Raw genomic sequence first — 40,702 nt, 5'->3', positions numbered from 1 at the left:
GAAGCCCAAAAAATACAAAATAAACAAAAATTCAACTTGTATAGCTCAGACAGAAATAACAAATTTGTGTGTATAGTCAATTCAAAATTAAATCAATAACATGTATAGCTATATACGGATAAGACATACAACTACTTTAACACTGGTTTTATACTGCAAAAGCAGTAGCCGACCAGTAACAGACCAGTAGCAGGTATACACTAAACCACATTAACACCTTGCAAACAAAAAACTAATCTACTTTCATAATAGTTAAATATCAATTGATAAAAACTAAGATAAAACACAAGAAACAAATTATTTTAAAAATTCCCTAGCCAATTTGATTTATGTTTCTTACCTTCGTGCTCCCAAAGCAGCTGAAAAGCTTCCTTTAAAGGAACATAAAGCATCGTTTTGGCAACCAGCACTCCTTCTTAGCTCAGCTGGTTAGAGCATCTGACTGTTAATCAGAGGGTCGCTGGTTCGAGCCCAGCAGAGGGAGCCATTTAAAAGCCTTACAGCAATGTAGGGCTTTTCCATTTCTATAGTTTCTTTGTTTTATTAGTAAATTCTTTGTTCTTTTTTTGCAAAAGCATCGGTGATATACCAGTTTTTGGGAGTATTGAGAAAGTTAGTAGGTGAACTTTAATCAACGAAAATTAATGCATTGAATGTTGAAAGGTATTTTAACTTAGCTTTTTTTTCGTTTTCTAGGTATACCCAATATGATTTCCGCTAGGAATTTATTTTTCAAGTTGTCATTTCTTTCTAATTCGTCTTTTGGAAAATGAAGTTTGTGAATTTCGGTTATCAGTCTGGAAATTTCTTTGAAGTGGACAAGCTCTCTGCTCATTGCATTTATCTTTTCAATCAACTCCATATTTGTTTTGAGTAACTGCTGTAAAATTTGGTTATCTGGGACATTCCCTGATTCTTTCATTTTTGTTGCAGATTAGTCTATTAACATTTATGAAGAACGGTTTGGAGAAAAATTTATTTTTTATCTCACCATAGTGGAGAATATTGCATTCTCCTTTATTTTGTCTTTATGACCTATAACAGTGGTTTTTAATTGACTTGCGATGATATGCTCAGCCATATTTCGAACATAAATTTATCGCCAAGAGAGATGATTGATTAAACTTGCAATACTTTTTGAATTTTTTTCTGACTATACTCAAAGACAAAAAATTGTCATTTAACGAAGCAAAAAAAGTGTTTGGAAAACTTCCATTCTGCGATGATTCGATTAAGAACACCAAGTACAGCTTTTTACAGTATTCTTTAGCCGTTGTGAATTATTTTGTCGCCATTTTGTTTAGTTAAAATGTTAGGTTCTCTAATCAATTTCATCAAAAGACTATGGTGATTTGATGCGATCTATATTGCAACGACATCGGAAACTTTATTGAGTTTGTCTACCTGAATTTTTTGACGAAATTTCAATCTTCATGTTACTGTTTCCTATCTAAGAATTTAACATTTGTCGCAGGACCGGATTCCCCAATTTTAATACTTGTATTTTCCGAGAGTAATATTCTTAATCGTGGTTACTTTGATGATATAGTGTTTCGTTAGAGTTGTAAAAATTTATCCACGGGTAATGGGTAAGTTTATCTGACTAAAAAAAATGCGAAAAAGAACCATACTTTGTAGAAGTTAGAGGAGAATTTATTATAAATAGTGACAGTCTATATTTACCCCGCAAAAAATACGTTCAATAAATTATCGAGTTCATTAACTTTATAGCTGATGGCCTCATCCTCATTCAATGTTTTTTGTTGTAGCTTCAAATCCTCAATGGCATAATGCAAGGTAGCCATAGATAGCAAATCCTGTCTGTCCTTCACTTGGTAAAACTCTTGGTATTCCTTAATTTTTTCATTGATCAATTTTGCGGCATGCCTAATTCCTTCCTCTTCTTCAGCTCGTACTTTTAACGGATAAATCCTGTCGGAAATAGATAATTTGATTGAAATTTCTTCCATTTTAAAATTTGATATTAAATCTTTGTTTAGATCTATAACTAGCAAAATTGAGAAAGCCACTGTTGTTTTGAAAGGTTAGGATAGTCCAAAAAGAGGTTCGGTCGGTATCAATATCCAACAGTTACAATGCATTATTCGCGATTATTAGTTGGCAAGGATGTTTTCAGATTGATGCCTCTAATAGCAAACTTCAAACCTTTTTACTTGCACTTGTACATATCAATCTGATATTTTGATAACTTGCGAAAATCTGATAAGTGACGATGGGCTACGAGCTACTATTATCTAGTTAACTGTTATGGGCTTTAAGTTTTAGTTATGATCAAAATTTTAGACGAAAAGATTTTTATTGAAAGTGCCAATATCGGCGATTCATTCAGGCCCAGCAATTTTGCCTTTATATGTGTTTACGGAGGGGAACTGGTGATGAACGTAAATAACGGCTATAGCGAGTGCAAGCCTGGTTCCTTGATTTTTTTATCCCCTCATAATATCTATAAAATTGAAAGTTACAGTGGTGATTTGAATCTATTTATATTGTCTATTGATCGTGAGCGTATTAGAAGCAGAATAAGTTTTAAGTTTAATCGATACGACGTTTATCAGATTGCCCAATTGGAAAACAACCATTTGGTTAAGGTAGATGAGGCGGAGTTTAAGCATCTCTTACAGTTGATGCAGTTGGCTCTTTACTATATTTCTAAGGATGATAAAAGAAGATTTGATGAAGATATTTTAACGGGTATTATTGTATCCATTATATATATCATCACCGATTTTCTACTTACCGGGCAGCAGATACTGAAAAGGAAAAACCTAAGAAAGGAAGAGGTTGCCATGTCGTTCATAGAACTAGTCTCCAAGAATTTCAGGGTGCATAAGGACCTTTCCTTCTATGCTGATAAGCTGTCGATATCCATTAAATACCTGTCCAATTGTGTAAGGGAAATTACAAAGTCTCCACCAACGACGTTTATTACCGATATGCTTATGAATGAAGCCAAAGGATTGCTGTTAGATCCTCAGGCCACTGTGGGGCAGATCTCCGATGTGCTTGGGTTTTCGGACCAATATGCATTTGGCAAGTTTTTCAAAAAGCACACTGGCGCTAGTCCTACCAATTACAGGAGGCAGAACCACCTTGTCGAGACTATTGTATAGGGTCTCTAACTTTGGTTATTTGATACCAATTGAACCTTTTTTCGTGCCTTGTCGACCTTTTATTAAACACTTGCTTAACTGACCTTTGCATTATTACAACAACGCAGAGGATAATGACGAAATTTCTTCCCAAGCTGCTGGTAACCCTCAGCTTAATTTTAACCACAGGGCTTATAAAAGGCCAGTCCATTACCGAAAAAACCTTTTCCGTTGATGAACTTTTTGAAATGGTGCGGTTAAACCATCCTACACTAAAAGTTTATCGCTCAGATCTCGATATTGCTGATCAGCAGATAAAAATTGCGAAAAATCAGCTATTGCCCCAACTAACGGCAGGTGCACAGGCGTTTTACCTGGGCGATATCACACTTATCGATAAGGACTTTTCCAGTACAACTACCGTAAAGATGCCCCATTTTGGCAACACGTTTTCTTTGCAGGCCAGCCAGCTTGTATGGAAGGGCAATTCGGTAAGGAACAGCATCAAGATTAGAACGTTGCAACAAGAGTTGGCAGAATTGGATTATCAGGCCAACGAGCAAAATATTAAATTGCTGGTATTGGGATACTATCTGGATCTTTCCAAATTGTATAATCAGGAAGGTGTTTATCGCAAGAACATCGATTTGGCGGTACAGCGGCTTGCCAACATAAAAAACTATCATAAACAGGGAATGGTTACGCGGAACGATGTTATCCGCGGAGAACTGCAACTGTCCAATCTCAAATTGGCCTTACAAGTGATTGGCAATAATAAGCAGATCATCAACAAACAGCTTACCGTGGCTTTGGGTTTAGATGAAGCTGTTAGGATTGTTCCAAGCAAATCCCTTACAGAGAAAGCCTTGAATGTTGGCCAGTTGCAAACTTATGAAGAAATGGCACAGCAGCACCCAAGCGTAAGACTTACTAGAAGATCCATTGACGTTTATGACGTTTCTGCCAAGATAACAAAGGCCGAAATGGTGCCGTCATTGGGTGCTTTCGCCAGCAACAATCTACAACGTCCGCTTACATCCGCCTCGCCGGCAGTCGACATGTTCAGCAACAGTTACAATGCGGGCGTTTCGATAAGCTTTAATATCGACGCGTTATTCAAATCGCCGAAGAAATTGCAGCTGAACAGGATAGAAAAACAGAAAGCTATAGATCAGGCAAATAATACACTTCAATCGATAGATGTTGCCATTAATGCAGCCTACATTAAATACAACGAAGCTGTAACGCAAAACAAAACACTGGAGGTGAATGCGGATTTGACCAATGAAAACTATAGGATTATGGAAAGCAAGTACAATAACCAATTGGCGATTTTGTTGGATCTGCTCGATGCCAGCAATGCAAAGCTTGATGCCGAGCTGCAACTGACCAATTCGGAGATCAGCATTGTATTCTCCTATTACAAGCTTTTGAAAGAAGCAGGAAATCTATAAATCAATTTAAAATCTAATCTATTATGTCCGAAAATACACAGCAGACTCCGGAGGAGCAAAACAAAGAAGCTGTTCAGCAGAAAAAGAACCTTAAACAACAAAAGAAAAAAAGAAGCGGTAAAATCATCAACCTATTGATATTGGCTGGCGTTATCGTAGGATTGTTTTTTGTAGTTAAATCCTACTACAACATTGGTAACGATCGGTATACGAACGCCTCGCAGGTAGAGAGCTTCATCAATCCGATAAATACCAGGGTTTCGGCCTATATCAAAGAGATAAGGTTTGTGGAACACCAGCACGTAAAAAAGGGAGATACGTTGTTGATACTTGACGATAGGGAAATACAGACCCAGCTGGGCCAGGCAGAAGCTGCCTATCTATCTGCCCTGGCCGCTAAGAACGCAACGGGCAGTGCCATAAGAACAGTTGCCAACAACGTAAATACCGCCAGTGAAAATGTTGCCGTAGCAAGGGCAAATGTAAAGGCCGTTGAGGCACGCCTCTGGAATGCGCAACAGAATTTTAACAGGTATCAGAACTTGTTAAGGGATGAGGCGGTTACAGGTCAGCAATTCGACCAGATCAAAACAGATTTTGAGGCCCAAAAAGCGCAGTTGGAAATGCAGCTTGCACAGTCTCGATCTATCATCAACAGTAAAACCAGCAGTCAGCTAACGGTCAACGAGGCCAAAGCTAGGATAGGACTAAATGATGCGGACATTAAAAGGACAAAAAGCGCATTGGACATGGCAAAACTCAATTTGTCGTATACCGTTGTTACCGCACCGCATGATGGAATTATGGGAAGAAGAACCGTGAATGTTGGTCAACTGCTGAATGCGAGCCAGCAAGTGGCTACCATAGTGGATATCAGTAACGTCTGGATTACCGCCAATTATAGGGAAAACCAGATGGGCAATGTTGTTATAGGGGGCTTGGCCACAATTGCTGTGGATGCGTTGGGAGGAAAGGTTTACGAAGGAAAAATCATGGCTATCTCTGGAGCAACGGGGGCAAGATATGCAGCAGTTCCCGTAGATAATTCGACTGGAAATTTTGTGAAGGTACAACAAAGGATTCCCGTTAGGATCGAATTCACAAGTAATAACAGATCGGAGGATATCAGCTTGTTGCGAGCTGGGATGAATGTAGAGGTAACCATAAACTAGAGCATAATGTACAACAAAGGACCGTTTGCCACCTGGGTTCCAAAGCCTATCATGCTCTTACTGATTATCATCATTTTGTTTCCAATGATGTCAATTTCAGGGGTGTACACCAGTAATAGTTCAGATATGTCAGGAGCTCTGGCAACGTATTCAGAGTACGTATCTTTGGCTAATAATGCGATGACGATAGGAATGGGACTTGCCTTATTGATCATATTCCGTGTCAAAATGAGGTTCCGATCGAAAGAGATCATTACAACATCTGCTATAATCTTGGCCCTTTTATCATATATGAATGGAACGACGGATAATCCCCATCTGCTTGTAACAGGTAGTTTATTGATCGGTTTTTTTAAAATGTTTCCGATGATCGAGATGATACTGCCCGTGATGGGCATGATATCGCCAAATGGTGATAAGGGCAAGTTTTACTCTATCTTTTATCCATTATCAATCGGCTTTGGACAGTTGTCCGCCTATTTTTTTGCCAACCTAATTTTTAACCATAATTACCAAGCGCCTTTCTTTCTGATGGCAATCACCATGTTGATCATTGCCGCCTTGAGTCTGATCTTCCAGCACGATCTGCGTTTTGGTTTTAAAAAGCCATTGTACCAAATAGATTGGCTATCGATGATTCTGCTGTGCAGTTCGGCGATGAGCTTCAATATCGTGTTCACTTTTATGAGGCAACAGGGCTGGTTCATCTCGCCCTATATAGTAGCAGCGTTAGTCGTTGGCTTCCTGTTTCTGGGACTGACCATTTGGAGGCAGCGATTTTTGAATCGGCCATTGATCAGGTTCGATGTTTTTAGGAAGGAAAACGTTGTTCACGGTCTGATACTACTTTTTTTCCTGGGTATCTATCTGGCAAGTTCCAGCATCTACGTACAATACGCTATTGGCGTTTTGGGTTACAACAATCTGATCAATGCGGAAACAAACCTATGGATGATACCAGGAATTATCTTGTCAGGTGTCCTTGCATTCTACTGCTTCAAATATGAATGGAAACTTAAATTCTATGTAGGTGGCGGATTTCTGAGTTTCTTTTTCCATACATTTCTTCTATACCTGCTGATTCAGCCCCAAATGAATATCGAATACCTCCAGTATACCATGATCTTAAAGGGGCTTGGGATGGGAATGCTTTTTATTTCGATTTTCATCTACGCCTCTAAAGATCTTAACATGGACGAAATGTTCGGTACGATGAGCATACTGATAATGATCAGGGGATTTTTGGGGACCTCGTTTGGAGGAGCGATCCTGAATTGGGCGCTCTATCAGGGCCAATGGCAAAGTTTGAGTGATATATCCATGTTCCTGGACGGTGGAAGTTTCGCTAACGGCATGTCCATGTACCAGAATCTGAGTCTGAATGCGCTAATGGCCTCTTCGAAAATAGTATTGGGCTCGTTATGTTGGTTAATCGTTCCCATATTGGTCTTTGTGCTCGCCCATCATTATGGACAGTTTGACTACAGAAGGATAGTATTATTTCGGAAATTGATAAAAGGGAATCCTACCAAAGGATATAGGGTAAGCTGATCAAGTGACGGCGCTGATGAGCGAGATGATGTATACAGGCTAAACTGATGCTTTAGATTGTGTCAATATAAAAATAAAGATATGAAAATCCATCACCGAAGATTGAAGGGCGATAGTAGTAAGACCATAATTTTGGAGGCGGCAAAGCAACTGTTTTTTGAAAAGGGCTACAGTAATACAGGTATTCGCGAAATTGCAGACAGGTGTTCCACCAATTGCGCAATGCTCAATTATTATTTTCAATCTAAAGAGAAGCTGTGCATGGAAATCATCGACAGCCTTTGGATACCTGTAAACCGTTTGATAGCCAATTTAGATTTAGAAATCGATTACAGAAAGCGCTTTAAAAAGTACGTTTACGATTCCATAAGTGAAGCCTTTTCAAACAAAGAATTAGTGTTGATCTGTCTGAACAACAGAATTATCCCTGCTTCAAATGAGATACTGCTGAAAATTGATGCAATCATAGATCATCATTACAGATATTTCAAGTTGTTGGCAGAAAAGGCATTGTGCAATGATATTGAATTGCTGTACAGATCCATATTTGCCTTTATCGGAGACGTGTTATGTCAAAACAAAACTCTCTTAAGTGTTAAAAAAGACAAAGAGATAACGCTAGAGGACGTCATTCTATTTGTCGATAAAATGTTCTTGACTGATATCGCTGTCAAATAATTAGAATAGGATACAATTTTGTCCGACATATTACGGTTATTAAAGGGAGATAATCCCTGTCGTTACTTCGGGTTGGGAAACAGCATTTGTAGCTCGCAATTGGTGATCATACACTTCTGCATACTATGCTGGGTTTTTATAAAATAGATGTTTTAGTAATCAAAATCCTGCCGGTCTGGATAAAGCATGAATTGAGCCAGTTTTGAAATATTGGAATTTATCGCGATGCAAAAGCTAGGGAAGGTCAAACGGAAGAAATTCGTAGAACTGAGGAGGCTGATTTTCGGCTTGCTGGAACACAGCCAGCAGCAGCGATTGATCAAGAGGTGCCGAGTTCGAGAACAGTTCGATAGTTATTTTATCTATGGAAGTTCCCGTATATTGTTTAAAACGGGACCTTATGAAGGTTCGGAGGAAAGACGTAGTACAGCTAACAGGATCTTTAGGTGCTGATTAAAGAAATGCGTGTAAACGCAAAATAGTGGGGTAGCATCGGCACCTATTTGTTTTTTAAAGCAGCGGCCGTAGGCGGATGTCCGTAATGTTTTTTAAACGCGTTGGAGAAGTGGGATAAATTTTCAAAGCCAACTTCGTAGAAAACATCGATAGGCTTCTTGTGCTTTTCGGTCAATTGGTAGTGGGCAAGTTCCAGGCGTTTTGCCGTCAGCCACTTCTGTGGGGTAGTGTTAAATGCCTTTTTGAAATCACGTTTATAGGTGCTCAGGCTGCGTCCGGTTAGATAGGCGAATTTTTCCATGGGCATATTGTACATATAATTCTTTTCCATGAAGGCAGCAATATTGATTTTGTGTGGTTCTGAAAAATCGGATAATATATTATCAATATCCTTGTTTACCGAACGTAACACGGTAATAGCTTCCTGGATTTTTATCTTCGACAGGTCTGCCGGCAGTTTGTAATTTAGATCAAAATAGGGTAGCATCGAAGCGAACAAGCTATCTAGCAGTAAGCTTTTTGGCAACGGTATAATAGTGTAGGTTTTGGAGTTCAGGGAAACTTCCCTGTTTTTGTCTTCATAGAAGGCTCGCAGGACATCATTCGTGAGCTTGATGACAATGGCTTTGTAGGGATTGCCGTCCTTCTCAGATTTGATCAGCCTTGCGGGTCTATTTCTAGGCAATAGATGTGTTTCATCCGCCCCAAAAACATAAATTTGATGGGCTTGGACCACTTTTAGTTCACCCGACAAGACCCTTACAATTGCGTGTTCCTCAGCAATCAATTCTGTACTGTGCTGAACGGCTTCGTTGCAGGTAAAAACAATTTCGGCGTATTTGTTTATTTTTCTTGTTGCCATATGCAAAGATAGAACAAATAAGGCCAGCGATGCGGGCCTTATTTTTGTCGGTGAATTAAATTCCGAATTTTACCCTTGTGAGTTCTTCGCTCATTTTCCAAAGTTCTTGAGCGGCAGCTGCTTGGAGCGCAAAGGATGCAACGCCAGCTTTCCCCGCTGGGTTTTTTTCGAGAACTTCCGAGTTGCCGAGTTCAGGGTCGTATGCTGCAACTTCGACATCCTCCAAGTAAACACCTCCGGATTTTTCTAGCTGTGGACTTGTTGCCGCCCAGACGGTAGTAGCTGCACCCTGTTCCTTGGTTTTTTGTATTTTTTTCAATGCAGCTTCGGCTTCAATATTTGGTGTGCCATCTGCATGCAACATTCCCAAAGCGAGAAAATCCTCTGAAGTCAAATGCCTGCCTAGGTTTGTCGACAAAATTAATCCTGGATGGACCGCATACGCCCGAACGCCAAATGATTGTGCCCTTTTGTCCAGTTCAACCGTAAAAAGCACATTGGCCGTTTTCGCTTGGCCATAAGCTTCGAATTTGTTGTAGTGCCTGAGGTTGTAATTCACATCATCAAAATGAACAGCAGAAAAATGATGTGCTGAAGAGGAAACATTTACCACCCTTGCTCCGTTTGCCTTTTTCAGTGCATTCCAAAGTTTCGTCGTCAGTTGAAAATGACCCAAGTGATTGGTTGAAAATTGCCCTTCGAAGCCGCGTTGATCACGTTGTAGGGGCGTCCACATCACGCCCGCATTGTTGATCAGCATATGCAGCGGTCTTTCCGACGCCAGAAAAATTTCCGAGAAAGAATCGATGGAAACAGGGTCCTTTAAATCCAGTGCTCCGACTTCAACGTTAGGGATGCCTGCTAGGTTTTCCTTTGCCTTTTCCGTGTTTCTCGCGGTAATGATAACCGTTGCGCCTGCCAAAGCCAATGTCCGCGTTATTTCAAGACCAAGCCCTCCATCACCACCTGTGATAATCGCGGTTTTGCCGGTAAGGTCAATTCCTTTGATGACGTCTTGAGTTGTTGAAGATGCGTTGAAGCCTGAACCTACAGGCTTTTGTAATGCTCCGTTGTAATTATGCTGTTCCATTTTTTTAAATTTTGTTGAAACAAAAGTAACAAGCATTTAACGGTTTAACTTTGCTTAAAAGACCTATTTACTTTGCTTATAGGGTCATGGTCAATTCCTCGGCAAAGACCGCATAGGTTGGAGCTTCGGTTGGTTTATATCTAGCTTCGCAACCGTTAGGATAAAGTTACCTGGGCCTGAAATCAATTGTTGCGATTTAACAGCTTTGATTTTGGTTGTTTCATAATTTTTGGATAGTCGGTGAAATCTCTGCTCTTTCGTCCTTTTTGCCAAGATGTTCCGAAAGTTTTGCTTCCTACTTAACGATCTGTTCTTCCGACTGTACCTTGATCGTCCTGAAATCCTGGACTTCTAAATTACCCTCGAGTAGAAGTTCCATTGCTTTGTTAGCTTACGTAATCAATCATCATGCCCTAATCTAGTCGATAGTTCAGGAAATGCCTCGGCATCGGCAATAAGTTGACGGCCCTTTGCGATAATTCCCTCTACTGCATCTTCACCAGCGACCCAGCGCTTTGGCGGTTTTTCACTGTCCACGACAGATAAAAAAGCAGAAGCCAGCTTCTCTCGGTGACCTGGTTCTTTGCCGTTGAAGTCTTTGACGCTCGCTGTATTTTTTTCCGTAGTCTCTGCATAGTCGGCTATATCAATCTCGGGAAAGACAGTTCGCCCACGGTCTTTTACTGGCTTGGTCCGAAATGCTCCTGGTTCGACAAGGGTAGTCGTTATACCGAAAGGTTCAACCTCTGGGGCTAGGGACTCCATCCAGCCCTCCAAAGCGAATTTAGAGGCGGAGAATATAGAAATAAAAGGAGCACCCACAATTCCGACTAAGGCGCTAACAGTCACTATATGTCCCTGACGCTGAGCACGCATAATAGGAAGAACCGCTCGGGTGATATTGAGCGTACCAAAGAAGTTAACTTCCATTTGGGTTCTCACCTGCTTTGGGGACATTGTCTCAAAAAAACCAGTAAAGAACCGGCCGGCGTTGTTTATCAGTATGTCAATACGTCCAAAGCGATGCAATGCAGCGCGAACTGCATCGTCAACCTCCATAGGCTTGGTAACGTCCAAGGCAAGGGGAAGCAACCTCTCATGCTCACCAACCTCATCAGTTATTACAGCGGCGTCTCGAGCTGTTGCAACAACACTGTGCCCTGCTTCCAATGCAGCCCTCACTAGATCGCTCCCAATTCCACGACCAGCACCGGTGATAAACCAAACCTTTGCAACTATTTTCTTTTGTTCCTGTTTATTCATTTTATCTATTTTTTGTATCCGATTGGTATGACTGCGGGAATTGCCTGCCCATTCAAAACATTAATTTTTTTAACAACCTAGTAGACCTAAGCTATCTTAACGGGAGGCCATTGATTGATCTGAACAGGTTAATTACGGGATCCGAGAAATTTCCGGGATAATTGCCGCTGACAATGATGTTCATATATTCTTCTCCAAGTTCTGCCACTTTCTCCGCTTCGAGATCTCTGGTAAGAATGATCGTTTTTTTATCAGCCCTGGCTAAAGCATTTTTCATTTCTTCCGTAGTAAGGTCAGTGCAATATACTGGGCTACCGGGCTGCTGTCTCCATGATTCGGCAATAGAGCCTGTATCGTAACTATCGAAGCCTGTTTCGTCGATCAATTTCTTCGCGATGTTTTTCTGACTTTCATCATCTCCAGCAATAGTAAGCGCAATTCTCCCCGGCGTTCCTGCCAGCTGTCCAAACTTGGCAAAGCTATGGGCAACGATATTATTAAAGGCTTTAATAACGGGTCTACCCAATTGTTCCTGTACCCAAACACTATGTGCTTTTCCATTTTCTATTTTCTCAATGATACCATCACGTGCCGGAAAATAGTTCATCGTTTCAATAACTGGCACATTCCGGTCTAACTCACTGAACAGATCCTGGGGCAGATCGACAACTTTACCAAAAGGGATCGTGACGATAACAGCATCCACATTCTTGGCTGTCTCCACCAATTCTACCGCCTTAATGCCTTTATCATTTTCGAATTCTATCGTATGCGGCCCCCTTGAGTTTGCGATCAAAATTTGATGGCCTTTATCGCTTAGTTTTTGTGCCAGTGTTTTTCCGATCAGCCCGGCACCTATTATTCCTATTTTCATACTTGTTAGATTTTATATTGAACTTGCTTATCCTGAAATTATTGGTGAAAGGTCACATTGTTTGAGATTGGGTCACGGCCCATTTTTATAATATTGCTGACGGCGTTGGGATCCGCGTAACCGAAGGAAATGCCAAACATCATTTTGAACTCACTGGAAATGCCAAGTACTTCCCTGATCGTATTTGCAAACATACCAAGGAAAGTCTGCGGGATGCCAGCCAAGCCATGATCGGTTAGAGACAGCAGAAATGTTTGACCGTACATGCCTATATCCCCACCTATCCGCACATTATCGCCGAAGGATGGCATAAAAAGAAGCGCAACATGCGGGGCGCCAAAAAATATAAGATTTTTTTCTGCTGCTACTTTTCTCCCTTCCGCATCTCCTCTTGCAACACCCAGACTTTCATAATATACTTTTCCCTGAGCCTTTGCACGATCGATATATTCTCCGTAGAAATCCTTTTCGTCAAATGTAAAGTCAGGTGTGAAGCTATTGTCCCTGTGCGCCCGGGTAATTGCATCTGAAAGTTCTTTCAACTTATCACCTGATACAATGTGGGTTAACCAGGGTTGCAGGTTACAGTTGGAGGGTGCGAGCTGCGCATCCTCTAACACTGCATTTATCATATCTTTTGAAATCGGCTCAGGCAAAAAGCCCCTGCACGACTTCCGTAGCCGCACCACTTCGCGAAACGTTAGTCCTTTATTAGTCATTTCTATTTCAATTGTATTAGTTGTCCTCCTTAGCGATCGCCATTCATGGGGTAAACCTATAAATTAATCACTTTCCTACATATAGTACTTTACTTAAGGAAAGTGGATTATGACATTGACCGGACTTTGATCTTGTTTAAAAGAACATCCATTAAGAAAATACTGCTTTACTTTGTATTTAAATCAACATGGGTTATCTCCTAGAATCAAAATGGCAGTTAAGAAAGAACATAGTAAATGCTTGGAAACAGTTAAGCCTGTCCGCGATACCTTAGAAGTGATCAGTGGGAAATGGAAGTTGGCCATTATTATTTCCGTCGGCGTGGGCAATGATCGTTTCACAGATATCCAGGATAGCATTCCTAACATCACGCCGAAAGTCTTGGCAAAGGAATTGAAAGAACTTGAAAAGCATAAATTGATCAGGAGAATAATTATCGACGGTTACCCGGTCAAAATATCTTATAAGAATGAACCTTATGCTGACACTTTAACACCTATCATATTTGCTATGAAAGATTGGGGTTTAAATCACAGGGATAAGATATTTAACGGTGATTAATTGGTTAGGAACATCTACTGTTTACAACTTCTACAAGAATACCTTCGTCTTTCTTATACTGGTTTACAGAAATTGATCCTCAGCCTTTTTCCTCTAAAAGTTCAAGAGAGAGGTTAATAGATTGTTGATTGGCTTTACATTTTTTTGTTTATTTTCTTGCCTTAGATTTAGATAAAATCTATAAATACCGCCTCTATTACTTTTATGGTTCTGTTATAAAATCGCCAATCGATCTGTGTTTTGGTGCTCTTTTTTTGCTTACAAATTATCAAGTTATTGATTTATGTTCCCCAATTTTTTGTAGCATTTCTGTTGGTTTCTGAAAAAAGATTACAAGCATAAACTCTGTGTTGGAAAAAAATTAAATTTGAGTTGATAAAAAAACCGTTACAAATACATTACAGGATTTCTTTGATAGATGGTAATTAATTGATAAACATATTGTTAGAAATGGGTAGCATCTGTCTGTTAATCAGAGGGTCGCTGGTTCGAGCCCAGCAGAGGGAGCTCAATTCGGCAAGTCCGCAGAAGTACAAAAACCCCATTTCTAGCAATAGAATGGGGTTTTTGTTTGCTTGGTGAAACCTTCCAGATTGAACTTAGAGTGAAGATTATCGAATTACTTCAAGTCCGTCTTCCAGTTTCCTACCTTCAGGCAGATATAAATAATAATTTCTAAAGTTGGCAATTCTACTTCCTTTTTCATTTTTATATTTCCCCCATAATGCAGAATTAGATCTTAGTCTTGGGTCTGTACTTTTCTGTTGTAGCGAAATCAATTTTCCGTCGCCAAAAATTTTACAATCATACTCTTGATCGGCTCTAAAGCAAAAGACTGAATCGTAAAAGGTTTCATATAGGCTTCTTTTATTTTAAGCAGTGTTTTTTCATCATCATAAGATGCCTGCGTTGTTTCTTTTTCTTTTTGGAATAAAAATGAAAATACTAAGTCCGCATTTTTTTCTTTGAGTAAGTTCCATTGATTTTGATAAAATTTTAGAGCAGCCTCTTCCAATTTTTTACGATCTAATTTGTTTAAGTCCTGTCCTTTAGTCCAGCCTTCATTTCTATATGGAACTGAAGCTTCAAACTCATAGGTGATCTCATAATATTTCTTGCCTGCTCCCTCAAATTCACAGATCTCTACATCCCTATTCTGTCCTGCCATTCTAATTTTAGTTGAAAGCTTAAATTCTGCTACGGGGGCACTAGGATGATTTGGATTGATATTGTCTACACTCCCTACTTCCAGTCTACATGAAGTATTTGGAGAAAACACCTCCCCTGATCTGTTGTATTCTTCCGGTACGGGATAAATGCGTAACGTTATATTCTGTTTTCCACAGAATTTTTCACATACACCTGATAAACCGGTTCTTTAGGGAAATGCTTTATTTCTTTAAGCATTGTTGGAACATAATTTTCGGCGGTCAATACTAGCTCTTTTATTTCTGTTTTTTAAATTTTCCTATTTTCAACAAAAATACTATATCAAAAGTTTAAGCATCCTCCTTAGTCTTTAATTTTTCCAAAGTTATATGGTTCTACTAACTAGACAGTGCGATCAGTGTTTGATAAGTCGTCCATACACTGTATAACGATGCGAGCAACAGGTAATATAAAAGATCAAGGAAGCAATTCACAATCAAGGATTTGTCCTCTAAACCAGAACTAATATGATGCTTTTATTACCATAGCCTTACTAGGAGGTTACTAGGACCTTTCTAGGGCCATTAACCCTAAAAAAACCCTAGTAATACTTTAGTAAAATAAGATTAATGTTTAAATAAATATTAACTCTAATAATTCCCTTTAAGATTAATATTTGGAAGATTACGCATAAGATTTCAATAATTAACACACACAAACAGCAGCACTAGTTTCTGCCCTTTTTAATGTCTTCAGTTGAAACTGCATCTGCGCCTTCACCAAACTGCTTGCGTACATAAGTAAGTAACTCTGCCAGCTCCTTATCTTCAATAAACGAGAATTTAGGCATAGCATTTCTACCATTCATTACAGTATGAACCAATATTTTTTTATCTCCTGTAACTACTGGCGATTTTAACAAAGCTGGGAACGTTTGATCAATCCCCTTTCCATCCTCTTTATGACAAGACGCACAGTAATTAGTATAAAGCAACGCTCCCTTATTAAGGCCTTCGTTTTTTTCATGGGCTATCACTGCAGATTGAGCTGCAGGATCCGAATCTTTTGCATCTAATCGATAGATTCGGATAATCCGGTCATCATTTTTAGCAGGGGCAGCATTAGGATTCCAATCGCGATTACTCGTAGCTATATACACATCCCCAGAAGGAGAAACACATACTGAACGCACTCTTCCAAACACTTTCTCAAAATAATTCACATCTTCAATGAGCTGTTCTCCATTAGCATCTAACGCTAAGGCGCGTAAACTATTTCCTTTTAAAGTAGTCAGTAACAGATTACCTTTTAGTTCAGGGATTTTATCTGACGAATAATAAGCCATACCTGCAGGGGCAATTGTTGGTGTCCATGCTTTTATTGGTGCAGTCACAATAGAGTCTTTAGCAAAAACTCTTTCTTTATCCGTATCCACAAAACCCTCTACAAATGGCCATCCATAATTCGCTCCCTTATGAATCAAATTCACCTCATCATCAGTTGCATCGCCATGATCTGAACTATACAACTTACCATTCCCATATACCAAACCTTGAGGATTACGTAATCCCCAAGCCCAAACCGGATTACCTTTAAAAGGATTGTCAGCTGGAATACTGCCATCTAAATTATATCTTAACACTTTACCATTCGGCGAATGAACATTCTGTGCATTGTCATGCTGTGCCCCATCTCCAGTAGAAATCATAACTTTCCCATCAGGGGCAATTACAATACGAGCACCAAAATGTGAAGTCCAGGCAGGGTATTCTAAAAAAACTACAGGACTTAACAAAGTATCCTTTTCTACATTGTAAGTATACCGAACAACTTTAGACACCTTACTTTTATCTTTAGAATAGCCAGTGTAATTGATAAAAACATAAGGATGTGCTTTCATATCTGGATGAAGCGTCATTCCTAACAAACCGGAAGTACGATCCCGAAAAGCATCATTAAGCGTCAATAAACGTTTGGTTACACCTGTTTCAGGATTAACTTTACTTACAGTACCAGATTGCTCCGTATACCAAATCTGCTGATCTGCTCCCCAGGCTATTTGCCAGGGCACATTTAAATTTGTAGCTACAGACTGGATTCCAACTGTTGTTGTTCCTATCTTAAATTGCTGTTCAGGCGGACTACTTAATTTGGAAGAATTACAATGAATAAATAATCCCGCCAAAGGCAATAGAGCTAAAATTCTAACCAAACGCATCATGCTTTTTCTATTTACTAAACAATATCAAACTACTTCTTTGAAGCCAGAAACGACTGAACAAAGTTATCATCCGTAAGATAAGGATAAGCTTGGCATACTCTGGTAATTTCTTCTGCTTGTCCTGGCGACAAATCTTCATCCGGATCAAGACACCATATGCCCTGAAGTAGTCCCTGTCTCTTCAGCACTTCATGAATACCAGGGATACAACCATGAAAACCATGTGAAGGATCGAATATTGATGCATTCATATCAGTCACCGCAACTCCTTTAGTTAGTAATTCTGCTGCTCCTATATAACCTGAATCACGGCATTGCTTAATCTCTTCAAAAAGTCTTACAGCAGCCTCAGTCCACACCGCCCAATGACCCAACAAACCACCCTGAAACCTTTTGCTAACCGTCTTCCCTTCAATCTCAAACTGATAGGTAGTTAATAAATCAGCTACAATGTTGTCATCATTCCCGGTATATAATGTGATCTCATTATTTCTTTTAGAATGACACACAGCCCTAACCATGTCTAAAGTCTGATAACGGTTAAATGGAGCAGCTTTAATAGCCAGTACATTTTCAATATTGGCAAACTGCAGCCAGAAATCATAAGAAAAAATGCGACCACCAACGCTAGGCTGAAGATAAAACCCAAATACAGGCATAATTGCAGCAACAGCCCTTGTACGATCCAGAATCTCTTCTTCTGTTTTATCTTGCAAACCACCCATACTCAATAATCCCAAATCATAACCATACCGAACTGCAAGTTCCGCTTCCCGAACAGCCTGGGGTGTATCGCCACAGATCCCAGCTACACTTATAAAGCTATCTTGCTTTCCGGATTTTGCTATTTCTTCAGCAGCCAGAGCAAGCACCTTTTCATATAGATTTACTTGTGGATTACGAATAGCAAACTGTGTGCTGTGAACACCAACAGCTATACCACCTGCGCCTGATGCCAGATAGTATTGCGTAAGCTGTCTTTGATAAGCTTCATCTAGCTCACGATTGGCTGTAAGCGCTAAAGGATGTGCCGGGATTACCGTTCCCTCCTGAAGTATAATTTGTTTTTTTGTTGATAATAACTGAGTTGCCATATCTTAAAATTTACCTGATCTTTCCTGAAAATGTGTTGGTTTATTGAGTGCTTCTCCGCCTTCCTGCATCCAGGTTGCGGTAAGCTCTATAATCTCTCTTACAGTGACCTTCGGATAACCAAATAAGCGATGACAAGTCGATGCATTATTTAACAATGCTGTACCAGCACTCTCATTAATAAAGTTTGGTTCTTTCTTAAAGATTACGCCAAATTGCTCTGCTATCCATCTTGTAGATAATGTTTCCGGGCCAGTTACATTTAACATTTTAGCCGGAGCTTCGCAATGCAATAAGGAACGAATAGCGATTTCATTGGCATCACCTTGCCAGATTACATTTACATTTTCTGTGCGCAGATCTATAGGTTTACCACTAAGAACAGATTTTGCTAGTTCTAGCATTACACCGTAACGAAAATCAACAGCATAATTTAATCTGTAAATCAGCATAGGCGTATTGTTCTTCTGAGAAAAATATTCAAATATTCGTTCTCTTCCAAGGCAAGATTGCGCATACTCACCTATAGGCTCGGGAGCAGTTTCTTCAGATACTCCTCCTGATGTAACAGGTACAAATGGCAAAACATTCCCGGAAGAAAAAGCAACGATATTCGAATTACGGTATTTTTCGGCAACACGCCCCGGCAAATAAGTATTCATTGCCCAGGTAAATGCTTCTTTACCTGTTGTACCAAATTTATGGCCTGCCAGGTAGATCACATTTGCTGCGTCTGGAAGAGCAGACAACTCTGCTTCATTCAATAAATCCGCAGCAATTGTTTCAACGCCTGATGCTTCAAGAGCTGCTCGTGATGCAGGATCTGAAAAGCGGGACACACCGATTATTCGCTGACCAGTACCGGCAAGATCCACAGCCTGACGTGCTAATCGAGCCATTGAAGGTCCCATTTTACCAGCAACGCCCAATAGCATAATATCACCTTTTATTCGACTCATGTCATTAATCAATGCATCGGTTGGCTTTAATATCTCTTGTTCTAACATTGATAAATTCTTCATATCATGTGTTTTTATATTCATTAATTATTTATTTCAAAAACAACTCATTAAAATTATATACTGCAAGCAAGGCAAGAATTAGAAGTCCCGCAACTCCTGCATACCTGACAAATGGAGTATTCACATGTTCACCCATCAGATCACGATTATTCGAAAGCATATACATAGCAGTACCTATAAAGGGAACCAGAAAAATGGTAATACTTTGAGCAAAAATTATCAATTCCAGAGGTGGCTTTTCATAACCGATAGCTATAATACTACCTATTACCATGACCAAGGCAATAAATCCTTTAACTACTTTTGAATCCAATTGACTACCATAACCAAAACCATCAGAAAGTAAAGCACCTCCAATAGTTGCGTTGCCTACCAATGAAGAGAAAGAGGCTCCAAATAAACCAACAAGAAACAAAAGCGACGCATTATGTCCAAAAAGTGGCTCTAAGGCAAGTGCCATATCAGAAGCTTTATTTACCTCGATGCCTTGCTTATTTAATACTGCAGCAGCACAAATCATCACAACAGCACTCATTACGCCAAGAATGATCATACCTATAAAACCATTATTGTTGTCAATCACCGAATCGGGGTTCGCCTTCTTTCGTGCTTGTACAAGATAAGTCTGATAAAAAGCCCCAACAATAGAAAAACATGAGGCTGAAAAAGCAATGATAAGACCCGTTGATCCTTGCGGAAAAGAAGGGACAAAACCTGTAACAATACCTCCAACATCTGGCTTAACAAGGAACATAGTTGTCAGGAATGCAAAAAGCATTAAAGCAACAATAGCAATCATCAAGCGTTCCAGTGTTTTATAAAAATCACGAAAAAACAATAGCCCGACACTGATTACATTGAAAAGAATAATCCATGGAGTAGGCGAAGTCCCTGTTGCTTCAGAAAGCGATATACCTATACCAATAGAATTTCCAGCCTGAAAAGAGGTTGTCACCAGAAATATCCCTATACCCATTAAACCTGATATCCATTTACCATATTGCCTGCGGATCGTTGTTAACACTGAATCATCAGTAGCCATACCAATTCGGGATCCAATGGAGGTAAAAACAATCATAAAGAAAATTGCAATAACAACAACCCATAGCAAACTGTAATTATACATCGCACCCATCTTGGAGGTGATTGTAATTTTACTAGGTCCAAAAACAATTGCCGCAGTAACAATACCGGGGCCAAGAGAAACCAGCCATTTTTTTAAAGAATTCGTCATCTATCTTTATTTGTTAAATATTTAAAACATTTAGTGATACAATCAGCAAAAAGCTAAGCGTATTTAATATAAAAATAAAGCACCATTACTGTAACAATTGCCCACCAGATAAATGGATTACGCCAGCCACGTTGCTGTGCACGTTCGGCTAAAGGCAAAGAAAGGCTATCCTTTGTCCAAATTAAACCAACCAGGTCAGCCGCTGGTTTTGGCTTTGTAACCAGACTAACCAGTACGCAACTTACCATACACGACCAGAAGACAATCCCTGTACGATTAAAGAATGGCATTCCAGGAAAACCGTATTCAATAGCTAATGATAAAGGAATGGTTAATAATCCTGCTACTACAGCCCCAGTATGGGTAGTCCGCTTCCACAAAATCCCAAGCAAAAACATAGTAGCAATACCTGGTGTAAAATAGCCATATGCATTCATCAGGTAGATAAAAATAGGTTTATGTGAGTATTGTGTTAATAAAGCCGTACAAACAATACCTAAAGTAATAATGATTACGCCTGTTATTTTACCAAACCGAACCGACTGCTTTTCTGTTGAGTTTGGTTTAATATAAGGTAAGTACACATCCATGGTTAAAATGGTGGTACATGAATTTATTGCACCAGAAAGGTGCGACATTACTGCAGCAATCAGCCCTGCCATTACTAAACCAACCAGACCTGAGGGTAATAAGTTCTCTACTAATGTTGCAAATAATAAATCTGGCTTATCAAGATCGGGGAACAGCTTAGCCGCAACTAATGCGGGGAATATGATCAATAAGGGAAGTAAAAACTTCAGGTAATCACCAAAAATAATTCCCATACGGGCATGCCATTCATTTTTAGCAGCCAATGTTCGCTGTACAATAAATTGATTGGTTGCATTGTAAAAAATACTAATACATAAAAGGCCTCCCAGGTACATCGTCCATGGGAAATCAGGATCACTTGCGGGCATCATCAGCTTCCAATCTTTAGTCGTCTCCAATACTGCAGAAAACCCTCCGGCCGCATCTATTGTGGTATAGGAAAGCGCAAACATCCCAAGCATCAATACAGCTAACTGAACCATTTCAGTCCAGATTACAGCTCGTAACCCACCTGCAATAGTGTAGACCCCAGTTGTAATAGCCAATATCAATACACTTGCAACCATGGGGATTCCCAGCAAGGCTTGAAGCGATAATGCTCCTAAATAAAGTACGGCACTGATTTCAACAAAAATATAAGTAAGCAATACCAATACAGAATAAATGGTACGCGCGCCTTCACCAAAACGTTTCTGCAAAAACTCGGGCATGGTATAAAAACCATTTCGCAGATAAAAAGGCAGGAATACCCATAACAAAGCATTGAAACCTATTAATATCGCACCCCATTCAGTTACTACAGCTACAAAACCACGGCTATATGCAACTCCCATTACACCAACGAGCTGGTGACTACTGATGTTAGCGGCAATAATACTTCCGCCGACCATCCACCAGGGAAGTTTATCTCCAGCCAGAAAATAATCTCTTTTTGTACTACTACCCTTTCTTGATGCATAAATACCAAGCGCAATAATCCCAATGATATAAATACTGAAAACGGCAGCGTCAAGGGTGGTAAAGTTTGAGTTCATATTCGGTTATTTGGTTCTTTTTGGTTAGGTCATTATCTTGTTTGCTGTCTTAATTGCTATTGCAGTTAACTGCTCAAGCGCCCCGGCAGCAAAAGGTGTTTGCCAAACGGCATACATATTTTTATCGTACAGATCTCGCGGTGGAAGATAGCCAGCATAGCCATTTACAATATTCATCACAACTACGGGAAAGGTTGATAATTGTCGGCGGACTTCTTCCTGAAAAAAAGAATAAGCTTCATTGGGTTGTCCCATGATGCACACATCTCCCAGTCTCCATACCCAAAGTGGCATAATAGAGACGTCGCCCTCACCTACAGTCTTACGTATCCCCCTCATTCGCCATAATCTTTCTTTAAGGACATGATCCTCACATTCTTTCCATTGACGTTCTATTTCTTGTAAGGAAGGAAGCTCCTTTAATTTCATAGAAACATCGACCTGTTCAACTTTCAGTACCTCTGCAGGTTGAATGGTATATTTTTTCCAGACCGCTAAAGGTGCACCTGATTCAACTACCCTGTCCAGTTTAAGGCCGGTATTTGCCGGATACATAGTCTCCAAGATAGATAAAGCCGCATATCCTAACTGTCTTCCATAAATATCAGCCAACCCACAATCACCCGAGTATTGCTCTGCAGGAGCCAATTCACCAGAAGCCCCTTGTAAAAAAAGACAGGGAGCAGCACAGTTCTCTTCCAGCAATTCCCGCATTGCACCAACATAATCAGGTGAAATAAGCTTGTTATCCCATGCTAATGTAGTTGGATGACAAGCATAATTTACAATCGTCCCGGTAACTTTCCCTCCTGCATCAACAATCCTACCTACAAGCAAAGTATCATCTGCTGATTGTTCCGGATTAAAACCAACCAATAACCTATCGCTATTAGGATCAGGCAGATCGCGGTTTGTTGCTAAATCACATTTTCCATATCGCCAGGAAAGTGTTGAAAAGGAAGCCTCACTTAATGCCGTTTGGATTACGGAAATAGCCTTATCCTTAATTGCTTTAAGATAAGGCACAATATATTCACCACCAGGTTTAGTTGAATCCTCTGAAAATAAGCTGGGACCTGCATGTGTATGCGATAAACAAAACATCAAATGTGATGATGGAAGTCCAAAAGCATGAAGTATTGCAGTGCGCAATTCTCTTTCATCAGCAGCACTTTTCCACCAACCCATATCTGCAGAAATTAACACCAATGGTTTATCTTGTTTTGTATTTTGAAAGGTGACACAGCTAAGCTTAAGTGGCCTATGAATACCTTCAGCAACATCATGAACAGCAGCCCCCCAACTTCTCGCATAAATACCTGCAGGAGGCGTAATATCTTCTTGTGCTACACCAATAATTCCGGTATATGATTTGTCGCTAGTCATAAGGCACGCAAAGAAAGTCCACCGTCCATTAATAATGTACTACCTGTAATATGCTCGTTAGTTGGATGACATAAATGAACCACTTGCTGTGCGACAGCCGTAGCACTCATAATCTTCCCAATAGGTACCTTTTTAGCTGCTTCCTGGATAAGTGATGGGTTTTTAGCCCATATTTCTGCACTTAAACCTGCTTCCACATAACCAGGCGCAACCTCATTCACCATAATACCATGAGGCGCCAATTCAAGTGCCATACACTTACAAAGCATTCTTAAGCCTGCTTTTGACACACAATAAGCAGGAAGCCCAGGATGTACCGCTTCAGCAGCCCAGCTGCCAATAAATACAACATGACCTTTCATGTTAGCCTCGACCATTCTTTTTGTTGCTTTTTGTGTAAGGTTAAATGCGCCATCCAGATTGACGCGAAGCTCTCGCGACCATTCTTCAGGCCTCAGCTCATGAATAGACGCCTGAGTAACTGTAGCGGCATTAGAAATAATCAGTCCAGGTGTTCCTAAATACTGTTCCACCTCCTGTAACCATTTATCTACCGCAATAGCATCAGAAATATCAACCTGCGTATAATAAGAAGAAACACTATATTCTTGTTTCAGCTCGTTTAGAAATGCCTGAGCATCCTTTTCGTCCTGCAAATCACCGATAGCAATGGCCGCTCCGTGTTTGGCAAACTCCAAACAAATGGCCTGCCCAATATCTCCAAGACCTCCGCTAATTACAAGGACTTTATGCTGAAACAATTTTTCCATATATATTAATTCTTTGAATTACCAGTCACCAACACTTCCATCTTTATAAAATGTTCTTTGCAATACTTCCTGTTCAAATGGATGCTTCCTAACTTCTTCCTCATTGATTTCTATACCAAGTCCCGGACGCGTATTTGGACGAACAATTCTACCTTTTTTCTCTACCGTAAACCCTTCACTTACCACATCCGCACGCCAAGGAACATCATTATGTACGCTTTCGCAAATGATATATCCAGGTGTTGCGAAGCCAAATTCTATAGAAGCGGCGGTACTTACCGGTCCTTGTGGATTATGAGGCGCAATGGAAATCCGATAAGCCTCTGCCATTGCAGCAATACGTCTAACCTCACTCAATCCACCACAATGCGTAATATCAGGCTGAATCACACTTACAGCTCTTTTTTCAAATAACTCTCTGAATGCATGTATAGTAACCAACCTTTCACCGCTAGCAATTGGAGTAGATACCGCTCTCTGAATTAAAGCAATGTCATCAATACTTTCAGGCCAGCATGGTTCTTCAAAAAAGTACAAGCCATAAGGCTCTAAGGCTTTAGCAAACTGCATTCCCATACGCGGACTAGGACGAGCATGGCAATCAACCATGATATCAATATCATTCCCTACTGCTTCACGCATTGATTTGACACAAGCTTCGGCATAATGTATAGGTTTTAGTCCTTCTAAAGGCATTGTTTCAGGTACAGCCATCGATTTGAAAGCTGTAAATCCATCTTCAACAGCCTGCTTTGCCAATTCACCAAATCGACTGGCATCATCAGGACGCGTTTGATAGAAATCTTCCATTTTCCCACCACCAAGGTGACAATACAACCTGATGTAATCACGCACACGACCTCCCCATAGTTCATGAGTTGGAACTCCATGTATTTTACCTGCGATATCCCAAAGTGCTATATCAATTCCACTTATTGCAGTTCCTCTTACAATCCCGTTACCATGCCAAAAATGCTGTCTGTACATCATTTGCCATAAATGTTCTATCCGGCGAGGATCCTCACCAATAAGCAATTGAGAAAGATCTTCAATAGCCCCTACAACACTACGGGTATGCCATTCCAGCGTTGCCTCTCCCCAACCCCAAAGTCCGGGCTGATCAGTTACAATCTTTACAAAGATCCAGTTCCTCATGCGCGCATGGCACACAAAAGTTTCTATAGCGGTTATTTTCATTGGAATTTATCTATTAAATAATGCAGACAACACTTGTTTATTCTTCTCCAATGTCTCTTCTATATCAGCCACACTATGCGCATAAGAAATGCTCCCCTGTTTAGAAGGCAATGGAAAGTTAAATATCCCATTTTCAATTAGCTTGTGACGATATTCCTTATCAAAAGCAGCATCATTGTTCAGAGCAATATCGTGAAAATCTTTTGGAGCATGATCCATAAAATACACACAAAATGCAGAGCCCTGACGAGCAACATAAAATGGCTTATTATATTTAGATAATATATCATTTAAACCAGTCTCAAGCATAACTCCTAACCTTTCAACATGCTCATAAACAACCCCTGAAGAAAGCTTCTTTAAAGTAGCAATAGCAGCAATAGTAGTTAAAGGATGTGCATTAAATGTACCTGCAATTAATACCCTTTTTTCTTTTTCAGGATGCACAAAGTAATCCATATACTTTGCTTTTCCAGCTATTACACCCATTGGATAGCCATTGGCAATCGCCTTACCGAATGTACTCAAATCAGGGGTCACCCCACAGATCTGCTGAAAACCACCTAAAGCATGACGAAATCCTGTTTTTACCTCATCAAAAATCAATAAAAAGCCTTCTTCATCAGCCATTTTACGTAAACCTTCAAGATATCCTTCCTGAGGCTTTACAATTCCTATGTTTTGAAGAATTGGCTCAAGAATAATACATGCCGTCGGGTAACGCTTTACTATGTATTGAACGGATTCAAGATCATTATAGTTAATAACATGAACCAATGCTTTATGTTGTTCAGGTATTCCTGCAGAAAGAGAATCAAAAGGATACTCCCCCGGACTAACCCGACCACCAATATCCTGCAAATTACTGATCACATTTCCCGCTACATCATTGTGCCAGCCATTGTAGCCGCCTTGCATAATAATTACGTGATCTCTACCAGTCACCGCTCTTGCTATACGCATAGCATGATAAGTCGCTTCAGAACCTGTTGTTGTAATTTGCAGTTTCTCAGCCGTAGGAACACATTTACAAAACAATTCGGCAAATTGTCCTTCTAAATCTGTAGGCCCTGCACCCATCAAAACAGACTGGTCATTTATAGATGCTAAAACAGCAGCATTTACGTCCGGATCATTATGTCCTAGAAATGCAGCAGCAAATCCGGCTTGATAATCGATATATTCATTACCCTCGATATCCCAAACCCTACTTCCAAGTCCTTTTGAAAAACAGATATTCGGTTCTGACTTCCGATTAAGTGAAACAACTCCTCCGGGTATCCATTTTTCATTCTTGGTAATTACTGCCGCCGATTTTAGCCAACTATTCATCATTTCTTTAAATTTTTAAATTTCCAAATACCAATCAATCTGAAATAGCTCCTTTTAGAAAACGAAAAGCACCAACACATTGATTTTGTATACAAATATATTTATTTTTTGTATACAACAAAATGATATAACATATAATATCCTTTTTTTTTCTATTATTTTTTGAGGGCAAAAAAAATGCCGCATCAATTAAGATGCGGCATAAAAAAATATAACAATATGCTACTCCAGCTCAAGAGAAGCCGTTTCACCCCTGGTTAAATGCTTAACCAAAAAATCCTCTGCCTTTTTTAGGCTTTTTGTTTTAAGCGCTTTCAGAATTTCACGATGTTCCTTGTCCGTCAATTCATAATCATCCATATGCGTAAGAGATCTTCCAAGTTTCAAATGGAACAATGGAATGTTACTCAATTCATAAAGCTGCTTCAATTTAGCATTTCGAGATAAATTAATTAATGTTTCATGAAATTTCACGTCAGCTTCACAAGCCCCTGAGAAATATCCATTCTTTACCATAGCCGAAAAATCATCACATATTCGATCCAACTCTGCAATATCACTTTCGGTTACATGATTAAAAGCCAATCTCAAAGCTCCAAGCTCAAGTAATTCCCTAATCTCCCGGATCTCCCGTATATCAGCCGCTGTCATCGACTTCACATAGTAACCTCCTTTTTCACCTACTTCAAGCAAGGCCTCACCCAACAAGCGATTCAGAGCCTCTCTAACAGACACCCTGCTTACTTCGGTCTTTGTTGCCCAGACATCCTCTTTCAACCTGGTTCCAGGAACCAATTGGTTTGACAATATCTTTTTCCGCAGCTCGGAATATACTTTGTTTGATTGCGAATCCTCTTTCATATCAAATTATGTAAACAAATACTTTTATAAAAAGTAAACAATATTAAAAATTACCGCAAGATAGTAAACAATTTATGCATTTAACATAACATTACATCTTACTTTAAATCACCCGCTTCATAAGATCTTCCTGGAGTTACTGAATACTTACCCCCCTCAGCCTTAAAGCATATCGTATTTTTACCAGGGATAACATTATAATTAAAATTAACCTTACCATCGGAACTTTTCACATTCCAAAACCCAGGCTTCATCCCCAATAGCACGAACTCGTAAACGCTTTTATTTGAAACATCAATTGTAAATGGCGACTGAAGCAAAACTGAACCTGAACTCATACTTACCAAACGATCTGCAAGGACAATTTGATAGCGTCCACCGATCTCTTTAAAATCCAAAGGCAAAGGCTTTGCATCTCCTTCTGTCATTTGAAATACGGTAAGAAACTTATCTTGTTTACCAGCATTTTTTGGTGAAACCATTATACGATGAGCCCTGGCTTCTGCTTTTGGGGAAACAATTTTATACTGTTGTCCGAAGGTACTATTCGCATCTGCTCCACTTAAAACTTCAATATTACGTTCCGAGGCAGAAGGGACCAGCATATTCACATGTGTTTTTCCAACCATACCAGCCAATTCACTTTTCAATACCAAATTTCCATTCAATTCTTCTGGCTTATTTAATGTATTGATTTGCCAGAACTTTTTAAATCCAGGCTCTGCCGTTGTCATATCATCGGTTAAAATGATCACCGCAGGTACATCTGCTCTTTCAAGATTTAAGAAACAGAAACCACGTGTATAATTTGTCATTTTTGCGCTATATGCAGCTGTTAGATCAGCCTTAAAATAACTAAAAGACGGCTTTAATTTAGAAGGACCAAAATCAGCAGACAAAACCTTACCATTATCAAACCAGGGGTCAGAAGTAACTTGCTGAGGCGTCAATGGAAAACGCTGATTAAACCTTGTTCCCCCATCACGAACTTTTGTACGAAAAAGTAAAGGTTCCTGAGGATCTACAGCCAACATCATGCTATGGGCAATCGATCTTTTATTAAAATTAAAATCATAAGGAGTCCCGTAAGATAAATACAAACCTATATCTCCAACCTGTATTCCATGATGATAGATCTGCAAACTTCCTGCATCAGCCTGCTGATGGTTTCCAAAAATATAGCCCCCGCCTTTAATTTCAGCAATTACATCTTTGCTGGTTTCTTTATTATCCCAACCAGTTCTGGCAACCATCCCACCCAATACCGTTCCAAAATCTTTAGTTAAAGGAAGCGAACTAAGGTTATGATCAGCTTTTAACAAAGGGTCATTCACCAGCAAATATAAAACAGGATTATCAGGCAATCCACCTTGACGCTCAGACTCCCCCTTAATCAACGGATCATTTGCATATGCAGCACTCAAAAGCATAGTTTGTTGCTGCTTCCAGTAAAGTGGTTTATCACCTCCAAACTTTACGCTAAACATATCTCCATCACGTAGCATATATCCGTCAGGCAGACGCATATATAACCAATAATAAGGTAAGCTTTTGATATTATCATCAAAGACCGATTGTCCAGTCATACGATAGAAAAGCCATACCGCATGCATTTCCCATCCAAAACGGTAAGCACCATAATCTACCCCCTGATTGTGTCGGGGCGACTCATATTCAAATTTCCTCATAGGAACCAAGTCCTCCAAAATTGTATATGAAGTATATTTATAGAGCTCTGGATTTTTATCATACAAAGCAATACTCATAGCAAGTAAATCGCGACTAATTTGAGCCTCATTACCATGCCCGTTAATAATACTATCCATGAATGGTGGCCAACCCACTTCCATTTCTCTGGCCAGGCCCAACATCTTATCATACAGCAACTGTTTATCATTTGCGGTAAGTAAATCAAAACACCAGTCATAAACTAATGAAGCAGTATAAATTGACCTACCCACTTCTCTCGTGATGTCGCCATATTTCACATTTCCAAATTCCAACATGGTCATATAATTGACCATTAGCTTTACTACTTCCTTGCCTACTTTTTTATCCCCAGTCATCAGATAATAAAAAGCCTTTACCTGAGCCACATTTTCTAGCTCTTCCTGATAAAACACTTCCTTTTCTGAATTAAACTCAAACTTATAAGGCACTTTTGCAGCCGCCTCCACTTTAGTCCACACAGGCTGATTTTCACCTTTAGTCAACCTTGACTTAATCAAAGGCAAACTCTCAGCCGTTACCCATAATCTTGGATGCCCGGATGGTGGAACAATTTTAGGAACATAGTTACGTGCAGCCAAAGGTATTTCTGGTTCATTATAATTTTTGATTTCCAGATATTCCAATGCAATATCTTTTGGCAACCAAATCTTAATCTGCTGATCCTTGCCATTCATTTCAAATTTACCGGAAACCTGATTTGCTGCTTGATACAAATCATAAAGAATTCGTTTTGTAGGGCGCTGGTTACCGACTTGTATTTTAACATAAGACGTCACTACATTCCCTTTTGCGTCTTTCTTTGGACCACTTCCTATCGGGAAAGCTCTGGTGGAAATCTCATAAATTCCAGCTTCAGGCACTTTCACTGAAAATACTAAATCAGCTTCAGACATATCACTATCGACTCTGGAAGGAGCATCACTTAATAACGCGACCTTACTTTCAGTATTTGGAATAGAAATCTTTTCAGTTGTTTTACTGTTTAATTGAGCCTGAACGCTATTAAAGCGTTTAACATATTTATCACCCACAACATATGGATGTATTTGCGCAAATGCACTTACATTCAACAATATAAAAAAAAGGAATACTGCTTTAACTTTCATCATCAATTTCAACTCCATACTAAAGGGGACAATTTAGATTAAAACTGGGCAACCGACTTTAAGCCTTCACCCAGTTCATTTTTACTTCATCACTAATCTTTTCATACTAACAGTCATTTCTTTAGCCGCATTATTCACACTATTTACGTAAATATATGCTCTATATTTTCCATCAGCAGTCTCTACCCAAACTCCAGATTCTGCACGTGTATTAATAGCAAAATCAGGCGCATCATTAAAGTTTCGCTGTTGAAGATCAATATCATCAACAAAAATACTTGTAGCTAAATTATTCACAAGAATTAATTGCGCATCCCTGATGTCCCAGGCTTTAATCAATTTGGTTTTATTGGTTAATCCCGCAGGTAAAGTTACTCCTGGCCTATATTCAGCATTTGCAGTTGGCGCAACTAAAGAATGATTAAAAGTTACTGTAGCAAGTGTACGATACAAATAAACAATATCTATTTTTGTTGGATTTGCTGCCGCAAACGTAGCATCATACACCGCCATGTCGGCAATAGACAAGAAGGAAGAAGTTCCGTCTTTTAACACCAAGCCTTTTTTAACATCCATTCTTCTGATTGGATATGGCCCTGATTTATAACTATTCGTTTCTCCATTGGTCGAAGTCACAGAAAAAGTAAAAGTTACTTCCTTACCTCGTGCCTCTTCCGGAACTCTGTAAAAATAACGCAAAGTAGCTGCAGAAATATCAGGATTATAAGTTACAGTTGTAGTATTCCCACTATTAACTGATGGCGATCCAACGACTGTCCCAACCTCCGTTCCGCTAGAATTTGTGCTATAAAACTTATTATCCATATAAGTACCTGCTGCACCTGCGATAGAAGCTGTAACAGTCGCAGTAGCGAGCTTTCCTTTCTCAGGCAACAAAGCCATTGCATAAGCAAATTCGATATCCAGCCCTACTATACTAGGCCCCAAAGACCGTTTGATTAAGTCATTTTGCAGTTCTGATGGTGCTGTAGGAACTTCATATTCCTTTTCTTTGCAACCTGTAAAAACAAGTACAAAAAGACCAAGCACATATAAAATATATTTATTCTTCATGACGCAGTTTTTTAATTTATTTTCTGAACTGTAAGATTAACTGTGTAGGTCTTCCTTACTTTTCGGTTTCCCGAAACCACTGTCCATTGTTTTGGATTAGCCAAATCTGAGAAGTCTACTTTACCAGGAATTTTGGGATCTAATTTAGCATCCGTAACCAAGGTAAACTGAGGATAAAGATTCTTCAAATCCGTTCCAAAGAGCACCTCAACATTTACTGTTTGCGCCACAGTATCTATAACTGCCGCCTTAGTCCGCACAGTCTGATAATCTGCTCCGAGTATCTCAAAACTACTAACATAGCATTCTGATCTTGTCGTAATCAACAACCCATCTTCATCAACAGGGAATCCCTTTTTACATCCTGCAGCCAATAGGCCTAAAAAAAGCAGGCTAAAATATAATGATTTTTTCATTTCTATCAGTTTTAAATTAATAGGTTATCTCCAAGGAGTATTCTGAGTCAGATTCGGGTTACGGGTACGCTCTGACTCTGGAATCTGATAAATATAACAACGTTGATAAATCAATTCAGATGAATTTAGGAAAAACCGCTCCCAGTTGTTGCCATGCGTATCCATAAACCATTTACCATTACCATAAGCCGGACCGAAAACACGCTCTATCGCTCTCCAGCGACGTAAATCAAAAGCACGCTGTCCTTCTCCAACCAACTCCACAATACGCTCCTGCTCTATGGCATCAAAAAATGCAGCAGGACCGGCAGTTTTGGCTCCCGACAAAGGCGGAAGGTTTCCCCTATGACGAATTCTATTCACCAAGGCAATCGCATCAGCCTGAGGACCATCAACAGCATTTGTTGCTTCAGCATACATTAGAAATACATCTGCCAGACGCATTACAGGCCAGTTAAAATCACCATTACTTCTGGCCAAACCTCCATAATTCCGAACAAATTTTCTAAACTGATAGCCAGAGAAATTCGTCCCATTATCAGTAAAATTAGGATATTCTATACCATTGATTGTTGACTTACCTGAAAAGGTCTTGTAAAGAAAATTTATATATGAAGTCTGATCAACTTCCCCTTGCCCCATTAGTTTCTCATAATCCCACAGCATGGTCGCCTTCATCCTATAATCTCTATTTCTGTAACTCTCAGGATTAATTGCAGAATTTAATGCTGTGCGAGCACCTGCAACACCAGGTTGAATCTGCACTAATGGGGGTAAAAAATCTCCAGTAATGGTAGACTGATACCGATCAGCTAATTCGTAACGAGGTATTACCTGATTTTGCCCTAAACCATTCAAAGGGCCAGTAAAAACTCGTTGATATTCATCGCCTTGCACAGGAGTCAACCCCGAACCATGCGGCAACACCATCAACATCTCCCCCCTGTCATTTAAGTTCCCAGGATTAGGAATAAACATGTAATAGTAATTTGGAAGCACATCCGCAGCACCCATTGTACCCCATTGACCAGGATCACCACCCTTATAAAGATCTAAGCCATAATCTTGAATTACACTTTTAAAATCTGCAGCAGCAGCCCTGTAAGCAGCATCCGCCTTTGTCGTACTTGGAGTAAACTTATCCAACTCAGGCCAGCCAAACTTATTCCAGCTTGCCCAAAACAATTGCATTTTTCCTCTAAAAGCTAAAGCAGCAGGCTTTGAAGGCCTACTTACAACTGGATTCTTTACAGGCAACTTTTCAAAAGCATAAGTGAAATCAGCTAAGATTAAATCTTTTACCTTCTCAATCGGCATCCTAGACAATGTATCTACATCAATAGGATCATAAATAATCTTACCAACATAAGGCACATCCCCCCACATAGAAATTAAACGCAAATAAGTAATACCTCGCAACAAACGAGCCTCCCCTGCGATGCTTTCTAAACTCTTTGTAGCCGCTTCTGTTTTAGCAACAGGTAACATCTTAAGGTTTATATTTTCTATAACATAATTTGCATGGGTAATTACACCATATAGATTTTTATAAGTCTCCAATGCCAAACCTCCATAATTACTTGGGTTATTAACACCAAGCGGAGCAGGAGAAACAGCACCAGTATTGTAAACTTTAACAAACTCCCCGTGCCCGTCGAAATGATAATCACGATCGAAACTGGCACGAAAAGCATTGTAAACACCCATTAATGCCGAAGTTGCATCAGCCTCCGTCTGCCAGTAAATCGCAGAAGGCAAACCAACTGTAGATTTTTGATCCAGCAGATCTTTTCTACATGAACTCAGCAAAACCGACCCCAACATGAGAATCACGATAGACAGCCGTATAAAATAATTTTGTTTCATGATGATCTTCTTTTATAATTCAACATTCAAGCCCAGTACAAACATTTTACTTAGCGGATACACATCATTGCTATAACTAACCTTTTCAGGATCTAAACCACGATAATTAGTGATAGTCGCAAGATTATCAGCTGAGCCATATATACGCACACTTCCCAAACCAACTTTTTTCATATAAGGCTTATTAAATGTATAGCCCACCTGCAAGTTTTTCAGCCTCAAATAAGTCACATCATCCAACCAAAACGTACTCTGATTAGGAGTAAATGGAGCCGCAGCAGCACCACTCGTTAAACGAGGCAAAGAAGCCCCCCTGTTGTCCACAGCCCAGGTATTCAAATATTGGTTCCAGTTTATCGCCTGATTGGTAGCTTGCGAAATCTTTGTATTGGTCATATTATTATTGTAATAATCCTTACGTCCTGTAGCCCCCTGCAACATCACTCCTAAATCAAATCCTTTCCAGGACACATTCCCCCTAAAAGCAAAATTTGTTGTTGGTCGCGCTGTTTGAAAATGTGGATAAGCCACTTGATCATTATGATCAATTCTTCCGTCTCCATTCACATCCTTTAATAAAATATCACCAGGAGAAGCACCTTGAATAGGCGCATTATATACATCCTCCCAAGTTTGCGCGATACCGGACGATTGATAAGCATATACAAAAAGATAAGGCATGTCAATAAAAAGCGCACTGCGGTTAAGGAATTCAGGCCATTTCTCTAGCACAGTAGCATTATAACTCGCATTTATATTTAACATATAGCCAAAATCACCTCTATTTTCTTTCCAGGTAAGATTAGCTTCAACTCCTCGATTCCTGAGATCTCCAAGATTTCTTCGTGGCGCTGGACTAAGTGCCGAAGCGAGAAGGATTGATAAATCTCCCTGACGTATCATCCCTGTTGTCAACCTATTGTAATAATCAAATTCAGTAGTTAATCGATTTCCAAAAAATGCCATATCAAGCCCCAGGTTTAGCATGGTGGTTTTTTCCCAGGTCAAATCCTTGTTGATTAATTTTCTATTTTGAAAGCCCGGAACAGGATTCTGAGTCACTGTAGTAACATTTACGGCAGTATTCACATAATTGGTATTCGCCAATATCTCCTGTTGCTCATATAAACCAACACCATTGTTATTACCCAATGATCCATAAGATGCTCTGAATTTACCGTTGGTAAGTCCAATTTTGTCTGTAAATGATTTTATAAACGATTCTTCAGTAAAACGCCAACCTATAGCCGCAGACGGGAAAGTCCCATACTGATACCCTTTAATAAATCGGGACGATCCATCAATCCTGACATTAACTTCCAATAAATACTTATTATATGCAGAATAATTGAAACGTCCAATATAAGAACGCATTCCTTCAGTAGTCGAATTCCCACTATTAGTAATATTCACACTACCCAAGGCTGCATCTAATTCATGCAACAATGGATGAAATCTATTCTCTCTATTTGCCGCTAGAGTCCTGATCTTCCAAAACTCCTCACTATAAGCTCCCATGATATTAAATTCATGATTTTTAGCAATCACCTTATCATAGCTAACCTTTGTAGTCAACTGAGTCTTGAAGTCATTCCTATCTGCATTATAAATCCTTTCATTATCGCCAACATATGCACGATTATTAAACTGATTAAGCTGAAAATTATAGGCTTTAGAAGGAATATCTGCGCGCCAGGAGAACTGACTACCATAGTTTAGATTATAATCAATACGTCCTTTAAGCCCCGGAATCGGATTATACTCGATATAAATATTTCCCATCGCCTCCTGCCGTTCCAGATTATTTTTATTTCTATTAATGTAATCGACATAAGGATTGCTGGCTAATATACTTTCGTTATAAGCCATCGCACCACCGTAATACCCTGTAACCGGATCATAAGGCGTTACACCTGCAGGAGCGGTAAAAATATCCAAACCACTGGTACCATTAGAGGTAAAGCCTTCTTCATAATTAAACCTATAGTTTGACCAGTTACCCGAAAACCGAACTCCAGTGCTGATGTTCTTTTTAATTTTTGCATCGTAACTAAAAAGCGCATTATATCGCTTAAAATCATTCTCAATTTGAATTCCCTTTTCGTCCATCACTCCCACAGAGAGATAAAAATTCGACTTCTCACTACCACCTGTAGCCGAAATATTATAATTTTGAAGCTGCCCGTTTCTTGTAATAAGATCCCACCAATCTGTATTTGGATAACGCAAAGGGTCAATCATACTCTTAGCAAACCACTCATCAATTGTCCCATTTTTAAAATTTATAATAGCTGGAACAGATCCAACAGCCTGAGCACGTTGAGTAACCGTTAGAGCTTTGGCATAATTTGGCATAAACTCAAAGGCATTTGTCGGTTTTGTTATGGTAGAACTAATAGAGGCATTGATTTTAGTTCCCTGCGCCCCTTTTCCTGATTTTGTAGTTATGAGAATTACACCATTAGCACCACGCGAACCATAAACTGCCGCTGAAGCTGCATCTTTTAAAACAGAAACACTCTCCACATCGTTCATATTGATTCGATTGATATTAACATCAGGCATCCCATCAACAACAATAAGCGGATTGGCATTATTCACCGTACCCAAACCACGGATCAACAGTGAAGCACTATTATTTCCCGCCATACCAGAAGTCTGATTTACTGCCAAACCTGGCAACATACCTTGCAGAGCAGAGGAAACATTTGGCAAAGCCCTGCTGGTTAACTGCTCATCCACTTTTACAGCAGCAACAGCTCCAAGTAAATTAACCTTCTTTTGTGTACCATAACCAACCACGACCAATTCATTTAAATCTTGTGCAGAAGTAACCAATGTTATAGTAACGGATTTAAAATCCACTACCCTCTCCACATCAACATACCCAAGCATATGAAATTTAAGCTTATCGCCACGCTTCGCTTTTATAGTAAATTGCCCGCTACTATTGGTAACAGTTACAACACTTGACCCTACAACCCTTACTTCGACTCCCGGTAAAGGCATACCCTCAGAATCAACAACCTTGCCCTCCTGAGAAACAGGGTCTTGCTGGATAAATAAATGATTATGCAATGGTTCGGCCTTAGCCTGCAATACGCTTGCTATTGAAACAACAGCAGCTAACTTCATTATCTTCCAACATTTAATATAGCCGTCTGGCCAAAAATATTTTGATTTCATTACCTATGTGATTTGCATAGTAAACACTTTCTTAATTATAGTTATTAGGATAGATCTGGATTTGAGTAGTTATTTTATTTTCATATTTCACCTCCTTTCCCGTTCTATTTCCGACGAATATTAGCTGATTATATTTCAATTTTCCCAATTTGCAGATTGGATAAATCCTATGAATTGATTTGCACAAAAAAATTGAAAATCTTGTCCCCGTATATTGCGGTATTACAACAGTTTAAATGGTTATGATTGGTTAGTTTTTAATATCTATGTATACAAATATATACTTTTTTTGTAAACAAAATAATTTTATTGATTTTTTATTCTTCATAAAAAACAGAAAAACTCTTTTACACTTCAAATTAGCAAACTTTTGAAAATCAATGATTAAACAAAGCAAACAAACTCCAAATCGCAAAACACCATTCGACAGAACAAGGCTTGACCCACTAAAAAGAAAGAATATGTAAACCAAATTAAAACAAAAAGGTATACATTAGTAGAATACATTTAAAATAAATACAACCATGTCTAATCAGTTATCATCCAACAGTATATTAAAAGCACAGCTGGTACTAGATATTCAATCGACCTTAGGAGAAGGAGCAATATGGAATCACACAGACCAAAGATTATATTGGGTAGATATTGATCAGCATTTACTCCATTGGTTCGACCCTTTGACCAAGCTGCATCAAACCTCATCCTTACCAAAGAAAATAACAACTGTAGTACCCACTTTAAAAGAAGAATTATTAATTGCACTGGAAGATGGGATATACAACTATAATAAATCGACAAACGAATTACAGCTCAGACACGTCAATCCAGAGAATAATATAACTGGAAACAGATTCAATGATGGGAAATGTGACCCTTTAGGACGTTTCTGGGTCGGAACAATGGGCAAAGAGCAATCTGCAGCACTTTATTGTATGAGCAAGGACTATAGCCTGCAAACCATACAAACTGGCATAACCAATTCCAATGGAATACTTTGGTCACCAGATCAAAAAACAATGTATTACATTGACACGCCTACCAGTAAAGTAGCAGCTTATAATTTTAACAATAACACAGGACAGGTTAGCAATCCACAGACTGTAATTACGATCCCTTCACATATCGGCCGTCCTGACGGCGCCACAATCGACTCCGATGGAATGGTCTGGATTGCTATGTGGGGAGGCTATTGTGTAACCAGGTGGAATCCCAAAACAGGTGAACTACTATCAACAATCGAGGTACCCTCAAAAAACATTACCTCATGCGCATTTGGAGGAGAGAAACTTGACACACTTTACATTACCTCTGCTAAAGGACAAATGACAAATAGCGATTTGGCTGACTACCCCAATAGCGGAGGCCTATTTGCAATCAAGCCCGGTATATCTGGCATTAAATCTAATTTCTTTGCAGGGTAATAGCAAAAAAGACACACCAAGGGTGTCTTTTTTGCTAGGGCTATTAAATACTTTTTACATTAAATCTGCACCCAAAATATCTTTTGAATAAGTTTTCAGATATTTCTTAAGAATCTGACGCGCCACATGAATTCTCGTTTTAACTGTTCCAATTGGAATTTCAAGAATTTCAGCAATTTCATGATATTTATATCCCTCGAAATATTTAACAAAAGGAATATAATACTCTGGTTGAAGTGTAGCTAAAGCTTTATTAATATCACCAATAACAAACTTACTCTCGCTGGTGTTTTTTGTTGCGCTGTAGTGCAGATTTGCAGAAGATATATCTTCTGATTTCGTAATCAAAGCATTTGTTTTTACCAAACGCCTATAGTTATTAATGAAAGTGTTTTTCATAATGGTGAATAACCAACCTTTCAAATTTGTACCTTCTTTAAACTTACCGTAATAGGTCACCGCCTTAAGCATTGTGTCCTGAACTAAATCATTCGCATCTTCAATATCCTTTGTAAAATTAAGCGCAAAAGACTGTAAGGAACCCGAATGATCATGCAGCTGTACATTGAACTCATTTTTTGTCATAGTTTTTAATTTAGGGGTTAAAAAAACAAACAAACATTTACTGAGTGAGTGGCGCTCACAATTTGTTTAATAATACACACTAATACCTATACAAGATACGTACCAAAAAATGAGATTGAATGTTAAGAAATTGCTAATAGACGCAAATACAGCAATAACGGACGTACTATAGAATATTTACTTCTCTTTCTAATTTCACACCGAACTTTATATAAACAGATTTTATAATCTCTTCTGAAAAACTATACACTTCCTGTCCTGTAGCAGAACCATGATTAACCAAAACAAGCGCTTGATTCTTCCAGGTTCCAGTCTGCCCAACAACCTTACCTTTATAACCACACTGCTCTATTAACCAACCAGCCGCCAGTTTAATCTTAGCATTTGGTGCCGGGTAATGAACAACATCAGGGAAGTTTGAATAAACCTGATCAAACAAAGCCTGTTCAATGACTGGATTTTTGAAAAAGCTACCTGCATTGCCAATTGTTGATGGGTCCGGCAACTTACTCACCCTAATATCTGCAACAACTTTTGACACATCGGCAATTGTTGGTTTTTCTATACCTCTATTTTGCAACTCAGACTGTATCGCTCCATATTGCGTATTGATTTTCGCCTGTTTATTCAGCTTAAAACTTACTTCAGTAATTATATACTGTCCTTTTAATTCATTTTTAAAAACACTATCACGATAACCAAACTTACAATCTTCAAACTCAAACACACGCTTATTTCCTGTTGCAACTTCATAAGCAGTGCATTCATAAAACACATCCTTAAGTTCTACTCCGTACGCTCCTATATTTTGAATAGGTGATGCCCCAACCGTTCCAGGAATCAGACTTAAATTTTCTACCCCAGCAAAACCATTTGCTACACAATACTTCACAAAATCGTTCCATACAACACCTGCTCCCGCTGTAACAACAACATCATCATCCTTAACAACAGAAGAAATTCCCGGAATACTAACCTTAACCACTAAACCTTCAAAATCTTTAGTAAACAAAAGATTACTACCTCCACCTAAAACCAATAAAGACTGTTGTTTAATAACAGGCAATCCTAAAAGGTCTTTTAAATCAGCTTCACTAAAAACTTCAGAAAAAAAAGCAGACTGAGCCGAAACTCGAAATGTATTGTAAGGTTTTAGAGATATGTTTTGCTGTAAAAGTGACATAAATAAAATTAGCTATATATAGCACAAATGTAATTGTTAGCAGTTGTAATAAACATGTTAAAAGCATTATTTAAAAATTTTGCCTATTTTTCCATCAAATACGCATTTATTAAAACCTATAAAAAAAAAGAGTATCGTTTAGTCTATGGAAAATCAGGATAAGAAAAAAGCTATAATTATTGAAGCTGCATTGAAACGCTTTGCTCATTATGGTTTATCAAAAACCACAATGACGGAAATAGCTAAAGACGTATCTTTCTCTAAAGCATTACTTTACTACTACTTCCCTGATAAGCTAAGCCTTTATGTATCGACAATCGAGCATCTCATGCACGTCATTAGTCGTGACCTGGTAAAGTCCATTGACAAGACCAACACCACTACTGAAGGAATACACAAACTATTGCAAAAGAGGCAATCCTTTGTTCAAAAATATTATACACTACTAGAATCT

Annotated in this window: 34 protein-coding genes and 1 tRNA gene (1 of these 35 cut by a window edge); 9 read left to right on the top strand and 26 right to left on the bottom strand. The window is 39.2% G+C overall.

Features of this window, described 5'->3' with window-relative positions; translation table 11 throughout:
• Positions 1-410 precede the first annotated feature (410 nt).
• A tRNA-Asn gene (locus WC623_RS19765) sits at positions 411-487 on the top strand.
• 186 nt (positions 488-673) lie between these two features.
• Here the strand turns inward: WC623_RS19765 and WC623_RS19760 are convergent.
• Positions 674-922 (bottom strand): hypothetical protein, encoded by a 249-nt coding sequence (locus tag WC623_RS19760; RefSeq protein WP_372854319.1) that lies wholly within the window; start codon positions 920-922, stop codon positions 674-676.
• A gap of 757 nt (positions 923-1,679) precedes the next feature.
• A complete protein-coding gene (locus WC623_RS19755; protein WP_372854317.1) occupies positions 1,680-1,970 on the bottom strand; it encodes a cell division protein ZapA in 291 nt (96 codons plus the stop codon).
• 318 nt (positions 1,971-2,288) lie between these two features.
• On the opposite strand from WC623_RS19755, the gene WC623_RS19750 reads away from it, so the two are divergent.
• The 5 genes from WC623_RS19750 (at position 2,289) to WC623_RS19730 (ending at position 7,965) form a co-directional block, all read left to right on the top strand.
• Positions 2,289-3,131, top strand: a complete 843-nt coding sequence (locus tag WC623_RS19750) for a helix-turn-helix domain-containing protein (protein ID WP_372854315.1) — start codon at positions 2,289-2,291, stop codon at positions 3,129-3,131.
• A 113-nt stretch (positions 3,132-3,244) separates the two neighbouring features.
• Positions 3,245-4,564, top strand: a complete 1,320-nt coding sequence (locus WC623_RS19745; protein WP_372854313.1) for a TolC family protein — start codon at positions 3,245-3,247, stop codon at positions 4,562-4,564.
• Between the two features lie 23 nt (positions 4,565-4,587).
• Entirely contained in the window at positions 4,588-5,736 is a 1,149-nt protein-coding gene (locus WC623_RS19740; RefSeq protein ID WP_372854311.1) for an HlyD family secretion protein, read from the top strand.
• 6 nt (positions 5,737-5,742) lie between these two features.
• A complete protein-coding gene (locus tag WC623_RS19735) occupies positions 5,743-7,287 on the top strand; it encodes a hypothetical protein (RefSeq protein WP_372854309.1) in 1,545 nt (514 codons plus the stop codon).
• A gap of 81 nt (positions 7,288-7,368) precedes the next feature.
• Positions 7,369-7,965 (top strand): TetR/AcrR family transcriptional regulator, encoded by a 597-nt coding sequence (locus WC623_RS19730; protein ID WP_372854307.1) that lies wholly within the window; start codon positions 7,369-7,371, stop codon positions 7,963-7,965.
• A 499-nt stretch (positions 7,966-8,464) separates the two neighbouring features.
• On the opposite strand, the gene WC623_RS19725 is transcribed toward WC623_RS19730, so the two are convergent.
• From WC623_RS19725 to WC623_RS19705, 5 genes are all read right to left on the bottom strand, one after another.
• The gene (locus WC623_RS19725; RefSeq protein ID WP_372854305.1) at positions 8,465-9,283 is read right to left on the bottom strand and encodes a helix-turn-helix domain-containing protein; all 819 of its coding nucleotides are present in this window, start codon (positions 9,281-9,283) and stop codon (positions 8,465-8,467) included.
• Positions 9,284-9,338: 55 nt separating this feature from the next.
• Positions 9,339-10,409 carry an SDR family NAD(P)-dependent oxidoreductase gene (locus WC623_RS19720; RefSeq protein ID WP_372854304.1) on the bottom strand — a complete coding sequence of 357 codons (1,071 nt, stop codon included), beginning with the start codon at positions 10,407-10,409 and terminating at the stop codon, positions 9,339-9,341.
• 363 nt (positions 10,410-10,772) lie between these two features.
• On the bottom strand, positions 10,773-11,636 hold the full coding sequence (locus WC623_RS19715) for an SDR family oxidoreductase (RefSeq protein ID WP_372854302.1): 864 nt from the start codon (positions 11,634-11,636) through the stop codon (positions 10,773-10,775).
• 91 nt (positions 11,637-11,727) lie between these two features.
• On the bottom strand, positions 11,728-12,510 hold the full coding sequence (locus WC623_RS19710) for an NADPH-dependent F420 reductase (protein ID WP_372854300.1): 783 nt from the start codon (positions 12,508-12,510) through the stop codon (positions 11,728-11,730).
• Between the two features lie 38 nt (positions 12,511-12,548).
• Positions 12,549-13,229 (bottom strand): nitroreductase, encoded by a 681-nt coding sequence (locus tag WC623_RS19705; RefSeq protein WP_372854298.1) that lies wholly within the window; start codon positions 13,227-13,229, stop codon positions 12,549-12,551.
• Between the two features lie 211 nt (positions 13,230-13,440).
• Here WC623_RS19705 and WC623_RS19700 point away from each other — a divergent pair, with 211 nt between their 5' ends.
• Complete coding sequence (locus tag WC623_RS19700; RefSeq protein ID WP_372854296.1) at positions 13,441-13,791, top strand: winged helix-turn-helix transcriptional regulator; 351 nt, start codon at positions 13,441-13,443, stop codon at positions 13,789-13,791.
• Between the two features lie 611 nt (positions 13,792-14,402).
• Here WC623_RS19700 and WC623_RS19695 read toward each other — a convergent pair.
• From WC623_RS19695 to WC623_RS19615, 17 genes are all read right to left on the bottom strand, one after another.
• On the bottom strand, positions 14,403-14,570 hold the full coding sequence (locus tag WC623_RS19695) for a hypothetical protein (RefSeq protein WP_372854294.1): 168 nt from the start codon (positions 14,568-14,570) through the stop codon (positions 14,403-14,405).
• Positions 14,567-15,070 carry a hypothetical protein gene (locus tag WC623_RS19690; protein WP_372854292.1) on the bottom strand — a complete coding sequence of 168 codons (504 nt, stop codon included), beginning with the start codon at positions 15,068-15,070 and terminating at the stop codon, positions 14,567-14,569. The genes WC623_RS19695 and WC623_RS19690 overlap by 4 nt, the downstream gene beginning before the upstream one ends.
• A gap of 597 nt (positions 15,071-15,667) precedes the next feature.
• Complete coding sequence (locus WC623_RS19685; protein ID WP_372854290.1) at positions 15,668-17,161, bottom strand: PQQ-dependent sugar dehydrogenase; 1,494 nt, start codon at positions 17,159-17,161, stop codon at positions 15,668-15,670.
• Positions 17,162-17,190: 29 nt separating this feature from the next.
• Entirely contained in the window at positions 17,191-18,255 is a 1,065-nt protein-coding gene (locus WC623_RS19680) for a dihydrodipicolinate synthase family protein (RefSeq protein ID WP_372854288.1), read from the bottom strand.
• A gap of 3 nt (positions 18,256-18,258) precedes the next feature.
• On the bottom strand, positions 18,259-19,275 hold the full coding sequence (locus tag WC623_RS19675) for an NAD-dependent epimerase/dehydratase family protein (RefSeq protein ID WP_372854286.1): 1,017 nt from the start codon (positions 19,273-19,275) through the stop codon (positions 18,259-18,261).
• A 28-nt stretch (positions 19,276-19,303) separates the two neighbouring features.
• Positions 19,304-20,509, bottom strand: a complete 1,206-nt coding sequence (locus tag WC623_RS19670) for an Nramp family divalent metal transporter (RefSeq protein WP_372854284.1) — start codon at positions 20,507-20,509, stop codon at positions 19,304-19,306.
• Positions 20,510-20,562: 53 nt separating this feature from the next.
• Complete coding sequence (locus tag WC623_RS19665) at positions 20,563-22,134, bottom strand: SLC5 family protein (RefSeq protein ID WP_372854282.1); 1,572 nt, start codon at positions 22,132-22,134, stop codon at positions 20,563-20,565.
• Positions 22,135-22,158: 24 nt separating this feature from the next.
• Entirely contained in the window at positions 22,159-23,520 is a 1,362-nt protein-coding gene (locus WC623_RS19660) for a neutral/alkaline non-lysosomal ceramidase N-terminal domain-containing protein (RefSeq protein ID WP_372854280.1), read from the bottom strand.
• Entirely contained in the window at positions 23,517-24,290 is a 774-nt protein-coding gene (locus WC623_RS19655; RefSeq protein ID WP_372854278.1) for an SDR family NAD(P)-dependent oxidoreductase, read from the bottom strand. The genes WC623_RS19660 and WC623_RS19655 overlap by 4 nt, the downstream gene beginning before the upstream one ends.
• 18 nt (positions 24,291-24,308) lie before the next feature.
• Positions 24,309-25,487, bottom strand: a complete 1,179-nt coding sequence (dgoD, locus tag WC623_RS19650; RefSeq protein ID WP_372854276.1) for a galactonate dehydratase — start codon at positions 25,485-25,487, stop codon at positions 24,309-24,311.
• A gap of 6 nt (positions 25,488-25,493) precedes the next feature.
• Positions 25,494-26,822, bottom strand: a complete 1,329-nt coding sequence (locus WC623_RS19645; protein ID WP_372854274.1) for an aspartate aminotransferase family protein — start codon at positions 26,820-26,822, stop codon at positions 25,494-25,496.
• A gap of 219 nt (positions 26,823-27,041) precedes the next feature.
• On the bottom strand, positions 27,042-27,680 hold the full coding sequence (locus WC623_RS19640) for a GntR family transcriptional regulator (protein ID WP_372854272.1): 639 nt from the start codon (positions 27,678-27,680) through the stop codon (positions 27,042-27,044).
• A gap of 98 nt (positions 27,681-27,778) precedes the next feature.
• Positions 27,779-30,535, bottom strand: coding sequence for a hypothetical protein (locus WC623_RS19635; protein WP_372854271.1), 2,757 nt, complete (start codon positions 30,533-30,535; stop codon positions 27,779-27,781).
• Positions 30,536-30,598: 63 nt separating this feature from the next.
• Positions 30,599-31,591: a DUF4466 family protein gene (locus WC623_RS19630; RefSeq protein WP_372854269.1), complete on the bottom strand. Its 993-nt coding sequence runs from the start codon at positions 31,589-31,591 to the stop codon at positions 30,599-30,601.
• Between the two features lie 11 nt (positions 31,592-31,602).
• On the bottom strand, positions 31,603-32,007 hold the full coding sequence (locus WC623_RS19625; RefSeq protein WP_372854267.1) for a hypothetical protein: 405 nt from the start codon (positions 32,005-32,007) through the stop codon (positions 31,603-31,605).
• A gap of 24 nt (positions 32,008-32,031) precedes the next feature.
• On the bottom strand, positions 32,032-33,873 hold the full coding sequence (locus WC623_RS19620) for a RagB/SusD family nutrient uptake outer membrane protein (protein WP_372854265.1): 1,842 nt from the start codon (positions 33,871-33,873) through the stop codon (positions 32,032-32,034).
• Between the two features lie 12 nt (positions 33,874-33,885).
• Positions 33,886-37,008 (bottom strand): SusC/RagA family TonB-linked outer membrane protein, encoded by a 3,123-nt coding sequence (locus WC623_RS19615; RefSeq protein WP_372854263.1) that lies wholly within the window; start codon positions 37,006-37,008, stop codon positions 33,886-33,888.
• Between the two features lie 575 nt (positions 37,009-37,583).
• On the opposite strand from WC623_RS19615, the gene WC623_RS19610 reads away from it, so the two are divergent.
• Positions 37,584-38,480, top strand: a complete 897-nt coding sequence (locus WC623_RS19610; protein WP_372854261.1) for an SMP-30/gluconolactonase/LRE family protein — start codon at positions 37,584-37,586, stop codon at positions 38,478-38,480.
• Positions 38,481-38,534: 54 nt separating this feature from the next.
• Here the strand turns inward: WC623_RS19610 and WC623_RS19605 are convergent, their stop codons facing one another.
• Both WC623_RS19605 and murB read right to left on the bottom strand, forming a co-directional pair.
• Positions 38,535-39,065, bottom strand: a complete 531-nt coding sequence (locus WC623_RS19605) for a sigma-70 family RNA polymerase sigma factor (protein ID WP_349786526.1) — start codon at positions 39,063-39,065, stop codon at positions 38,535-38,537.
• Between the two features lie 166 nt (positions 39,066-39,231).
• A complete protein-coding gene (murB, locus tag WC623_RS19600) occupies positions 39,232-40,248 on the bottom strand; it encodes a UDP-N-acetylmuramate dehydrogenase (protein ID WP_372854259.1) in 1,017 nt (338 codons plus the stop codon).
• Positions 40,249-40,393: 145 nt separating this feature from the next.
• Here murB and WC623_RS19595 point away from each other — a divergent pair, with 145 nt between their 5' ends.
• Positions 40,394-40,702, top strand: the 5' portion of a protein-coding gene (locus tag WC623_RS19595; protein ID WP_372854257.1) for a TetR/AcrR family transcriptional regulator. It continues 300 nt past the right edge of the window; 309 of the gene's 609 nt are visible here — the first part of the coding sequence; it begins with the start codon at positions 40,394-40,396; its stop codon lies off the right edge, out of view.

It is taken from the genome of Pedobacter sp. (assembly GCF_041645105.1).
Taxonomy (GTDB): Bacteria; Bacteroidota; Bacteroidia; order Sphingobacteriales; family Sphingobacteriaceae; genus Pedobacter.
The sequence above is the reverse complement of the archived record's forward strand: the minus strand, read 5'-3'. Positions and strand labels throughout refer to the sequence as shown.

Excerpts from the sequence above, each read along its gene's own strand:
- WC623_RS19760 (WP_372854319.1), bottom strand. The coding sequence starts at position 922 with ATGAAAGAATCAGGGAATGTCCCAGATAACCAAATTTTACAGCAGTTA.
- WC623_RS19755 (WP_372854317.1), bottom strand. The coding sequence starts at position 1,970 with ATGGAAGAAATTTCAATCAAATTATCTATTTCCGACAGGATTTATCCG.
- WC623_RS19750 (WP_372854315.1), top strand. The coding sequence starts at position 2,289 with ATGATCAAAATTTTAGACGAAAAGATTTTTATTGAAAGTGCCAATATC.
- WC623_RS19745 (WP_372854313.1), top strand. The coding sequence starts at position 3,245 with ATGACGAAATTTCTTCCCAAGCTGCTGGTAACCCTCAGCTTAATTTTA.
- WC623_RS19740 (WP_372854311.1), top strand. The coding sequence starts at position 4,588 with ATGTCCGAAAATACACAGCAGACTCCGGAGGAGCAAAACAAAGAAGCT.
- WC623_RS19735 (WP_372854309.1), top strand. The coding sequence starts at position 5,743 with ATGTACAACAAAGGACCGTTTGCCACCTGGGTTCCAAAGCCTATCATG.
- WC623_RS19730 (WP_372854307.1), top strand. The coding sequence starts at position 7,369 with ATGAAAATCCATCACCGAAGATTGAAGGGCGATAGTAGTAAGACCATA.
- WC623_RS19725 (WP_372854305.1), bottom strand. The coding sequence starts at position 9,283 with ATGGCAACAAGAAAAATAAACAAATACGCCGAAATTGTTTTTACCTGC.
- WC623_RS19720 (WP_372854304.1), bottom strand. The coding sequence starts at position 10,409 with ATGCTTGTTACTTTTGTTTCAACAAAATTTAAAAAAATGGAACAGCAT.
- WC623_RS19715 (WP_372854302.1), bottom strand. The coding sequence starts at position 11,636 with ATGAATAAACAGGAACAAAAGAAAATAGTTGCAAAGGTTTGGTTTATC.
- WC623_RS19710 (WP_372854300.1), bottom strand. The coding sequence starts at position 12,510 with ATGAAAATAGGAATAATAGGTGCCGGGCTGATCGGAAAAACACTGGCA.
- WC623_RS19705 (WP_372854298.1), bottom strand. The coding sequence starts at position 13,229 with ATGACTAATAAAGGACTAACGTTTCGCGAAGTGGTGCGGCTACGGAAG.
- WC623_RS19700 (WP_372854296.1), top strand. The coding sequence starts at position 13,441 with ATGGCAGTTAAGAAAGAACATAGTAAATGCTTGGAAACAGTTAAGCCT.
- WC623_RS19685 (WP_372854290.1), bottom strand. The coding sequence starts at position 17,161 with ATGATGCGTTTGGTTAGAATTTTAGCTCTATTGCCTTTGGCGGGATTA.
- WC623_RS19680 (WP_372854288.1), bottom strand. The coding sequence starts at position 18,255 with ATGGCAACTCAGTTATTATCAACAAAAAAACAAATTATACTTCAGGAG.
- WC623_RS19675 (WP_372854286.1), bottom strand. The coding sequence starts at position 19,275 with ATGAAGAATTTATCAATGTTAGAACAAGAGATATTAAAGCCAACCGAT.
- WC623_RS19670 (WP_372854284.1), bottom strand. The coding sequence starts at position 20,509 with ATGACGAATTCTTTAAAAAAATGGCTGGTTTCTCTTGGCCCCGGTATT.
- WC623_RS19665 (WP_372854282.1), bottom strand. The coding sequence starts at position 22,134 with ATGAACTCAAACTTTACCACCCTTGACGCTGCCGTTTTCAGTATTTAT.
- WC623_RS19660 (WP_372854280.1), bottom strand. The coding sequence starts at position 23,520 with ATGACTAGCGACAAATCATATACCGGAATTATTGGTGTAGCACAAGAA.
- WC623_RS19655 (WP_372854278.1), bottom strand. The coding sequence starts at position 24,290 with ATGGAAAAATTGTTTCAGCATAAAGTCCTTGTAATTAGCGGAGGTCTT.
- dgoD (WP_372854276.1), bottom strand. The coding sequence starts at position 25,487 with ATGAAAATAACCGCTATAGAAACTTTTGTGTGCCATGCGCGCATGAGG.
- WC623_RS19645 (WP_372854274.1), bottom strand. The coding sequence starts at position 26,822 with ATGATGAATAGTTGGCTAAAATCGGCGGCAGTAATTACCAAGAATGAA.
- WC623_RS19640 (WP_372854272.1), bottom strand. The coding sequence starts at position 27,680 with ATGAAAGAGGATTCGCAATCAAACAAAGTATATTCCGAGCTGCGGAAA.
- WC623_RS19635 (WP_372854271.1), bottom strand. The coding sequence starts at position 30,535 with ATGGAGTTGAAATTGATGATGAAAGTTAAAGCAGTATTCCTTTTTTTT.
- WC623_RS19630 (WP_372854269.1), bottom strand. The coding sequence starts at position 31,591 with ATGAAGAATAAATATATTTTATATGTGCTTGGTCTTTTTGTACTTGTT.
- WC623_RS19625 (WP_372854267.1), bottom strand. The coding sequence starts at position 32,007 with ATGAAAAAATCATTATATTTTAGCCTGCTTTTTTTAGGCCTATTGGCT.
- WC623_RS19620 (WP_372854265.1), bottom strand. The coding sequence starts at position 33,873 with ATGAAACAAAATTATTTTATACGGCTGTCTATCGTGATTCTCATGTTG.
- WC623_RS19615 (WP_372854263.1), bottom strand. The coding sequence starts at position 37,008 with ATGAAGTTAGCTGCTGTTGTTTCAATAGCAAGCGTATTGCAGGCTAAG.
- WC623_RS19610 (WP_372854261.1), top strand. The coding sequence starts at position 37,584 with ATGTCTAATCAGTTATCATCCAACAGTATATTAAAAGCACAGCTGGTA.
- WC623_RS19605 (WP_349786526.1), bottom strand. The coding sequence starts at position 39,065 with ATGACAAAAAATGAGTTCAATGTACAGCTGCATGATCATTCGGGTTCC.
- murB (WP_372854259.1), bottom strand. The coding sequence starts at position 40,248 with ATGTCACTTTTACAGCAAAACATATCTCTAAAACCTTACAATACATTT.